Genomic DNA, 56,947 nt, shown 5'->3' on the forward strand with positions numbered 1-56,947 from the left:
GTGGAAAAATTACAGATTAGTAGCCCTTCGCGCATTAAACCCCTTCGGTACCAAGCTGGTTGACGGTTACACTAGCCCTTATATACCGCTTATCCACCACTTAGCTGAGACCCGCTTATGAGCCACCACCTGCTAACTGTCGACTCATTAAACCGTGAAAGCGTTGATCACTTACTGCGCGTCGCTGCGCGCATGGAGCCGATTGCTCAGCGGCGCCAAGTTTCGCGCGTGCTGGAAGGGGCGGTACTGGGTAATCTGTTTTTTGAAGCCAGCACCCGGACACGGGTCAGTTTTAATGCTGCCTTTTGCCGTTTGGGTGGCAGTGTTTGTGACACCACGGGCTTTACCTTCTCCTCCATGGCTAAGGGGGAGTCGCTTTACGACACCAGCCGGGTAATGAGCGGTTATTGCGACGCGATTGTGATGCGCCACCCCGACCAAGGCTCCGTGGCTGAGTTCGCCGCGGCGACCAATGTACCGGTGATTAATGGCGGCGATGGCCCTGGCGAGCACCCCAGCCAGGCGTTGCTCGACCTTTATACCATTGATAAAGAGTTTCAACGCCTGGGCAAACGCTTAAGCGGGGCGCATATCCTACTCACCGGCGATTTGAAATTCGGCCGTACGGTACATTCGCTGATTAAACTGTTATCACTTTATGATCCGCTGCGTATTACGCTGGTATCACCGCCAGGCCTTGAGATGCCGGCAACGTTAATTGATTTGGTGACGTCGCGAGGCCACCGCATTGAGCAGCGCGAATCGCTGGCCAGCGACTTTGCCGATTTAGACGTGGTGTACACCACGCGCATTCAGAAAGAGCGCTTTACCGACGAGATGAACGAGAGCTTCCAGGGATTATCCGACGACTTTATGGTTAACCGCGATTTTCTCGATCACCGCTGCAACCAAAGCACGATCGTGATGCACCCGCTGCCCCGTGACAGCCGCCCCGGTGCCAATGACTTAAACGTGAATCTTAACGGCGACCCGCGTCTGGCGATTTTTCGTCAAACCGATAACGGTATCCCCATGCGCATGGCGATTTTTGCCACATTGCTAAACGTCGATGAACTGATTGAGCAAGATGTGCGACCGGTGCGCTGGTACGTGCCGTCACAAACAGGCACGCTGGACCGATAAGGCGAAGCGAGTTAAGGAGGACTGGGACTAAAACGACAGGGGCTCAAACGACAGAACTAAAGCGATAAGCGCCCGCCAGGCAAACCTTCCTGGTGGGCAAACCAGCCTTCCAAAATCAATATAGCGGCGATGCCATCGACACTGTCTTGGCGATAGTTGCCTTTATGCCCTGCTTCTCGGGCGATCAGCTTAGCCTCCCGCGTGGTACCACGCTCGTCGACCATTTCACACGGCTTACCAAAACGGCCATGCAAACGATTACCAAACTTGCGCGCGCGAGTACTCATCTCTGACTCGCTGCCGTCCATATTCAACGGCAGCCCCACCACTAAGAGATCCGGCTGCCACTCGTTAAGCAGGCGCGTCACGATGTTCCAATCGGGAATCCCATCGCGTGCGGTGAGCGGCGTCAGCTCGCGGGCGCTGTGCAGTAATTCATTACCCACGGCAACGCCAATCCGCCGAGTGCCGTAATCAAAGGCCAGGATTAACCGCTGCCCCGCCTCAGCCATTACGCGTGCCCCGCGTCTCGGGTCATTAGGTTGAGGTCGACGCCTAACAAGCCCGCCGCTGCCGCCAAACGCTCCACGGGCGGGGTATTGAAGAGCACCGACGGCTGGCCTTCTACCGTTAGCCAACTGTTTTCTTTAAGCTCTTCTTCGAGCTGGCCCACTTCCCAGCCGGTGCAGCCCAAACAAACTAAAAACTGCTCGGGGCCATCGCCAGCCGCGAAGGCCTGGAGGATATCCAGCGAGGTAGTGAGGGCGATGCCATCTTCCACCTGAATACTCGAATCCCACTGCTGGCTATCGCCTACATGCAGGATAAAGCCACGATCTTTATGCATTGGCCCGCCGTAGTACACCGGCGCGTTACGGTGCGGACTTGTTTCACCGCCCAATTCCAATTGATCAAACAGGGCTTCGAGAGTGATTTCCATCGGCCGGTTAGTAATGACCCCCATACAGCCGTTGTCATCGTGGTCGCACAGATAAATGAGACTACCGGCAAAATTAGGGTCGTCTAAGTGTGGCATGGCCATCAAAAAGTGATGCTTCAAACTTTGCATGCGTCTCCCACTGCCTGCTGGCACCCCAGCAGGCATAGCGTAATGAGTGTAGTTATCTGAGTGAGGCCTCGCTTAGGCTAAGCGGCGCTCAACGGCATCGAGCAGCAGTCCGGCAATATTCGTGCCCCGCTGATCATCAATTTCGCGCACGCAGGTCGGGCTGGTGACGTTAATTTCAGTAATATAATCACCGATCACGTCCAGACCGACGAACACCAATCCCTTGTCACGAATCATCGGCTGCACCTGCTTAATAAGCCAATGGTCGCGCTCGGTTAGCTCGCGAGTGACGCCTCGCCCACCGGCAGCCAGATTGCCGCGGGTTTCCCCCGCCGAAGGTATGCGCGCCAGCCCAAAGGGCACAGGCTCGCCATCCACAAGCAGGATGCGCGTATCGCCTTCTTTGATTTCCGGCAGGTAGCGCTGGGCCATAATTTGCCGCTGACCGCGCAAGGTTAGCTGCTCGATCACCGCGCCAATATTGCGACCTTCAGGGCCGATATGAAAAATACCGGTGCCGCCCATGCCATCCAGCGGCTTGAAAATCACATCGCCATGCTCTGCGTGAAAAGCACGCAGCACGTCGTCACGGCTGGCTACTAAAGTGGGCGCGCAGCACTGAGGAAACTGCTGGGCAAACAGCTTTTCATTGCACTGTAATAGTGCAGCCGTAGGGTTTACCACCAGTACGCCTTCACGCTCGGCAAACCCTAGCAGATGCAATGCATTGGTGAACTCGGCATCCACGGGCGGGTCTTTACGCATTAGCACCACATCCAGCTCAACCATGGGGCGTGCCGAGGGCTCGCCCAAGTCGTACCAATGATGAGGGTCACGATGTACCGTTAACGGCCGCATGCGCGCGTAGGCCTGCCCCGCGTTCAAGAAAAGATCCGCCTGCTCCATATAGTGCAGGGTATAACCTCGCTCTTGAGCAGCCCAGAGCAGGGCCATGGTGGTGTCTTTCTTGTAAGCGATGTCGCTGATGGAATCCATCACGACGCCGAGATGCAGATTTGATTGGCTCATCGGGGCACTATCCAAACATGAACAATAGGTGTGCAGTATGCCGCACTGCCCGCTAGGCGCCAACTTCCCCAGCTAACTACTCGTAACTACTCGGCGTAACTACTCGCTGAGTGCGCCAGGTACTAAGCGAATGGCGCCCGGCTCCAAGGTGATCAGCTGCTGCTTGTAAAGCCGCCCAATGGCTTGTTTATAAGCACTTTTGCTGACGCCTAAACGGGCTTTTATTTCATGTGCCTCGCTTTTATCGCCCAGCGCTAAATAGCCGCCGCTTTCACGCAGGGCCTGCATTACTTTGTCGCCGACCACATCCAAACGAGCGGCACCTGGCGGTAATAACGAAATATTCAAACGACCATCTTCACGACGCTGCTTCACATAGCCTTTGATAGCTTGACCGCGGCGCAGCGGCTGAGTCACGTCGTCTTGGTAAACAAGCCCCCAGTAACGATGGTTGACGATCACTTTCATGCCCAGATCGGTGCGCTCAGCCACCATCACGGCAACTTCATCGCCTTTTTCCAAGTCCCAGGCGTCATCGGTCAAAAAGCGGTCCAGCTTCATCGTTGCCACCGGCCGCCCCTGGTCGTCGCTGTACAGCATTACCAATACGCGCTTGCCCGGATCGGGTCGAAAGTGCTGCTCGCTAAACGGTAGCAGCACATCTTTCGGCTGCCCCCACTGCAAAAACGCCCCGATATTATTGACCGCCGTGACCGTTAGGTAGGCCACTTCACCCAACTGGGCAGATGTATCGCTAGCGGATCGCGGGGAGGAGTGAGACTCACGGACCATGGGTAACGTCCTTCAGGAAAAATAGATGTCTATTATGGTGCCTAGCGGACGCAGGGCAAAGCGGGAGACGGTGTTTTAATCTTGGGCAGCCAATCCCATTGCTTGTTCAACACACAGCTACCCGCCTAGAAAGCGTTAACCGCACAACCTGCTACGCTCAAGAAAGCAATAAAAATTAGCCGTAGGAGGCACGGGGCATGGAAGGGTTCACGCTTTTTGATACGCTTGTCTTGATCACCTATATCAGCCTAATCGCCTGGATTGGGTCGCGTTTTGGCAAAGACCAGCACAATCCCGAGGACTATTTTCTCGGCGGTCGCAAAATACCTGGCTGGGCGATTGGCCTTTCGGTGATGGCGACCCAGGCCAGCGCTATCACCTTTATTGGCGCGCCCGGTTGGGGTTTCGAGGGCGGTCTTGAACGCTTGGTGACCTTTATCAATGTGCCTCTGGCCATGATTGTGTTGATCCTGGTATTGGTGCCTATTTTCCATCGTGCGGGTATCTATAGCATCTATGAGTTGCTAGAGCGCCGCTTCGGCCCGGCGACGCGTACCCTTAGTGCCCTGCTGTTTCTCATCGCGCGTGGCTTGGCCACCGGCGTAGTGCTTTATGCACCCGCGTTAGTGTTGGCGGTGGTAACCGGCTGGAGCGTGAACCTCACGATTATTATTATGGCGGTGCTGGCCATCAGTTATACCGTGATGGGGGGTATCAGCGCGGTCATCTGGACCGATGTGATACAGATGTTCGTGCTGTGGCTAGGCGCGCTGTTAAGTATCTTCTTGTTAGTCACCAGTCTACCCGGTGGCTGGGGGGACGTGATGGCGTTTGGCGCGGGCAGCGGCATGTTCAACGCCATCGACTTGTCTTTCGACCCTAGCGTGACCTACTCGCTATGGGCCGGTTTGTTGGGCGGTTTTTTCCTGCATGTGGCCTACTTCGGCACCGACCAGAGCCAGATTCAGCGCGTGCTATCCAGCCCTTCGGTAGTCGATGCCCAGCGCTCGCTGCTGATCGGTGGGTATCTGCTTATTCCCCAGATGCTGCTGTTTCTCTTTATTGGCATCATCTTGGCTACCTACTACCAGCAACATGGCTTAACCCCGCCCGATGACCTCAATGAACTGCTACCCCGCTACGTCGTCAGCGCCTTTCCTTCGGGAATGGCCGGGCTGGTGATTGCCGGTGTCTTTGCCGCGGCCATGTCGAGTCTCGACTCGGCGCTCAACTCGCTTTCTGCAGTGACCGTGCGCGACTTTTATAGCCGCTATATCAAACCCAATGCCAGCGATGCGCATTACTTAAAAGCGTCACGACTGGCCACCGTTTTCTGGGGGCTGTATGCCACGCTATTTGCCTTCTTCGCGGGCAACCTAGGTCCGGTGATCGAAGCGGTAAACCAAATTGGCTCGTGGTTTTATGGTGCACTGCTCGGCACGTTCTTATTGGCCATTTTCAGCCATCGTTCCAATGCGCGTGGTGCCATCGCCGGGCTTGTTGTCGGCATGCTATCGGTTTGGACCGTTTCCTCGCAGCTCGATATTTCATGGCTATATAACAATACCGTTGGGGTCACCGTTTCGGTCACGGTGGGCTATTTCGTGAGCCTGACAGCGCCGGCTCCCAGTCGTGATCAGTTAAGCGATGTAATGATGGAGGAAGCCGCGCCGGATATGCAGGCCGTGCTGGCAGCCAGAGCCGACAACGCCCAGGTTATCGGCAAAGAGGCGCGCGTCACGCGGCGTCGCTGCATCGGCCTATTCGCTTGGTTTTGCATTATGCTGGGGATGCTAGCGCTATTGCAGGGGTGGGCAAATGGCTGAGCGTTTAACACTTGCCAGGCAAATTGACGACGATACTGCCAAACGGCGCCTTCAGCGCCTGGGCGCGAAGGCGTGCGAACCTGGCTGGGTTGGTCTTTGGGCAGCGGGGCTAGGCATGCCAGCGGGTGACCCAGGCGCTTGGCTGCTGTGTGCTAAGGAAATGCGCCGCGCACTGCTGTTGGTGGGTACTCAATTACCCGCCCACGCCAAAGAACCCAATACTGAGCTTAAAATTGATAGCAGCTTGCCGCCAACGCCAGAAGCGCTGAAGCGGCTATGGCTATGGGAACGCATGGCCACGCCGCGCTATTGGCGTATCCAGGTGCTGGATAGCGCCCCAACGCCGCTATGGCTGCCCTGCTGGCTGGGCTATGCGCGTGGCCGTCAACATCGCCTGGTGGTCATCAGTGGCGTATCGGGCGAGCCACTGCCGATGCTTAAACCCAGCGTGCTAAAGGGGCTTCAGCAAGCGCATAGAGATACGCAGAGTGCTGAGCTTGAAGAGCAAAGGGGAAACACTATCGGATAGGCGCCTTGGCGATTTGCAAGGACTTACAAATCGCCAAAGTAGTGCTGTAGGAGGGATAGCGCCACCACCGGGGCGGTTTCGGTCCGCAATACCCGCGGTCCAAGGGTGAGCGGCGTAAAGGCAGCGGTTTGGGCAGCGGCGATATCGCTCTCGCTTAAGCCGCCTTCCGGGCCGATAAGTAGCGCTACCGACGCTGGGCGGTCTTGTCGGTCAAACACGTTGCCGGTTGCCAGATGCAGCATCAGGCGCAGCGGCTCCTGGCGCTCATCGAGCCATGCCGATAACGCCATCGGCGGATGCACCTGTGGCACCACCGTGCGGCCACTCTGCTCGCAGGCGCTGGCCGCCACGGCCTGCCAATGCGCCAGCTTCTTGTCTTCCCGGTCGCCTTTCAAACGCACGTCACCGCGCTCGGTATACAGCGGGGTAATCGCCGCAACGCCCAGCTCGACGGCCTTTTGAATGGCATAATCCATTCGGTCGCCTTTGGAGATAGCCTGGCCTAAATGGACAGACAGTGGCGATTCACCACTACCCGACCATACCGCTTCGACTCGCGCCAGCGTCTGCTTGCGGTCCACCGACGTTAAGCGAACGCCCGCCTCACGCCCTTGGCCATCGAATAGCACCAGCGGCGCTCCTTCACCCATACGCAGCACACGCGTGATATGCCGTGCCGGGCCTTCCGGCAGCGATATCTCACTGCCGGTAGTAAGCGCAACAGCCACATACACACGCGGCATTTTGCCATGCAGGGCATACCAATCAGCGGCGGGCGTTTCTGACCTGGCTTTTGACATCGCTTAGTGGGTGTTCTCTTCTGCTTGCTTAGCTTCGCGCTGCTTACGCTGGGCGTACATGGCTTCGAAGTTTACCGGTGCCAGCATCAGCGGCGGGAAACCACCGCGGTTAACCAGGTTGTCCACGCACTCACGGGCGTAAGGGAACAGCAGGTTGGGGCAAAAGGCACCCAGGGTTTGATCCAGCTGTGCGCCTTCAATGCCGGCAATACGGAACAGACCCGCCTGCTCGACCTCGGCCAGGAAAGAAGTGGTGCCGGTTTCGTTGTCGTTAACCTGTGCGGTCACTTTGACCACGACTTCGTACTGGTCATCGGCAATCTTGGTGCTGGTGGTATTCAGGTCCAGGTTCACCTTGGGCTTGAAAGATTGCTTGAAAACCGAAGGTGAATTAGGCGCCTCAAAGGAAATATCTTTTACATAAATACGCTGCAGCGAAAATTTCAGCTGCGGCTTTTCGTCTGCTGCGGCGCCAGCCTGTGGGGTGTTGTTATCTTCCGCCATAAGAAAACTCCTGATTGTTGATTAAATAAAGAAAGCGCTGGTTATTTTTTAACCACTGGAAGGCCGTCGCCTTGCCACTGCGCCATGCCGCCCTTCAATTTGAAAGCCCGCTCAAAGCCAGCTTTAGCAAGCTTGGCTTGCGCGGCGCCAGAACTTTGACCGTGCTTGCACACCACAATGATCGGCTGGGCTTTGACTTTATCCAGTTCGTTCATGCGGCTATCGAGGTTGCTTTGCGGAATGTTACGCGCCCCTGCGATATGCCCGGCCTTGAAGTCTTTGCTTTCACGGATATCCAGCACCACCGCATCTTCGCGATTGATAAGCTGAGTGGCCTGGGTTGACGTCAGTGCATTCGTGGAGGCACTACGTGCTTCGTAGGCAAGCCACGCTACCAACACCAGCAAAAACGCCCCCACTAACAGGGGGTGGTTCTGTACGAATTCGAGCACCTGATCGATCATCGCGAACACAATCTCTTGGTAAATACGGAAAAAAAGGCGTTACCACCGGTAAAACGCGACAAGTATACACGTCAGATAGCTTCCCGCGCAGGCCAGGAGGCTGTCCGGCTTAGCCGATCGTCGCGAGAAGCACGGATTTTGAGCCAAATTTATCGATCGTTTGAGGCGAATAGCGCGCTATTTAACGAAATCGATCGACTAAAGTTGGCCAAAATACCGGGATTCGCAGTAGATCAGTGTTAAGCCGGACAGGCTCCTAAATCATGACGCCTGGCAGTTGCCTGCGTTATGATGCCCCAAGCGTGCGCCCATCGCGACCCCGAATTTTTCGCGTCGTTCGGCTTGCCAATCTTAACGAGGTTTTTATGGATACTTCTCGCACCCCGCGCCCCGTGGCGCTGATTATTCTCGATGGCTACGGCCACAACCCCGACAGCCGCCATAATGCGGTAGCGGCGGCCCACAAACCGGTGATGGATAAGCTGTGGGAAGAACACCCCCATACCTTCGTTCACACCGATGGCCTTCACGTTGGCCTGCCCGACGGGCAGATGGGCAACTCCGAAGTCGGGCATATGAATATTGGTGCAGGACGTATCGTTTATCAGGATTTCACCCGTATCAGCAAGGCAGTAGAAGACGGCGACCTGGATGTAAATGACAACCTCACCCAGCCGATTGACGACGCTGTCGCCAATGGCCGCCCGGTACACTTGATTGGCCTGCTATCCCCCGGCGGCGTGCACAGCCATGAAGACCACTTTATTGCCATGGCCGAACTTGCCGCACGCCGCGGCGCCCAGCGCATTTTTATTCACGCCTTTCTCGACGGCCGCGATATGCCGCCGCAAAGCGCGCTGGCCTCAATTGAGCGCGCCAATGCCCGTTTAGCGGAGCTGGTGGGCGCTGACAACGGCTTTGTGGCCTCGATTATTGGCCGCTTTTACGCCATGGACCGTGACAACCGCTGGGAGCGCGTCGAGCAAGCCTACCGCCTACTCACCGATGGCCACGCTGAGTACTCCGCCACTAGCGCTGAAATCGCGTTACGCGATGCTTACCAGCGCGGCGAAACTGACGAATTCGTCGCCGCCAGCAGCGTGCCACTTCACGATGACCCCATTACCTTACAAGACGGCGATGCGGCGATTTTCCTCAACTTCCGTTCTGACCGCGCCCGGGAGTTGAGCCGCGCCTTTGCCGAGCCAGACTTCAATGGCTTTGAGCGCCGTGAGTGCCCGACGCTCGCAGGCCAAGGGCTGGTCATGATGACTCAGTACGCCGCAGACATCCCTTTACCCGCCGCCTTCCCGCCGTCAGACCTCAACGACACCTTGGGAGAAGTCGTCGCCAAGCGCGGTTTGACTCAACTGCGCATTGCCGAAACAGAAAAGTACCCCCACGTGACGTTCTTCTTTTCGGGCGGCAATGAAGCCGAATACGCAGGCGAAGAGCGTATCCTGGTGCCCTCACCGCGTGATGTGCGCACCTACGACGAAAAACCGGAAATGAGCGCGATTGAGATTACCGATAAACTTGTCGACGCCATTGATGGCGGCCACTTTGATCTCATCGTTTGCAACTACGCCAACGGCGATATGGTCGGCCACACCGGTGATTTCAATGCTGCGGTAAAAGCCATCGAGACCGTCGATGCCTGCGTGGGTCGCGTGGTCGACGCCATTGAGCGCGCGGGCGGTGCTTGCTTAATTACCGCCGACCACGGTAACGCCGAGCAAATGGTGCACCCCGAAACGGGCGCACCGCAAACCGCTCACACCACCTTTGTGGTGCCGCTTATCTATGTCGGTGAACGTTCTGCCGCCCTTGAAGAGGGCAAGCTATGCGACCTGGCCCCTACGCTGTTAACCATGATGGACCAGCAGCAGCCCGAGGCGATGACCGGTAATCCACTGATTCATTACAGCAAGTAGTGCCCATGCGGCCATCTTTAGCACTGACACTCTGGCTGGCGTTAGGTGTTGCGCCAGAAAGCTTCGCCCAGCAGGACTCAAGCACGGCGCGTCAGCAGTTGGATGCGATTGGCCAGGAGATCGAGTCCGTTGCCCAACGCCTCAGCGCCACCGGCGAGGCCCGCAATAGCGCCGAGCGTGAGCTAAAGGAAGTCGAAACCGAGCTTGCTGAAACCCATCGGCGCTTGGATACCCTGCAAGCCGAGCGCCGCCAGTTGAATGATGAAACCACCCAGCTCCGTGAGCATCGTGACCGGCTGGAGAGTGAGCGCGCCGATCAGTATGCGGCGTTGGGCCAGCAGCTCTCAGCGCTTTACCGCCTGGGCCCCACGCCGCAGCTCAAACTGCTGCTTAACCAGGGCGACCCCGCCGAGCTTGATCGTATGCAGGCGTATATGAACCGGCTGAGCGAAGCACGCAATCGCCGTTTAAACGCGATTGCCCGGCTCGACACCGCCCTCGCCGATACGCAAAATGAGCTACGCGAGCGGCAAGCCCGCCTTGATGCGTTGGCCGATGAGCTAGAAGAGCAAAGCGCACTGCTCGCCGAGCGCACCACCGAACGACGCGGTGTGGTTGCCAACCTGGATGACCGCTACGGCAGCGAAGCAGAGCGGCTGGCCGACCTCAATCAGAGCCGCGAAGAGGCCGAACGCGTGCTGCGCAACATCCAGGCAGAGATGGCAAGACTGGCTGAACCCACGCCGACTACGCATATTGTCAGCACTCAAGGCGACCTGCCTTGGCCGGTACAGGGGTCAATTATTAGCAATTTCCACCATCGCGACGGCGTGCACTACAACGGCATTGTCATTCACGCCAGCGCGGGCACCCCGGTCACCGCCGTACACACGGGCCGCGTGGTATTCGCCGACTGGATGCGCGGGTTTGGTAACTTGCTAATAATCGACCATGGTGACCAAATTATGACGCTGCATGCCCACCTCCAGCAGTTCAGCGTCAGGCCTGGCCAGCAGGTCAACCGCGGCGATGAAATCGGCCGCGTAGGCGACAGCGGCGGCCAAACCCGTGCCGCCCTCTACTTTGAAGTTCGCCGCGGCGGCGCACCCATTAACCCGCAGCGTTGGATTGCGCGCCGCTGACGGGATAAGCTGCACGACGGTTGATGCCACCACATTTTATGATGTCTCAGCTATTGTTAGTATTTCAACTTCAGGGTGACGCTTTAAGGCGCCACCTATCGCCTTGCGGAGTCTGCATGACGCTATCTGTTACCGAGGTATCGGCCCCCGCCAAGCGCTTCTTGGCCACCCTGCTCCCGATTGCTTTGCTCTCGGCCCCGCTGACGCTTTTCGCCCAGCCCAGCGCCAGCGTGGAACGTCAAAGCGTTAGCGATGCACTGCCGTTAGAAGACATCCAAACGTTCGCCGAGGTGTTCGAGCGCATTAAGCGTGCCTACGTTGAAGAGGTCGATGACCGAGCACTGCTGCGCAACGCCATGCGCGGCATGCTCAGTGAACTGGACCCCCACTCTGCCTACCTGGATGAGGAGGAGTATCAAAGCCTGCGAGAGTCCACCCAAGGTGAGTTTGGCGGGATTGGTATCGAAGTGGGCATGGAAAACGGTCAGTTGATGGTGATTACACCGATTGATGACACGCCCGCTTCCCGCGCAGGCTTGCTATCCCGCGATATTATCATTGCCATCGATGGCACCCCCACCGAGAGCATGTCGCTGCAAGAAGCGGTGACCCTGATGCGCGGCGAACCGGGCAGCGAACTACAGATCAGTGTACTGCGTTCAGGCGAAGACACGCCCCGGGAGTTTACCCTGACCCGCGAGGTTATTCGCAGCGAAAGCGTTAAACACGAGGTGCTTGAGCCCGGTTACGGTTACCTGCGTATTAGCCAGTTTCAGTCACGCACGACCGAACAGGCCCGCGAGGCGCTTGAGCAAATGGCGCGCGAACAGCCGCTAGAAGGGTTGATACTCGATTTACGTAACAACCCCGGCGGGGTACTGCAAGCCGCCGTGGGGATTGCCGACCTGTTCCTGGATGATGGCTTGATTGTGTATACCGAAGGGCGCCTTTCAGATACCGAGATGTCGTTCTCCGCCTCTTCACCGACGCCGGCTGGCGATGTTCCGTTAGTAGTTTTGGTTAACGGTGGCAGTGCCTCAGCGGCAGAGATCGTCGCCGGTGCGCTGCAGGACCAGCGGCGTGGCGTGATCATGGGCACCGACAGCTTTGGCAAAGGCTCTGTGCAGCAGATAATGCCGTTGGGCAATGGCGAAGGTCTCAAGCTCACCACGGCGCTTTACTACACCCCGAATGGCCGTTCGATTCAGGCCCAAGGCATTGAACCCGACGTCAATGTCGTACGCGGCAGGCTAGAAGTCGCCGAGAGACGCCCGGAAATTCGTGAGGCCGACCTGGAGGGGCACTTAAGCGGTCAACAAGCCCCCCGTGACCGCCAGGAAATGACCGAGCGGCTATCCAACGACTACCAGCTCAGCGAAGCCCTCAACTTGCTCAAAGCGCTTAATGTGGTCGACCGCCGTCGGCGTTAACGACAGGTTTAACGACAACTGAGCGGCAGGCGGCCGCGTTCCCCGGTCGCCTGCCGCATGAGTACGCGCTTTAGCGGCACTAACTGATTCATACCGCTCATGCCCAGGTTGCGCGCCAGCGTCAGTCCCGGATCGTGGCTGCCAAACAGCACTTTAAAGGCTTTCATTAGCCCCAGCATGGCGCTGTTATCAAAGCGGCGCCGACGCTCGTAACGCTTTAAGGTGCTTAATTCACCCCAGGGAGCACCGCGCTGCCAGGCATGCACCACCTCTTCCGCTAATACCGCCGCATCCATCAAGCCCAAATTGACCCCCTGCCCCGCCAACGGATGAATATTGTGCGCCGCGTCACCGACCAGTGCGAAATGCGGCTGCACGTAGTGGCGCGCATGGCGCTGAACTAACGGAAAACGGTGAGCCTTATCGCAGGCGGTTACCTCGCCTAAGCGGTGGTCAAACGCTTCCCCCAGCGCCGCCCCAAGCGCTTCTTGAGACAGTTCACTCAGCTCAGCGGCATGCGTTGGCGTGGTCGACCAGACAATCGAGCAGTAACGGTCGTCGCCCTCTACCGTTAGCGGCAGAAACGCCAGTGGTCGCCCGTCGATAAACGCCTGCCGAGCCTTGCCGCCATGGGGCTTGGCGCAATGCACCGTGGTTACCACAGCGTCCTGCTGCATATCGTCGCTAGCCACCTCAATACCGGCCATTTCGCGCAGTACCGAGTGAGCCCCGTCAGCGGCGACGATTAGCGGCGCATAAAGCTGGCGTTCGTCGTCTAGCACCAGCCAATGGCCACTGGCCGAATGCTGCGAAGCGCTATCGGTAGGACGCTGTAGCGCGGCAAGGCTAACGCCAAAAAACGCGGTGACGTTGGAGTGGTTGAGCACCTGTCGATTGAGCGCGGCCAGGGTAACCGCATTTTCAACAATATGGCCCAGCACGGCGACACCCGCCTCATCAGCGGAAAAGGCAATTTCACCGCTGCCTTCGGCATCCCATACCTGCATGCCTTGGTAGGGCGTTACCCGGGTTTTCTGCATAACGGGCCAAGCGCCCAAATGGGTGAGCAAGCGTTGAGAGACTGGCGTTAACGCACTGACTCGCGGCGTCGGCAGCGTAGCGTTTGCATCGTCAAGGCTAAGCGGCGCTGGCTGTGCTTCTACCAGCGCCACCTGCATGCCTGCCTGGGCCAGCAGCGCGCAGAGCGCGGTGCCGACCATGCCGCCGCCGACAATAATCGCCTCAAAGCTTTCCACTGGCGGCTTCGCACTAGATGAGTCCGTATGCATAGCGTTCCTTTCAATGACCTATGGGTTAACGGTTAACCACTTAACGTTCTAAGCCCATGGCGCGACGGGCCAGCCCCCGCCGCAGCGGCCCGATAAGATTCAGGCCGGTTAACCCGGCGGCGCGGGCGTGGGGCAGTAGTGGGAAAGAGAGCCCAAACAGCCGAACCAGGCCATCGCTAAAGCGAATCACATTGGCGCGGTCTCGGGAGCGCTGCTTTTCAAAGGCTTGCAGCGTGGTCATATCGCCCAGCGGCCGCTTGGCCTGCTCACCCTGCTCCAGCGCTTCGACAAGATCCATCACCCCACGCAGCGCTAGGTTAAAACCCTGCCCGGCGACCGGATGCAAGGCGTGGGCCGCATTGCCCAATACCGCCAGCCCTGGGCGCACCGGCTCCTCGGCGGTCACCAGCGAAAGCGGGTAGGCGTGGCGGGTGCCTACCCGGGTAAACCGGCCGACACGATCACCAAACGCCTGCTGTAGCTGGAGCAGAAAGTCACGCTCGGGAAGTGCCATACGCGCTTTTTCGCCGCCGCTGGGGTGTGTCCAAATCAACTCCATGGCTTGGCCCGGCAGTGGCAGTAGCGCCATAGGCCCCTGGGCGGTAAAGCGCTCATAAGCGACCCCATGATGAGGCTGGCTTACCCCCACGTGAGCGATAAGCGCTGTTTGCTCGTAGGGCTCGCGGCGGCTGCTAATCCCCAGTTGCTCTTTAAGCCCTGACCGGCCGCCGTCGGCCAGCACCGTTAATCCTGCCTTTAACTGGCTGCCATCGGAAAGCTGTAAGTGATGCTCGCCCGCCACCGGGGTAAGTTGCTCCACTTTCGCCGGGCAGTGCCATTCCAGGGGCAGCTGAGCAAGCCGCTGGTGAAGCACTCGGCCCATCCAGGCGTTAGGGATAACATGACCCAGCGCGGCAACGCCCAGCTCGTCAGCGCTCAGCCGGGTCGCGCCTAAACGGCCGCGCTCGCTGATATGAATGCGCTTGATCGGTGTGGCCTCACCGCACATCGCCTCCCAAACACCCAACTGCTCAAAGCGCTGCGCCGAGCCTTCTGCAATCGCGCTGGCCCGGGCATCAAAACTGGGCTGCCAGGCATTGTCCGGCGGCTGAACCGCCATTGGTGCCGATTCAATAATCGCCACACGCCAGCCATAGCGCTCGACCAGTGGCGCCAGCGCGCAGCCTAAGCTGGCGCCTACCAGCCCGCCACCCACAATCACAATGTCGTGGGTCAGCGCACTTCCGGCTGCTTGATTCGTCCTTTGTTCAGCGCCTTGCATCGCCTTCTCCCTCTCAATACAGCCGCACCTTGGAGACAACTAATAATTCGTAATGTAATTTACATAAAGACCAGTTAGCCTACTAGGACTGATTACTTTTTAGCCATCAATGCCTCGATTTCAACAATCTGTTTAGGCACGTCTGCGGTCAGCACTTCATGGCCGTGACGCGTCACCACCACATTGTCTTCGATCCGAATGCCAATACCGCGATAGGCCTTGGGAATGTCGTCATCGACAGGTATATACAGGCCGGGCTCTACCGTGAGCACCATCCCTACAGCCAGCGGCCTGGGCGTTTGCTCATCCAGCTTATAAGTGCCGACATCGTGGACATCCAACCCCAGCCAATGGGAGGTGGAGTGGAGGTAAAAGCGCTTGTAGCTGTTGTCATCAACGCGGGCCTGAACGTCGCCTTCCAGCAGGCCAAGCTTGATCAGCCCGGCGGTTAAATCCGTCACTACCTGCTGGTGAATGTCCGTTAGCGTGGCACCGGGCTGAACGGCGTTAACCGCGCGCTCTTGGGCCTCTAACACCACTTGGTAGAGTGCCCGTTGGGCGTCGCTAAACCGCCCGGCCACCGGGAATGTGCGGGTAATATCGCCCGCGTAGAGGTCAAATTCAGCGCCCGCGTCGATCAGCACTAATCCGTCTTCACATAGCGGAGCGCTGTTTTCAATATAGTGCAGAACACAGGCGTTAGCACCGCTGCCCACAATCGTGCTGTAGGCGGGACCACTGGCGCCTTGCCAAACAAACTCATGCTCTAACTCGGCCTGGAGCTGAAACTCACCCAGCCCTGGGCGCGACGCCTGCATGGCGCGCCGATGGGCGTGAGCCGATATCAACGCCGCATGGCGCAGCAGGGCAATCTCAGCCTCGCTTTTAATCAGCCGCATGGCGTGAATCAGCGGGCTAATATCCAGCCAGCCTTTTAGCGGCGGCCGCCCGCGCCTGAGCCCTGCCTGGGCGTCTGCCAAGGCGTCTTCGGCGATAATCAGCGCCTCAGCGCTGTCCAGCGGCAAATAGAGCAGCTCACGGCCCGCTAGCAGTTCTGGCAGGCGCTCATCGCGGTCCGCGTTTTCAAACGCCTGGTCAATCCCGTGTTCAACGACCACGCCCGCGGCGCCCAGTCGGCGCCCCGTCCAGGCTTCCATCGTGGGGTCGCGATCCTGGCAGAACACCACGCTTTGTCCTTCAGCGCGCCCTGGGAGCAGCACCAGCAGGGCATCCGGCTCGCGAATGCCGGTTAGGTAGTAAAAATCGCTGTTCTGGCGGAAGGCGAACTCACTGTCCCGCGAGCGGGTCATTAACCCAGCGCCAGGAAGCACCACGGCGGCGTTATCCGGCAGTTGGGCCATTAGCGCGTCGCGGCGGTGACGATATTCCGCCGCGCTGATCGCCGGGGGGCGAGGTAGCAGCGTCGATAACACAGGGTCAGGCAGCATAGCGGCTCCTATCAAAATGATGCGGGCGGCGTATTAATGAACGGGCGCGTCGGTTTGCTCGACTTGTGGCATGCCGGGGTGCTGTTCGGTATACAGCAGCATCGCGGCCATGCGGGCATGCTCGGTCAGCGCAAACAGATCGTTTTCATTTTCGGGGCTATCGTCGATGTCGGTATCGATACGTCCCAGGGCTTCTAAGTCCCCAATCGCCTCGCGAAGCGCCTGAGACCAGCGTTCGCGAAGGTCGTTGTCAGTCACCTCATCCACCACTTCGATAAAGCCTAGCGTCCAGTCTTTAAGCCCCTGCGCCTGCTCGCCTAACGAAAACAGTTCATCAGGCAGCAATGGCGTATAGTCCAGGTCGCTGGCGCTTAACGCCTCCAATGTTTGCCGCCGCCAGCCAAGCAGCCGCTCGGCGCTGGCCTGATCGCGAGGCTGTTCAACGCCTAAACTCTGGCAGACTTCGTCTAGCCACGCTTCGGCACTGACATCGCGAAGCGCCAGCAGCGCGCATAAACGACCATCCAAAAAAGCCGGGGACTGCATGCTGCCATGCAGTAGAAAAACATCTGCTACGTCAGAGAAATCCTGACGTTCATCAATCAATGACATCGTCGTTACTAACCTCTTATTTACTGGGTGTGTAGGCAATAGGGTGACGGCAATGGTACCGACTACTGGCGCCTGCGCGTTGACCGCGCACAAGCGCCTCTCTTATAGTGAGCAACACCTATCTTCCTATGCAGTGATGTTAACGCATTGGGCCCCTTGCTGGCCCGTGCTGGAGTCTTTGATGAGTAACGCCAAGCGGCCAACCAAAGAAGTAAGCCTGTTAGGGCGAGGTTATATCATTGCCTGTGACACGGGCGAAGAAGCCAAACTGGATCGCGCCGCGCGCTACCTAGACCGCGCCATGCAGGGCATCAATGCCCAAAGCAGCGTTCTCGGCAGTGAACGCGTTGCCATTATGGCGGCGCTCAACATCACCCACGAGCTTCTCGAAGCCATGGATGAACAACGGGCCAGTGAAGAGCATCTTAACCGGCTAAATGCTCGCCTTGAACGGGCATTGGCCAAGACCCGCCAGCCCTAGGCATTGGCTAAAAGCAGCGTTATCTATAAATAGCCTGAAAACGCCGCAAACGTTTAAGCCACCCCTTTGGCATTCGCCGCTGCTCTGTTAGGATGGCGATGTTCTCTGGGGTGTGCGCCAGTCGTTAAAGTCCCTCGAGCCTATGCGTAATACCCAGGGGGCCAAATGCTAGCCAGACCCGTGTGCATGTCCGTGCGTCGGAAAGCCTGACGGTCTGGCTGCGGCCACCCACCTGAACCAGTAGGTTCAGGGCCAGAACGACAGCGGCACCTTGGAGAACACCCCGCTACCAAGCCTATGTATGGGGGCAACATTTAGCTATGCACAACCTCCATCACGACCCATCCCGTCAAAGCCCAGATCTGCAAAGCCCAGATCTGCAAAGCCCAGATCTGCAAAGCCCAGATTCTCTAAACCAAGCTCTTCAAAACAGCCCGCCCGATATCGATAAGCGCGCGTTACGCCGCTTTTTGCGTCGCCAACGCCAAGCCCTTTCTAAACGCGAACAGCGTGACGCTGCAAAGCGACTGTGCCACCGTTTGCAAACGCTGCCTGAAATTACCCGCGCGCGACGCTTGAGTCTTTACCTGCCTGTTAACGGCGAAATCGATCCCACGCCGCTACTCCCATGGCTGCGCAAACGTGGGGTGGCTATCTATTTACCTGTTCTGTGCCCGTTTAGCGCTAATCGTCTCTGGTTTGTCGCCTACCACCCCAACACGCCGATGGTAAAAAACCGCTTTGGTATTTGGGAGCCGGATAGTCGATTTAGCGCCCAGCGGCGAAACCGCTTGCCCGCCTGGGCGCTGGACACGCTGATCGTGCCGCTGGTGGGGTTTGATAACCAGGCTAACCGGATGGGCATGGGCGGCGGTTTTTATGACCGCAGCCTCGCCTTTATGCGCCGCCCTGGCCCGTCGCCCACCTTGATAGGCGTTGCCCACGCCTGCCAGCGGGTGGCGGCGCTACCCGTTGAGCCTTGGGATGTCCCCTTAAAGGTAGTGGTCAGCGATCAAGACTGCGTGCGGCGTCAATAAAAAAGGGCCGATCCTCTATCTAGAGGGTCAGCCCATGTTGCTATTGCGGGTTAAAAGCGATGCCACAGCGCTGGGGGCTAACTCCCCGACAACGCCTGCGCGTAACCAGTGGCGAGTACCCCTAATGCAAACACAATCATTAACGCCATTACCATATCAGGCTTTTTACGCCGCATACCGCTTCTCCAACACCTTTAACATTGCCGAATGGATTAAATCTGCCATCTATCGCTGTCATCAACGTGGTGGCAGATCGCATGAATTCCGCTTACGACTATAGGTCTATCAGGGCATCGTTGACAACGGCTTAAAGAGGCTTTTTTTACCGCTATTTAAATCTTTTGACCCTCTTATGTAGCTGAGTGGCTGCGCCGCTCATGGTTAGCAGCCACTTACATACAAGCGCGTATGGTTACGCCATGAAGAGTCGATACGCCGGGTTATCGCTCTCGCGCCAGTAGCGATAGCCAATCGCATCTAAATACTCCGCCACATGGATGCGGTCGCCGTTAGGCACTTGCATACCCACCAATACCCGACCATAAGCCGCACCATGGTTGCGATAGTGAAATAACGAGATGTTCCAGTCGTGAGGCAGTTGGGTTAAGAAGTTCATCAGTGCGCCCGGGCGTTCGGGGAACTCAAAGCGATAGACCTCCTCCTCAAATCGCTCGCTAGGACGGCCGCCGCTCAGATGGCGGATATGCAGCTTGGCTAGCTCATTATCGGTAAGGTCTTCTACCTGATACCCGCCTTCACGCAGCTTATCAATCACTGCTTGGCGGTCTTCGCCACCGGGTTTGACCTGGATACCCACGTAAATATGCGCTTCGCTACTATCGGCATAACGGTAGCTAAACTCGGTCACCATTCGCTTGCCTACCGTGCGGCAGAACTTCTTAAAGCTGCCGGGTTTTTCAGCAATGGTGACTGCCAGGATCGCTTCACGCTGTTCGCCAAGCTCCGTGCGCTCGGCAATGTGCTGCAAGCGGTCAAAGTTGGTGTTTGCCCCTGAGTTAATGCACAGCAGCGTCTCGCCTTCGGCGCCGGTTTGCTGAATATATTTTTTCAGCCCCGCCAGCGACAGCGCCCCGGAGGTTTCCGCTACCGCGCGGGTATCTTCAAAAATATCTTTTACCGCCGCGCACATTTCATCGGTGGTCACGGTGATCACATCGTCGATTAAATCTTTCATCAGCGCGAAAGGCACCTCGCCAATCTGGGCCACCGCAACGCCTTCGGCAAACACGCCAACCTGGTCGAGCACCACGCGTTCGCCAGCTTCTAGCGCGGCGTTAAGGCAGGCACTGTCTTCGGCTTCTACCCCTATAATTTTGATATCCGGGCGTAAATATTTCACATACGCTGCTACGCCAGCAATTAGCCCGCCGCCGCCTACCGGTACAAAGATGGCATCTAAGCGGCCAGCGTGTTGGCGCAGAATTTCCACGCCGATGGTGCCTTGACCTGCCACCACATCGATATCGTCAAACGGCGGAATATAAGTATAGCCGTGCTCTTTGATCAGCTCTTGGGCGTGTTCGGCAGCCGCAGCAAAGGCGTCACCTTTAAGAATAACCTTGGCCCCGCGCGCGCGCACCGCCTGCACTTTGATCTCAGGCGTAATACGCGGCATGACAATCACCGCTTTGACGCCCATCAGTTTGGCAGCCATGGCAAGCCCCTGAGCATGGTTACCGGCAGAGGCGGCAATCACGCCTTTATCTTTTTGTTCCTGGGTGAGCTGCGTCATTTTGTTGTAAGCACCGCGAATCTTGAACGAAAATACCGGCTGTAGATCTTCGCGCTTAATCAAAATCTGGTTGTTGAAACGACGCGACAAAAAGGGAGCTGGAGAAATCGGGGTCTCACAAGCGGCTTCATAGACGCGGGCTTGGAGGATCTTTTTGACGGTTGCTTCGAGCATGCGGGTATCCCAAGGAAAAGACGTGAACGGACAAAACATTCATTGGTAGCAGATTACACCTAGCGGCGTCTACATCGGCAGGTAACGTTTAGACCGCAGACCGCTATACTAGCGTTCTACCTCTGTTGTGACGAACTCTGTTGTGACGACTTATTTTATGACGAACTCTCTTCTAACTTACTAGGCTTATTATGAAACCAGCGATGAACCAGGATGAATTGAAGGCCGCCGTGGCGGACGCAGCGATTAAAGAGATTGAACCGCAGTTGGAAAAAGACACTGTCCTGGGTATTGGCACCGGCTCCACGGCCAATCTGTTTATCGATCGCCTAGGCCCGCTGCGCGACCGCTTTAAAGGCGCGGTGGCCAGTTCAAACGCCAGCGCCGAGCGCCTAAAGAAACTGGGTATTGACGTGTTTGAGCTCAACAGCGTCGGAACGGTGCCTTTCTACATAGACGGTGCAGACGAAGTAAATGCTAACTTACATATGATCAAAGGCGGTGGCGCAGCGCTTACCTGCGAAAAAATAGTCGCGGCCTGCGCCAAGCGTTTTATTTGCATCGCCGACGGTTCAAAGTACGTGCCGCAGTTAGGCAGCTTTCCGCTGCCGGTAGAAGTCATTCCCATGGCGCGTTCCTATGTTGCCCGCGAGTTGGTGGCACTCGGCGCCGAGCCGGTTTATCGCCAGGGGGTGGTCACTGACAACGGCAACCAAATTATCGACTGTTTTGAATTTACCATCGCCGACCCGGTGGCCATGGAAGCGCGTATCAACGCTATCGTCGGCGTGGTGACCAATGGCCTGTTTGCCGCCCGGGGCGCCGATGTGCTGCTATTGGGTAAAGCAGAGGGCGTGGAACGCATAGCACTTAAATAGAGGCGCTTAAATAGAGGCGCTTAAATAGAGCCGCTTAAATAGAGGCGCGCAAATAACAGCGCTGCATTAACCGGGCAGCAGCGACGCCAAGCCGCTCAAGGTGCGGGCCAGGGCGCCTTTGTGTGTCTCAATGGCCGCGCGCCCAGCGCGGCCAGCCTTCTGGGCGCGCTCAGGGTTAGCAAAATAGTCTGCCACGGCGTCTGCCACAGCGTCCGGGCTATCGACAAGAAGTAGCGAACCTGCCGCTTGCAGCGGTTCAGCCACATCGGCAAAGTTCTCAATCGAGGGTCCGCTAATAACCGGCCGGCCTAACGAAGCTGGTTCGAGCACATTGTGTCCGCCCAGCGGTACCAAACTCCCCCCAACAAACGCCACACTGCCAGCGGCATACAATGTTCCGAGCTCACCTAGCGTGTCCCCCAGATAGACTTGAGTTTGCCTTGTGACAGGCTGCTGCTGGCTACGACGGCTTAACGCCCAGCCGTCGGTTTGGCAACGTTTAGCGACCTCATCAAAGCGCTGGGGGTGGCGCGGCACCAACACCAGCAGCGCATCCGGGTAACGTTGCAACACCTGACGATGGGCCCTAAGCAGCAGCGCTTCTTCACCTTCCCGGGTGGAGCCTGCTACCCAGACCGGCCGCCCTCCCCATTCTTGAAGTAAGCGTTCACCCTCGCTGAAGGCTTTTTCGTTACTGGGCATATCAAACTTCAACGAACCAACGACCATAGTTACCGCCGTGCTGCACCCCAACGCTTTAAAACGCTCGGCATCATCACGTGACTTAGCCGCTAGCCAATTCACCTTCGACAAGGCGCCAGCCATTAACGGGCGCAGGCGTCGGTAACGTTTAAAGGCGCGGGGCGATAAACGTCCGTTAACGACGGCCACGGGCACGCTTTGCTGGTAGCAGCTATTCAGTAAATTGGGCCACAGCTCGGTTTCAAACATGATCGCCAGCACCGGTTGAACACGACGGACAAAACGCTTGGCAGTGCCGGGAAAATCCAGCGGTAGAAAACAATGGGCAAGCCTTGCTTGATCGACTGGGATTTGCTCGTTAACCAGCGCTTGGACCTGCTGAGCACCTGTCGCGGTCATGGTTGTAAGCAGTAGGCTATGCGCCGGATAATGCGCGAGCAGCCCTTCAATCAGCGGCCGAGCGGCGCGCACTTCGCCTACCGAGGCACAGTGAAGCCAGATGCGCGGTGCGGCAGGTAGCGGCTTAAGGCGCCAGCCAAGCCGCTGAAGACGCGAGTAAGTAGGCACTTGCTCACGCCAGATACGCCAGCCAATCAGTGGTGAGAGCGCATACAACGCCGCTGAGTAAGCAAGCCGAGGCCAGGTAGGGAAAACCATCAGCGCTCGCGATCAATAATGGAGCTAATCATCGCCGAGGTCGAAACACCGTCTTCAAAGCCCAATACCTTGACCTCGCCCCCGTTGGCCATCACCGCCGCGCCACCGGCGATATCCTCCGGACGGTAGTCGCCCCCTTTGACCAAAATATCGGGCAACACCGCTTCAATCAGCGCCTGTGGGGTGTCATCACTAAACGGCACCACCCAATCCACGGCGCCTAGCCCCGCCAACACCTGCATACGCCGGTTTAAGGGATTAATCGGCCGCTTGGGGCCTTTTAGGCGGCCAATCGAGGCGTCATCGTTAACCGCGACGATTAACCGGTCGCCCAGCCGCTTGGCCTGCTCCAGGTAGGCGACGTGGCCAGCGTGCAAGATATCAAAACAGCCGTTGGTCATTACCACTTGCTCACCGCGCAGCTGGGCGGCACGCACCGCTTCAATCAGCACATCGGGCTCAATCACGCCAAATTCGGCCAGTTTATCGCCGTGTAACGCGGTGTAGAGTTCAGCGATCGACAATGTGGCCGTGCCCGGCTTGGCGACTACCAGCCCAGCGCCCAGATTGGCCAGCATCATTGCCTCGGGGAACGCATGGCCAGACGCGAGCGCTAGCCCCATCAAGCCAATAACGGTGTCCCCTGCCCCGGTTACATCGAAGACTTCCTGGGCGCGGGTGGGTAAGTGCAGCGGCGCATGCCCTTCGCGAATCAGCGTCATGCCCTTTTCGCTGCGGGTAATCAGCAGCGCTTCCAGCGCCAGCTCAGCGCGCAGCGCTTCACCTCGGCGGGATAACTCGGCATCGGTCGCGCAATGGCCGACCACCGCTTCAAATTCTGTCAGATTGGGAGTAATTAAACTCGCCCCACGGTATTTGCTGAAATCCTGGCCTTTGGGGTCGATCAGTACCCGCTTGCCATGCGCGCGGGCTTTAGCAATCAGGTTTTCCACCTGGTTCAGCGTGCCTTTGCCATAGTCGGAAAGAATCATCACATCGCAGTTGGGTAGCGCCGTTTCTACCTGGGTCGACAGCTCACTGGTATCGACATTGTCCAAACGCTGCTCGAAATCCAGGCGCAGCAGCTGTTGGTTGCGGCTCATCACGCGCAGCTTGGTAATGGTGGGTATCTCAGAGCTACGCTGTAAGTGAGTACTTACACCCGAGCCAGTCAGGCTGGCTTGTAGAATCCGGGCGTTCTCATCATCACCGACCACACCCGCCAACAGCGCATGGCCGCCTAGCGAGGTGATGTTCAACGCCACGTTAGCCGCACCGCCTGGGCGATCCTCAGCGTCCTCCACACGCACTACTGGCACCGGTGCTTCCGGAGAAATACGCGAGGTCCCGCCATGCCAATAGCGGTCTAACATCACATCTCCCACGACCAGTACACGGGCGTGCTCTAGGGCGGTCAAATCAATTTTCATCGGTGCTCCCTGCGCTGGCAGTCAAAGCAGTATGCGCCAGCAACGCATCCAGCTTGGCAATCACATCGTCGGCTTTAATCAACGTCATGGCGTTTGGGTGGCGTACCCTCTGGCCCCATTTCACCTCTTCCACCGATTTATGCAGATAGGTGCGCACGGCTTCGGGGTAAGCGTTGAGCGCAAACTCGCGCCACAGATAGGGCGCAGCGCGCTGGGGATTGGTGGACGCATAAAGTCCCAACGCAGGCGTTCCCATCGCATTGGCCATATGGATAGGACCGGTATCCGGCGCAATCACCGCCCGTGCGTGGTCAATCAGTGCCAATACGCCCTTCAGAGAGGTGCTGCCAATGGCGTTGATCACGCTCCCCGACTGGCACAGCGCGCCAATTTGATCGCCTATTGCACGCTCCTGAACGCTACCACCACCGGTCAATATACTTTTCAGTCCGTGCTGTACCCAGGCATGTTCGATCACGCTAGCGTAGCCTTCTACCGACCAGTTGCGAAAATTACGCAGGCGCACGTTGCTGCAGGGGTTAATGACTAGATAAGGGGCGTCACCACTGATGGCCTGGGCTTCATTACGTGCCGTATCGGGCACTGGTAAATCCCACGCTAAGTGGTCATCCTCTACGCCAAGCACCCGGGCAAAGTCCATAAAGGACTCCAACACATGGGCCTTGGGGTGCGGCGCGAGCTGGTGCTGGGTAAACCAGTGCTGGGCGTCTTTGGCGCGCGCCTTGTCATAGCCCACGCGGACGTCGGCCTTAAGCCCCAGCGACAAAACGCTGGCACGGATAGCCTGCTGCATATGCAGCAGCACATCAAAGCGCGTATCGGCAAGCTGGCGCCATAGTGCGCGCATTCCGGCAATACCGGTAGACTTGTCATAAACAACGAACTCGACCCCGGAAAGCCCCGCCAGTAGACTGTGTTCCCCCTTACCGATAATCCAGGTAATGCGCGCGTTGGGCCACTGGCGCTGCAACGCCCGCACCGTGGGCACGAGATTGCAGACGTCTCCTAAGGCGGAGAGGCGCAAAATGGCAATATGGTTAGGTTGAACAGGTAACGAGGGCTTCATGCGCTTAACGGCACTCCGGCAGGAAAATAATCTGATTTTACATGATGCGGACAGTTTATGTGACGCGCCGGAAACACACCAAATGGAACCTACTCTGTTCACTAGCGATTACTGGCGTGAGCGGGGATTAATTGTGGGCGAAGCCCCCGGCCGGGGTAGCAGTTTGTTCGTGCAGGCAACGCCTACTGAACAGTGGGTGTTAAGGCCCTATCGCCGTGGCGGCATGGCAGCCAACCTCAGTGAAAAACGCTACTTATGGACAGGCGTCGAGCGTACCCGAGCATTTCGAGAATTGCGCTTAACCGCCGCACTTTTTGAGCAAGGACTACCGGTACCCCGCCCCCTGGCAAGCAGTGTTACCCGCTATGGATTAACCTATGAAGCTACGTTAATCACTGTGCGTATTGCCGGTGCCAGAGCGTTGGCCGAGCTGCTAACCAACGACCTAGCTGATGACGCGTTGCTGCAGCGGGTAGGGGTTATGATTAGGCGCTTTCACCAGGCAGGGCTTGATCATGTTGACTTGAATGCTCGTAATATACTGGTCGATAGCAGTGGCAAGCCTTGGCTGATTGACCTTGATCGTTGCCGAGTGCGTGCATCAGGCAAATGGCAAATGGCCAATTTAGAGAGGCTAGAAAGGTCAATGAATAAGTTTAAGCCTGCCATGAACCTCGCCCCTATTATCCAAGGCTACCGTGCAAACAGCTGAACTACCTATGCGACCCTTTCCCGGGAGGCCATATAAAGCTTTCTGGAAACGACTGTGGATCTAAAGGGCCAGGTTCTGTTTCAGGCACACAATACTGTAATGCCTTTACCATGCGCTCCAACGCTTTAGCGCCATGGGTCTTTTGCGTTACTTTTTCCCACCAATCTTGATGAACTGCTTTCACCTTCACCGGCACGGTTGGCAAGCCTAAGTATTGCGCCATCGCAAGGCGATGTAGGCCTCGATTTATTTTTATCAAACGGCCATCCCTACTCACTGCAACACCTAATTCATCTTTCCCTTTCTGCTGATCAAACCCGTTAAGGGCCATGTCATCCATAAAGTTCAGGTAAACACGCAGGTAAATAAGGATTCGTTCTTCAGTATCCAGCAAAAGGCCCTGCTGGTGGGAGGACCACGGCTGACCGCTATCGACTCGCGCTTTAAGGCCACGAAACGTATCGCTGACGGTTAAATCATCGCGATGTATATCAATATCGCTGATAAAACGATAGCGCGAGCCATAGCGCAGATCTTCTCGTCGCAGGTCCCAATCGCCGTTCCAAATAAACGCCGATGATGAAGGCCGTCGACGTTTAGGAAGTTCACGCCAATCACGGATGTGCACCAGTTCACGTGGATTCACATGAAGTATTAGCCGTGTATCCAGTTGCTGTTCAACGACGCGGCGGGGTAAACCCAACTGCTTGACCCAGGTGCTCCCAAGCAACTCATGCTTCCACAGTTTGAAAATCATACGCTCAAGAGGGACGCCTATCACCATTTGAAAGCCATCACGCACAGCCGCCTGGAGACGAGCACGCTGCACCGGCCAGTACATTCGGGCGTCAGCCAGTGGAGAAAAAGCCGGATCTCCGCCGGGTGGTATCGGCAATCGACGTTGCATAAGATTCTCAGTAAGGAGCAGGGTAATTCTGCTATCCAAAATAGTAACCCACGATCATAACGGAGCAACATCCGCTGGTTCCAAAACGCTAGTGGAACGGCTTGTCAATAATAGAACTGATGGGTGTTGCTGCAGCAGGCAGGGTTCTATGATTAAGTGCTTGTACCAAGCGGCGACAGTGGTGCCGGATCATCAGGCTTATACAGAAGCACTGTAAATATCAGTTAAGCGCTTCACATGCTGTTTGTTACTAAACTGCTGCTCAACACGCCGTCTGGCAGCATGCCCCATGATTTGGCGCTTGGGCGCATCGCGTATCATCGTCGTTATCGCCTCTCGCCATGCGCTAATGTCGTGAGGATCCACAAGGAGACCTGACGCACTGTCGACTAGCTCCGGTAACGACCCCGTGTTAGAGCCAATAATGGGCATTCCACACGCCATCGCCTCAATAATTGTCAGACCAAACGCTTCGTTTTTCGAAGGAATACACACTATATCGAGCGCAGGCAGAATCTCAGTAAGGTCGTTGCGATGTCCCAGAAAGGTAATCTTATTCGCTAATGGTGATCCCGCTATTAATGTTTGCAGGCTCTCATAAAAACTATCTACCCCCCCAGACGAGGAGTCTGTACCGCCAATGGAAATCGCGTGAAAATTGAGCTGGGGGTCAAGTTCAAGTAGCGCCTTTACCCAGACATCTTGTCCTTTGCCGGGGGTTACGCGCCCTGGCAACCCAATCAGAGTAGCATCAGCAGGAATGCCTAACGCTTCGCGTTTAGCGCAGGTGATTTTTCCATCGTTGCAAGGCCGGTACTTATTGATATCAACCCCATGAGGTAAGCAAATAATATGTTGGCTAGGTACCGGTAAGTTCCTAACATTCCGACGGTATGTTGCCTGACTAATGGATATCACGCGATCTATCTGTGCATAGGCAAGGCGATGATAAGGGCCCTTTTTAGGACGTTGCCCGCCCACATGATCAGTATAAAAGACTTTTAATCCTGGTATCAAAAACGCTAAAAGAGTGGTTAACCTTAAGTCACTCGACTTATGGCAATGAATTATATTAATGTTCTCTTTAATCAACCAACGGCGAACACTCAATATGTTAGCAACGGCATAGAAATTGCTTTTAAACGCTTTGTAAGGAACGTTATTGCGCTGCATGTACTCTTCGACTTTGGACTTCTGAAGGCAAATGCCGATGGTATCCCAGCCATCCTCCTTAAGGTCTTCAATAATGCGGTCAATATATAGCTCCATTCCTCCCTTGCCATCGGATAGACAGAGTTGAAGTACTTTCTTCGCCATTTTCCTACCTACTCAGCCACTTACGGTTAAACAAACCATGCAATTTCTTGTAGTATACAGTCTGTTTTTAATGGGGTCTAAGCCATGGCACAAAAACTGCTTGTCGTCCGTAACGACAAAATTGGTGATTTTATGCTGGCATGGCCAGCGCTGGCCTGTTTGAAAAAAGCATCGCCGACACCCCACGTTACCGTGCTGGTACCGGCCTATACTGTCTCCCTGGCCAAATCTTGCCCTTGGGTGGATGAGGTGATCATTGATCCAGGCGACTCCACAGACCAAGCGGCTAGGCAAGAGCTTCTCCGCGAAGTGAAAATCGCGCGATTTGACGCGCTGCTGACGCTATTCTCAACGCCGCGTATTGGCTGGTTAGGTTGGCGAGCTGGCATCCCTCTACGCGTAGCGCCAGCCACCAAGTGGGCCCAAATATTCTATAATGTAAAGGTAAGCCAACGCCGCTCCCATTCGGCAAAACCCGAGTATCAGTACAATGTTGACTTAGCCTGCGAGCTGATAAGTCAGCTCTCTTTGACACTATCCGCATTGCCATCTCCGCCCTTCTGGCCGCTAAGCGATCGTCATCGCCGACAGCAATATCTGGCGCTCAAAGAAACTAGCCGGACGGCAGGTAAGCGTATCGTGGTGGTTCACCCAGGCAGCGGCGGCTCAGCCGTCAACTTATCGATTGAGCAATACGCAGCACTTATCACGCAGATCCAACAGCAGCTATGCGACATGCCTGTTAGCTGGCTAGTTAGCGCTGGTCCCAGTGAACAATCCTATGCTCAAGTGCTGATTGATCAGCTCGCTAAGGCGGGGGTATTGGCTGATCATTTTCCAGCCAGCGAGAGCGTAGCGGGTTTTGCCCTTCAGCTTGCTGGCGCGGATATGTTGATTGCAGGCTCTACTGGCCCGCTGCATATTGCAGGCTGTTTAAATATTGCCACAGCGGGCTTTTACCCTGCCAAGCGTTCGGCTACGCCCCTTCGCTGGCAAACCTGCAATAGCGACACAATGCGCTTGGCGTTTAGTCCGCCGGCCAATGCTCAAGCGCAAAATATGGCGGCCATAGATATTACTTCAGCTGCCAACGATATTGCCTTGTTTTTAACTTCTGAATTTTAAGGGAACATCATGAAATCAATGACTGGCATTGTCATCACTTTAAATGAAGCTGATAACATTGGCGATTGTCTAGACTCGCTAAAACAAGTATGTGATGAACTAATCGTTGTAGATTCCGGCAGTGCTGATAGCACTGTAAAAATTGCTGAAAGCTATGGTGCGCAAGTCATTCATCAAACATACCTTGGAGATGGGCCACAGAAAGCGTTTGGCGTACCTTATGCGAAAAATGACTGGATTCTTGCCTTAGATGCCGACGAGCGGTTAGATAATGATGCTATTCTAGCTATTAAAAATATTGAACTCGATGATCCTACCATCGCCTATAGTTTTAACCGTAAGAACTATGTGGGAGACCATTGGATCAAAGCTGCTGGGTTTTATCCAGATAGCGTTGTTAGGCTATATAATAGGAAAACGTCTAGGTATCTAGATAAAAAAGCCCACTCATCTGTTTCATCGCCCACTGTTCGACATACAAAAACACATCTTAGACACCTAACGTATAGAGATCTATCTAATTGGGTTTCACGCATTAATACATTGTCAACCCGAGATGCTTGGGCAATGAAAGAGAGTGGTAAAAAATCATCTTCTATTAGCCCCATAGTTCATGGTACTAATGCATTAATACGAAAATTAATTTTTAAAGGTGGTATTTTCCAAGGTAGTGATGGAGTTTTAGTTGCCGTCACCACTGCTTTTCACGCTTACATAAAATACGCAAAGCTTAATGAACTTAATATAAAAGACAAAAACACAACCAATAAATAAATCAAACAACTACCCAAAGTTATATGCCTCTTTCACTAACACCCTATTCAGAAAAATTTAGGAAACTATATCAACAACTAACATAAGCTATTCGCCATATAGGCATCGCCTAGGCTGGTTAAATCTTTTTCCACCTATCAAATAATACCATGGTAATATCAATAAATTTAAGTAAGCCTAATGAATAAAATTCTTATTGTCGCCACAAGCCGGTTAATAAAACTTAGTGCCAATATTGCCAAGATGCTCAGCTACCCATTCCACTGGGCTTTTGCCAATAAACGTTTTACGCTTCCGGAGCAAGCAGCACCGCTGCTCAATCGCGCTAACCCTAGCTGCATCCCACAGATTATCTGGCAAACCAACTTCACCAATAGAGTGACTCTCCCGGTATACCTTAACTACCTGTTCAACCGGTTAATGGCTCCAAGCTTCGAGTATCGATTCATGATTACTGAGGCGCGCTGCGACTTCATTGCCGAACACTACCCAGAGATCCTTCCTCACTATGAGCGTCTGCAAATTGGAGCGGCTCAGGCCGACCTCTGGCGACTGTTGGTACTTCATAAGTTTGGCGGCGTCTATCTTGATATTGATGCCCACCAAATTTGGCCACTAAGCCGGGTGCTAGGTAGAGAACATCAGGAGCTCTACGTGACCACGCGGCGCGGCGAACTCAGTAACTATTTTATTGCCAGCAAACCCAGCAACCCCAACCTGCCGCGTCTAATCGAACAAGTAGTAGTCAATATTAAAGAGAACACACTGCGCAACGTATTTTATATTACTGGGCCAGGGGTTTTCATCGATCTTTTAGATCCAAGCAAAGTCCCTACTGTCTCCTATCGCCATGCGGTCCACCAGGGCAGCTTTACTAACGAATACTTCCAGTACATCGATAAGCCACAGGGCAAGTGGAACAAAGAACAACGTCACACCTTGGTTATACTCCCAGAGCAGGAAGATACCACCCATTTATAAAGCTCTTCATAGCCAACGATACAATGGCACCAAGGGAATAACATTGTCGGGATAGTTACTCAACGAATAGACAGCTCAAATTTAGCATGTTTCTTTTCCATCATTACTTGGCTTCAAAAGCACTATATACTCTTACATTACATAAGCATTGAGCATCAAAATTTAGCTTCGACTTTGAATCGCCCTACTTACCAGGATCCTATGTCTAAGTTTATATACGGGCACCTGCCCGCCCGAATAGCGCTTACCATAATCGGCCTCAGCCTTGGCTATACCATTACGGTCGTAACCCGCCTGCCGTGGTGGACGCTATTTTTACTCGCCGCCGTCTGGGTGGCTGTTGGGCTCAAGCTGCGCTGGGGCCGCCCTATTAATGCGCGTTACCGTAAAATGTGGCCATGGTCGCTAGTCCCATTGAGTCTTTTGGGCATTTACGTTTACTTGGCCGACAGCTTCGGGATTGTCGAACTCGGCTCGATATTTTTCCACCTGCAGGCGGGCATGGCCGAGCACGGCGGACCGGGGAAATTAATCATCGCCGCCCTTTATACAGCCATCATGATCGCTGTCCTGGCGTCGGTCACGTGGTTAACACGTCATGACCAGCGCTGGCGACTTGCCGAACGGTTTTTCGCTATCGTCTTACTCGCTTGCAATCCATTGCTGTATGGCTTGGGCCTGCGCAGCGCAGCGATTGTCACGGATGATGGGGCCTGGCTGGATCGGCGTTATGTGTCGCCACCGACTAATGAGCCTCACGATGCGCCCAATCTGCTTGTCTTGTACTTAGAGAGTATCGAGCGCACTTACGCCAATGAGCAGTTTGGTGATGTTTACGCAGACCTCAACGCGCTTGGTGAGCGTGGCGCGGTGTTCGAGGGCGTGCGCCAGATGGACAATACCGGTTGGACAATGGCGGGAATGATCGCCAGCCAGTGCGGCGTCCCTTTGATGCCAGCCGGTCTTCTCCACGATACGCAGTTTGAGCCTCTGTCTAAGGTAGTCCCAGGCGTTGACTGTCTGGGCGATATATTGGCTGCGCAAGGCTATCGGCTTAGTTACCTAGGCGGTGCCAGCACGCAGTTTGCAGGCAAGGGGCTATTCTATCGAGGCCACGGGTTCGATACGGTAAAAGGACGCGAAGAGTTAGTACCTCTGTTGGAAGACCCTGAGTATGTGAATAGCTGGGGTCTGTATGACGACACGCTTTATGACATCACCGTCGACGAAATACGCCGCCTCGACCAAGCCGATAACGGACCATGGGGAGTGGTGAACCTTAATCTTACAGGCCATGCGCCCAATGGCTATCCTTCACAATCCTGCGCGGAGCATCAGGGCGAATTCGATGGCCAGAATATCCTTTACTCGGTGGAGTGCTCGGCGTGGCTGGCGCGTGATTTGGTTGAGCGTTTAGAAAAAGAGGGGCTCCTCGACAATACGTTAGTCGTGTTGCTCAGTGACCACCTGACGATGCGCGTGTCAGTTTGGGATCAGTTGACGGCCATGGAAAGAGATAACACGCTGATTATGCTGGGTGAAGGGATTGAACCACAGCGTATCCGCCGTGATGCTACGATGCTGGATGTCTTTCCTACCCTGTTGGACGCGCTAGGCTTTCGCCTCGAAGAGCAGCGTGCCGGCCTGGGCACTTCTCTATTCAGCGATAAGCGCACGCTGGTAGAGAAGCACGGCATAGAGGTGCTCAACGAGCGCTTAAGGGAGGAGACAGCGCTCCAGCACCGGCTTTGGGAGGGAATTTCCCCCCGACGCCGTAGTGCCCAGGACTCTCCTCAAGAGCAAATCCTAGAGACACCTGCGGATATCGCCGATGAAGTTGAACTCATCCGTTAGCGATCACGCTCTGCTGGTCTGCGCGTAGGCGTTGATAAACCTGATCGACACTGAGCTGATTAAGGCAATTGGTGTGCCCCAGTGGGCAGGTACGCTGAAAACAAGGCGAGCAGGAAAGCGCTAAATAATGAATCACCGCATTGTCGGTCAGCGGCGGCGTATACACCGGCGAAGAAGAGCCGTATAGCGCATGGACACGGACGTCTACCGCAGCGGCCACATGCATCAAGCCCGAGTCGTTAGTGACGACGTGTCGGCAATCTGCCAACAGGTCAACCGCGTCGGCCAACTGGGTTTTACCGCATAAGTTGTGGCCGTGGGCAAGCCCTTGAACAATCGCTTCCCCCGCCGGGTGATCCTTCACCCCACCTAAGATGCGCACCTCAAAGCCGTCTTGTACCAACCGCTTGGCTAACGCGTGAAAGTAGCTGATTGGCCACTGCTTGGCAGGGCCATATTCGGCGCCGGGCATCATACCAATCGCCGGCCGCGATGAAAGCGAGTGGGTTAGGCGTAAATTAGTCAAATTATCGCGATCAATCTGTAGGCGCGGCTTAGGTAGCGCAAAATCGCCGCTAACCGCCTCTTCCAGAGGAAGCCCAAGCGACACAAACCGTTTTACCGTTTGATTGAGCACCTGTTTATCGAGTTTGCGGAGTTCCTTGAGAAGCCCGTAACGGTGCTCGCCGATAAAGCCAATGCGCTCGGGAATCCGCGCCATAAATGGCACCAGTGCCGCCTTCCAGGAACGCGGCAGCACAATCGCGCGATCAAAGCGCCCGCGCAGACGGCTGGCGAGTTCACGGCGGCTGGCCAAACCAAATTCACCGTGCCCCACGGTCAGCGGCAACACCTCGTCCACCTCGGGCATGCGCGCTAAAATAGGCTGTGACCACGCCGGCGCGACCACTCCAATCGTCGCACCGGGCTGGCGGGCTTTTAAGGTCATAAACAGGCTTTGCGCCATGACCATATCGCCGACCCACGAGGGGCCAATCACCAGCAAGCGCTGAGCGGAGTTAACCATTTAGCCACCCCAAGTAGGCCTTCACCCCTTGAGCGACCGTTTTAAATTCAATATCGCAGCCACTCGCGCGTAGGTTGCTAATGTCAGCGCGAGTATAGCTCTGGTAGCGCCCTTTCAGCTCTTCGGGGAAAGCAATGTAGTCGATCTTGCCTTCCCCGTAGAAATCGATCACGGCCTCGCCAATCGCTTTGAAGGGTTCCGCGCGGCCAGTACCCAAGTTAAAAATACCGGATTGATCGGGATGGTCTAAAAACCATAGGTTCACATCCACCACATCGCCGACATAAACAAAGTCACGGCTTTGCATACCGGCATCAAAACCGTCATAGGCGCCAAACAGCTTGAGCGTTTCGCCGTTACGAATTTGCAGGTGGTTATGGTAGGCCACGCTGGCCATTTTGCCCTTATGCTGTTCACGGGGGCCATACACATTGAAATAGCGAAAGCCTACCACCTGAGTGGTTAACTCGTTCCAGCGCGCTCGCACGTGCTGATCAAACAGCAGTTTTGAATAACCGTAAACATTGAGCGGCTTTTCGCACTCGGGCAGTTCTTTGAACACCTCGCTGCCGCCATAGGTGGCGGCTGACGACGCGTATAAGAAGGGAATCCCCTGCTGCTCGCAGTAATTTAGCAGCACTTTGGAGTACTCGAAGTTGTTTGCCATCATGTAGTGGCCATCCCACTCGGTGGTATCCGAGCAGGCGCCTTCGTGGAAAATGGCCTCTATGTTGGGCAGGTCGACGCTTTCACCGCGTAAAGCTGCTTTTATCCTGGCGAGAAAATCGTCCTTATCGAGATAGTCCGCCAGCGTGCAGTCGGCTAAATTGACGAATTTTGTACCATCGCGCAGGTCATCAACGACCATCACATCGTTGCGGCCGCGGGCGTTCAGTGCTTTGACTAAGTTGGCCCCAATAAAACCGGCACCGCCTGTTACCACAATCATACTGTTCTCCTTACCAAAAGCGGCTCTGCTGGAGCCTGTCACCTAACTGCCTAGGATTGTATACTTGACGCCTTATGAATTCATGGCCAACGGTGCTTTCCGCGATGAGTGTCTCGACAAACCAATCGACACCCGATGTGTCGACCTTTCAAGGCTTGATCCTTGCTCTGCAGCAGTACTGGGCAGAACAGGGTTGCGTCATCCTTCAGCCGCTCGATATGGAAGTCGGCGCAGGCACCTTCCACCCCGCTACTTTCCTTCGGGCTATTGGCCCCGAAACCTGGAACGCTGCTTACGTGCAGCCCTCAAGGCGCCCAACTGATGGCCGCTACGGCGAGAACCCTAACCGCCTTCAGCACTACTACCAGTTCCAGGTAGTCATGAAGCCATCGCCGAGTAACCTGCAGGAACTTTATCTTGGCTCACTTAAACGGCTTGGCCTCGACCCGTTGATTCACGACGTGCGTTTCGTCGAGGATAACTGGGAATCGCCAACCCTCGGCGCCTGGGGCCTTGGCTGGGAAATCTGGCTAAACGGTATGGAAGTGACCCAGTTTACCTACTTTCAGCAGGCCGGGGGCATTGAATGCTACCCGGTCACCGGCGAACTCACCTACGGGCTTGAGCGCATTGCCATGTACCTGCAGGACGTCGATAGCGTTTATGACCTTATCTGGGCGGTTGCGCCGGATGGCAGCAAAGTCACCTACGGCGATGTTTACCTGCAAAATGAGCGCGAGCAGTCAGCGTATAATTTTGAGCATGCGGATGTCGATCAACTGTTTGCGGCTTTTGACCATCAGGAAAAAGAGTGCGGCAAACTGCTGGCCGCCAGCTTGGCGCTGCCAGCCTATGAGCAGGTACTTAAAGCATCGCACACGTTCAATCTGTTAGACGCCCGTCACGCTATTTCGGTCACCGAGCGGCAGCGCTTTATCCTGCGCGTGCGCACCATGGCACGCGACGTCGCCACCGCCTACTATGAATCGCGTAAGGCCGAGGGTTTCCCCATGGCGCCTGAAACACTTCGCCGCGAACTGTTACAAGAGCTACTCGCTGAACAGGGAGACACCTAAATGGCCGTTAATACGCTTTTACTTGAATTGGGGGCAGAAGAGCTGCCACCCACAGCCCTGGATGCGCTTTCCGATGCGTTTGCCGCAGGCATTGAGAAAGGCCTGCAAGAAGCCGATATCCCCTTCACCAGCGTTAGCGCTTTTGCGACCCCGCGCCGGTTGGCAGTGCAAGTCCGTGAGCTTGCCGACAAGCAGCCTGATCGTGACGTCGAGCGCCGCGGCCCGGCGTTAGCGGCTGCCTTTAAGGATGGCATAGCCACCAAGGCGGCGGAGGGCTTTGCCCGCTCCTGTGGCGTCAGCGTGGATGAGCTGGCGCACTTGGAAACGGATAAAGGTACCTGGCTGGTATTCCGCGAAAAGCAGCAGGGCGAGACGGTGCAAGCGCTGCTGCCCGCAATTCTGCAAAAAGCCATCAGCACGTTACCGGTGCCCAAGTACATGCGCTGGGGCACTTCGCGGGTTGAGTTCTCACGCCCCGTTCATTGGCTTATGGCGCTGTACGGTAACGACGTGGTGGCAGCCGAAGCGCTGGGTTTACAGGCTAGCCGCACGACCTATGGCCATCGCTTCCACGCCCCTGACGCTATCCAGCTCGCCCACGCTGATGAGTACGTTGCTACCCTGGAAAATGCCTACGTCTTGGTCGATCGTGCCCAGCGCCGTGAACGTATTCGCGAACAGGTGCTGTCAGAAGCCGAAGTCCAGGAAGCCACCGCCGTCATCGACGAAGACTTACTTGTCGAAGTCAGCGGTTTGGTCGAGTGGCCGGTAGCCCTGACCGGTAGCTTCGATGAACGTTTCCTGGAGGTGCCCGCGGAAAGTTTAATCTCATCCATGAAGGCCAACCAGAAGTACTTTCACCTGCTGGATGACGCAGGCAAGCTAAAGCCGCTGTTTATCACCATCGCCAATATCGACAGCGCTGACCCCGATCAGGTCATTGCCGGTAATGAGAAAGTGATCCGCCCGCGCTTAGCCGACGCGGCGTTTTTTTACGCTACCGACCGCAAGCATACGCTTGCATCGCGCATTCCTCAGTTGGAGAGCGTGGTCTTCCAGCAACAGCTGGGCACGCTGGCCGACAAAGCGCGCCGCAGCACGGCTGTGGCCGCCTTTATCGCCGAACGAATCAACGGCGATGTGGCCCATGCCCAGCGCGCCGTGGCGCTCGCCAAATGTGATCTTGTCACCGAGATGGTGCTCGAATTTCCCGAGCTTCAGGGCATTATGGGGCGCTATTACGCCGCGCAAGACGTTGAGCCTGCTGAAGTGGCCCAAGCGCTTGAGGAACAGTATCTGCCGCGTTTTGCTACCGACGCTATCCCCCAAAGTGCCACGGGTAAGGCGTTAGCCCTGGCGGATCGTCTGGATACCCTGGTGGGTATTTTCGGCATTGGTCAGCGCCCTACTGGCGCGAAAGATCCTTTCGCCCTTCGTCGTGCCTCGATTGGCGTACTCAATATCCTGGTCAAAGGTGAGCTTAACCTTGACCTGCGCGAGTTGCTTAGCGTAGCCGTTGAACAGCACCAGGGCCTGCCTAAGGCCGATGGGTTAGTGGAAGATGTGCTGACTTACATGCTCGACCGTTTCCGCGCCTGGGGCCAGGAAGAAGGCATCAGCGCTGAAATGTACCTTGCAGTGCGCGCTCGTCCCGTTACTAACCCTCTCGACTTCGCTCGCCGCCTGCGTGCGGTTAAGGCCTTTGCCCAGCGCGAAGAAGCCGCAGCGCTGGCAGCGGCCAACAAGCGGGTTTCCAACATTCTGAGTAAACAGGCGCACGATGGCAGCACCCAGATTGATCAGAGCCTGCTTCAAGAAGACGCGGAGAAGGCACTGTTTAACGCCGTCGCTCACTGTCAGGAAAAAGTAACGCCATTATTTGCAGTCGGTGATTATCAGCTGGCACTGGATACACTGGCCACGCTACGTGAACCAGTGGATGCCTTTTTCGATCAGGTGATGGTCATGGCGGATGACCCGGCTATTCAGCGCAATCGTTTAGCGTTACTTGCTAGCCTTCAAGCCCTGTTTTTGGAAGTCGCGGATATTTCGCTGCTCCCTCAATAGTCATCACGCATTGATCGCAACCCAAGCCCAGCCCTAAACGGCTGGGCTTTTTTTGCGTGGGAGTACGTGTTTCACGTGAAACACTTTAGCTGGATCAGGGTAAGATCGCCGTAGAAATAGCAGGCAGACAATATCGCCAGCTCCCGTAACCATAGGATCGCTATGCTAAGTGCCGAGAAACTTGTCATCCTGGATCGTGATGGTGTCATCAACCATGATTCCGACAACTACATTAAATCTCTCGATGAGTGGCTGCCCTACCCCTCGGCAATCACTGCGATTAGCCGTTTATATCGAGCAGGCTATACTGTGGCCATTGCAACCAATCAGTCGGGTATCGCCCGCGGCTATTACGACGAAACGACGCTTCAGGCCATGCATGATCGCTTAATTGCCCTGGTGGAAGCTCAGGGCGGTCGTATTGCCCATATTGCCTACTGCCCGCACGGGCCAGACGATAAGTGTCAATGTCGTAAACCACTGCCGGGTATGTTGCTAAGCATACAGCGTCAGCTGGGATTAGAAAGTTTAACAGGCAGCTGGATGGTCGGGGATAGCCTGCGAGATCTCCAAGCCGGGGAAGCGGTAGGTTGCAACACAGCACTGGTCAGAACCGGGAAAGGGCTTAAAACTGAGCGCAAAGGTGCTGGCCTTGAAAAGGCGCGAGTCTTCGACGATTTAGCCCAATTCGTAGAGTGGCTAATTAAGTAGCTAAGCAGTAACACGCAATAGCTTGATGCTCTACGTTGGCCGATTCTTACACGGCCTCTGCTCATTCGCTGAAACTTTACGCTGCAAATGGCTAGCTACAAATAAAAAGCGCCGCCATGGACGTAATCCATAGCGGCGCTTTTTATTGTGACCACTTCCAATGTTTCACGTGAAACATTGGAATAGCGGACGGTTAGTTTTACACGTCGAGGTTGGCCACCAGCGCATTGGTTTCAATAAAGTCCCGGCGGGGTTCTACGTCATCGCCCATCAGGGTATTGAACATCATATCGGCGGCGACGGCATCTTCAATGGTCACGCGCAACATACGACGACTATCAGGATCCATGGTGGTGTCCCATAGCTGATCCGGGTTCATTTCACCCAACCCTTTATAGCGCTGTACGGAAAGGCCGCGCTGCCCTTCTTGCATAAGCCATGCCAGCACTTCCGAGAAGTGGGTTACCGGCTTCTGACGTTCGCCACGGGCAATATAGGCCCCCTCTTCCAGAAATCCTTCCAGCGTTTCGCCCAATTCGGCCATACCCCGGTAGTCGGCGCTTTCAAAGAAATCCAGCCCCCATACGTACTCGGTTGTTACCCCGTGGGCAATAAGCGATACGGTGGGCAAGAAGAGCCCACGTTCGGTGTCTTCCTGCAGGTGGAAGTGGTAACGCGGCCCGCCTTCATAGGCGACCAGGTCGTCCATTATTTTCTGTAGTTCATCAATCCAGTTCTGCATGGTCACGCGATCTTTCAGGCTTTCCTGGCCTTTCAGCGCAGAGGCATGAATAATCTGCTTGAGCACCTCTTTGGGATACACCCGCGATAGACGATCAATACGCCTCATAACATTGCGGTATTGATTTACCAGGGCTTCAAGCTGCGAACCGGAAATACCCGGGGCGTTGGCGTTAACATGCAGGCCTGCACCGTCTAACGCTGTCGTGGTTAAGTAATCCACCATCGCCTGTTCGTCTTTCAGGTAGAGTTCTTGCTTACCGCGCTTGATTTTATACAACGGCGGCTGGGCGATGAAAATATGCCCACGCTCGATCAGCTCCGGCATCTGACGGAAGAAGAACGTCAGCAGCAGCGTACGAATATGCGAGCCGTCGACGTCAGCATCGGTCATGATGATAACCGAGTGGTAACGCAGTTTATCGGGATTAAACTCTTCACGACCAATGCCACAGCCAAGTGCGGTAATCAACGTACCCACTTCGGCGGAAGACAGCATCTTATCAAAGCGGGCTTTTTCGACGTTGAGGATTTTACCTTTAAGGGGCAAAATCGCTTGGGTGCGACGGTCGCGCCCCTGCTTGGCACTGCCACCGGCCGAATCACCCTCCACCAGGTAAAGCTCTGACTGGCTGGGGTCTTTCTCCTGGCAGTCCGCCAGTTTCCCCGGTAGCCCGGCGATATCCAGCGCGCCCTTGCGGCGTGTCATATCACGCGCCTTGCGCGCTGCTTCTCGGGCACGCGCCGCATCCAGCATCTTATTAACGATCGCTTTAGCTTCGTTAGGTTTTTCAACAAGATACTCAGAAAATAGCCGGCTCATTTCCTGATCGACCGCTGTTTTCACTTCGCTGGAAACTAACTTGTCTTTCGTTTGAGATGAAAACTTAGGGTCGGGTACTTTTACCGAGATAATCGCGGTCAACCCCTCACGGGCGTCATCACCGGTGGTATTCACCTTGGCTTTTTTGAGCAGGTTTTCAGCTTCAATATAGTTATTCAGCGTACGGGTAAGGCCTGAGCGGAAACCGGCTAAGTGGGCGCCACCGTCTCGCTGAGGGATATTATTGGTGTAGCAGAAAATGTTCTCAGTGAAGGCTTCGCTCCACTGCATAGCCACTTCAACTTCAACGCCGTCTTCACGGATAGCGTTAAAGTGGAATACCGGGTTAATCACGCTCTTGTTGGTATTCAGATGGTCAACAAAGGCTTTCAAGCCGCCTTCATAGTGGAACAGCTCCTCTTTACCGCTACGCTCATCCATTAAACGGATCGCGACGCCAGAATTCAAAAAGGAGAGCTCTCGTAAGCGCTTCGCCAAAATATCAAAATGAAATTCAATATTGCCAAAGGTTTCTGGCGAGGGGCGGAAGTGAACCCGCGTACCACTTTTCTCAGTTTTACCTACCACGCCAAGCGGCGCTTGCGGCACCCCGTGGTGGTACATCTGCTCGAACACTTCGCCCTGGCGCCAAATAGTTAAGCGCAACTCGGCGGAAAGCGCGTTTACGACAGATACGCCAACGCCGTGAAGACCACCGGAGACCTTGTAGGAATTATCGTCAAACTTACCGCCTGCGTGCAGCACCGTCATGATCACTTCAGCAGCGGAAACCCCTTCCCCTTCATGAAGCTCGGTGGGTACGCCGCGGCCGTTATCGCTAACGGTGACCGACTCATCCGGGTGAATGACAACGCGAATTTCGCTGCAATGCCCGGCCAGGGCTTCATCGATGGAGTTATCCACCAATTCAAAGACCATGTGGTGCAGACCGGTACCGTCATCGGTGTCACCAATATACATACCTGGGCGCTTGCGTACCGCGTCCAGCCCCTTGAGCACCTTGATGCTTGATGAATCGTAAGCCTGCTCGCTCATTGACCACTCCGTCGTGAAGTCTGTCTCATTCCGTATCGCTTAGCCTCTCTGCGCTCAATTGACCAATCAGGCTCGACCAGACTGGCTGGTCAGCTCTAACGGCTGGTCGCTTAAGCGGCCAAGCCCCTGATCAGTATGTTTCACGTGAAACATTTTGACCGAGGTATCAGACCGCCAAGTACTACTTAACGCAGAAGGTTCAACGCTGGTAATAAATGCTTGGCACTGCATATCTTCAAGTAATGCACAAAACTGGTGACGATTTTGTTCGTCAAGTTCTGCTGGCAAATCATCGATCAGATAAATACAGTGCCGCTGTGCTGTTCTTTCCAGAAACCGCCCCTGGGCGAGTTTTAAAGCACTCACCACTAATTTTTGCTGGCCTCTGGAAAGTACTTCAATAGCAGGCTGTTTGTTTATCTTGATACGTAAATCTGCGCGCTGAGGCCCCTGCTGGGTAAAGCCCATTTGCTGGTCCGTTGCACGGCTGTCATGCAACACTGCGGCCAGAGAGCGTTCTTTATCCCACCCGCGGGCATAGTGCAACGACAAACCAGGTAGCGGTAGTAGCACCTTTAGCGTTTCTTCAAATACCGGCAGGAAGCCACTGAACCAAGCACGCCGAAGCTCATCCATCTGATCACCCCAAATGGCGAGTTCATGCTCCCAAACCGCCATTTCCTGAGGATCTATTCTACCACGCCTGAGCAGGGCATTCCGATGTTTCACTGCCCGTCGGGTCCGTTTCCATATACCCAAAAAGTCATGTTTCACGTGAAACACACCCCAATCAAGAAACTCGCGACGCCCAGCAGGCGAGCCCTCAAGCAAACGGAACGCATCAGGATTAATTAACTGCAGTGGCATCGCCTCGACTAACGCGGCTAGCCGGGCGTTCTTATCACCCCGCAAGCGCAATTCTAGCTCTCTCTGAGCACGTAAACGACGAACACCAAGGGTAACCTCAGGGTCACCGGTTAGCCGGCCATACAGCGTCATGTGTGGCTCATCGGCCTGGATGGCATGCTTTAACTGACGCGTGCGAAACGAGCGGCCCATGCCCAAGATGTGGATCCCTTCCAGCAGGCTTGTTTTACCACTGCCGTTAGCGCCACTGATAACGTTAATACGCGGGGACGGCGCCATATCAACCGGCAAGAGGTTGCGCAAGCCGTGGAAATTAAGCAGTGTTAGACTCATTTCATCATCACCACTTAAAGGCCTATCAAACGTAGGAACCATTGTGCCCAACGAGGAAGCGGCGCTTCTGTTGCCAGAAACGCCGCTAGCCTAGCGGGCCTTATGTAGTGCCTAGACAACAAAAAAGGCGTCTACAGGCGCATCGGCATAACAACGTACAGCGAATCGCCGCCACCCGGCTCTTCAAGCAGAGCGCTGCTATTGGGGTCGGCCAGGGTAATCTGCACGCGATCGTCGTTGAGCACTGTCAACACATCAACGAGATAACCGACGTTGAAACCAACTTCCATCGCCCCGCCGTTATACTCAACGGCGATATTCTCCTCTGCCTCTTCCTGCTCAGGATTATTGGCCATTACTTTGAGGTTATTCTCTTCAAGGTAAAGCCGCACACCACGGTACTTTTCGTTAGACAGAATCGCGGTACGCGAAAGCACTCGGCGCAGTTCAGCACGCTCGGCAAGCAGCACTTTGTCACCGTTGCGCGGCACCACGCGCTCGTAATCGGGGAACTTGCCATCGATGAGCTTAGACGTAAAGGTAAAATCACCGGTGTGGGCACGCACATGGCTGGAGCCTAGCGTTAAGCTAACGGGTTCATCGCTGTCGTCTAACAAACGCGACAGTTCTAAAATCCCTTTACGTGGCACGATCAGCTTTTGCGACTGGCTAACAGTCACCTCAATGGCGCGCGAACACATCGCCAAGCGGTGACCGTCTGTGGCCACCGTGCGCAGCAAATTGCTTTGAATTTCCAGCAGCATACCGTTCAGGTAATAGCGCACGTCCTGCTGCGCCATGGCAAACGACGTTGCTTCAATCAGGTGCTTCAAGGTGCCACGCGGTACGCTAATTTCCTGGCTACCATCAGCATCTTCGATATTGGGAAACTCCGCCACCGGCAGCGTTGATAGCGTAAAACGTGAACGACCGCTGCGCAGCACGGCGCGACCGTCTTCCACGGCAAGCTGAATATCCGACTGATCAGGCAGTGATTTACAAATATCCATTAGCTTACGAGCAGGTACAGTGGCGGACCCCGCCTGCTCGACTTGATTGGCCACGGTGCGCCCAATCAGCTCGACTTCCAAATCTGTGCCGGTGAGTGACACTTGGTCGCCCTCGACTTGAATAAGCACATTGGAGAGCACGGGCAGTGTCTGACGCCGTTCGACTACGCCAGCGACCAGAGTCAGCGGACGTAGCAGCGCCTCTCGGGAAATCGAAAATTTCATCAATACTCCGGTTCTATATCCTGGAAAACCTGTTTTACGGCAGGTCCGGCCATGGAATGATTAACTGGTTAACAGGCGCAGTAAATTCTTATAGTCTTCGCGAATATCCGCGCTCTCTTCCTGTAAGGATTTCACCTTGCGGCAAGCGTGCAACACCGTTGTGTGATCGCGCCCACCAAAGGCGTCGCCAATCTCCGGCAAGCTATGATTGGTCAGCTCTTTAGCCAACGCCATGGCCACTTGCCGTGGGCGCGCCACAGAGCGCGAACGGCGCTTGGAAAGCAAGTCCGCGACCTTGATCTTGTAGTACTCCGCCACCGTGCGCTGAATATTATCAACGCCTACCTGCTTATCCTGAAGGGCCAACAGATCTTTTAACGACTCACGAATGAAATCCTGGGTAATGGTTTTACCCATGAAGTGAGAATCGGCGATGACTTTTTTCAAGGCGCCTTCCAATTCGCGCACGTTGGAACGAATTTTCTGAGCGATAAAAAAAGCGGCATCGTGGGGCAAATCGACCTTCGCCTGGTCAGCCTTTTTCATCAGGATAGCCACGCGGGTCTCAAGCTCCGGCGGCTCAATCGCTACCGTCAGGCCCCAACCAAAACGTGATTTAAGCCGCTCTTCAACACCACTGATCTCTTTCGGATAGCGATCAGAGGTCAAAATCATCTGTTGGCCGCCTTCCAAAAGCGCATTGAAGGTGTGAAAGAACTCCTCCTGCGACCGCTCTTTGCCAGCGAAAAACTGAATATCATCGATTAATAAGGCGTCGACGCTACGGTAAAAGCGCTTAAAATCATTAATCGCATTTAGCTGTAGTGCTTTGACCATATCCGCCACAAAACGCTCTGAATGCAGATAGACAACCCGCGCATTTTCGCGCCGGGTGGCTAACGCATTACCCACCGCATGCATTAGGTGGGTTTTACCCAGGCCCACTCCCCCGTATAAAAACAAGGGGTTGTAAGCACCACCGGGGTTTTCTGACACTTGGCGCGACGCCGCGCGGGCGAGCTGATTCGACTTACCTTCCACAAAGGTGTCAAAGGTAAAGTTTGGATTTAGACCGCTGCCGTGTTTCAAGCTGCCTTCGACTTGTACCTGACGCTCATTGGTACGCCGACCCGAAGCCGCTTCGCGTTGCTTATCTAATTCGCGCTCATCGGGTATATCGCCACGCGGCGGCGTATGCACCGCCGGCGCTGAAGGCCGCGATGGTGACGCCGATACGGGGTTGCCCAAATCACGATGCTGAGGTGCGTGGTTAGCTGGGCGACGACTACCTACCGTCAAACTGACTTTAGGTGGTTTGGCCGGTGCCAGCTCACGCATCAGCTCACTAATCCGCTTGGCATACTTATCGCTCACCCAATCGCGCACAAAGCGATTCGGCGCTAATAAGCGCAGCTCGTTGGACTCTCCTTCTTCTGCCTGCAGTGGGCGTATCCAGGTGTTGAACTGCTGTGAATTCAGTTCATCCTGCAGGTTGTCCAGGCACTGTTGCCAAAGCGTCAGTGACACTCATCTCACCATCGGTTGAAAACGGCCGACCATTGTAGCGCCCAAAGCCGCGGTTATCCACACAGGTTTAGACATCAATATCGCCCTGTGGACAACTTGTCATAAGCCACGGGGAAAACGTTGTGAATAGATAGGGATAAACCTCAATATCACTGCTTACACAGCGGTTAATCACATCAAAATAACAGCTTATCTCCTGCTTATACGCGACTTACACACAGATTTTTTATACCTATAGGTTGTTGAAATAAAGACACTAAAACCACTTATCCACAAATAGTATCCCCACTATTAATAACAACAGGTTTAGAACTACCTATTAGTAATAATAGTGACAACATGGGCGACTACTCTAGACCGGCCGCGCAAGCTGGCTGGGAGGTGACAACGCTTTTTGTGCAAGGAAAAATTGCACGCAGCGGAGGAAGTCTCTACAATTTCCGGTCTTGAATTGAATCTCCCCGGCTAGTTCCTCACTGGACCGGGCTTTTTGGAATTCACTTTCCGTCCTAAACCACGTGGGAATAACGAGTTATGAAACGCACTTTTCAACCCAGCGTTCTTAAGCGCAAGCGCGCGCATGGCTTCCGTGCTCGTATGGCTACCAAAAATGGTCGCGCCATCCTGGCACGTCGTCGTGCCAAAGGCCGCAAGCGTCTGAGCGCTTGATCTAGGATTGCGTGTGCCGCAGCAAGGCTTTCCCCGGCAATTACGGTTACTAAATGCTGGGGACTTCAGTCACGTGTTTGAGCAAGCCGATCTAAAAGTACATGGCAAAGGTATGATGGCATTAGTTCGCCTAAGTACCCGGGGACACCCTCGCCTTGGACTGGTGGTCAGCAAAAAAAATGTTAAGCGCGCCGTCGACCGCAACCGTTTTAAGCGTCTCGTTCGAGAATCCTTACGTCTTCGTCAAGATCACTTACCCTCTGTGGATATTGTGGTGCTTGCCCGGCGCGGCGTTCAGGATATAGACAACGACACCTTGCATCGCCAGTTACATGGTATGTGGAAGCGGCTTCAGCGTGACGCACAGGCGATGATCGCAGCACCAACGCCGGAGCGTAACACGTGACATTAGGTGCACCCCTTGCCGCTCGACCTCGGCCTGCCGTCTGGCAGGCTTTCGTGTGTCAAGAGTCAAGTAAATGACACTGCGCCATTAGCATGTTCACCACCCAGCGGGCAGAACCCTCATGGACGTTAAACGACTTTTATTACTGATTCCACTAGCCGTACTGGCGTACCTGCTAGTCGTCGAGTGGAATCAGGATTACGGGCAGCCGAATTACGATTCGGTACCTGAAACGACGCAACGCAGCAGCTCGGCGCCTCCCAGCAACGTTGAGGATAGCGAGGGCTTAGCGGTGCCAAGCACCTCGGCGCCACAAGGCAACGTGGGTGAAGGTATCCCCGGCGATACCGAAAGCGAGACGTCTAGCCGCGATTTCATTGCGGTGACTACCGATGTCCTCGATGTGCGCATCGATCCACACGGTGGCGATATCGTTTATGCCGCGTTACCCCAGCACAAACTCGCTCTCGATTCTGAGCGTAACTATGTTTTGCTGTCCGATAACGACAGCCGAAGCTACGTAGCGCGTTCGGGTCTGCAGTTAGACGGTGAGGCAAGCCGAATTGCCTTTACACCGGAAAACTCAGCGTATCGTATGGGCGATAGCGATGACGAGCTCAGCGTTGATTTAACCGCTGAGGTCAATGGTGTTGAGGTTATTAAACGCCTCACCTTTGAGCGCGGCAACTATGCGGTCGACGTTAATTACTTTCTTGCCAATAACACCGACGAGCCGATTAGCGCACGTTTTATCGGCCAGTTAGCGCGTGACAACAGCCCAGACCCGTCAAGCGGTGTATCCATGGGCATGAAATCCTATCTGGGGGCTGCCTACTCGACGCCAGATGCACGCTACGAGAAAATTGACTTCGAGGATATTCAAAACAGTAACTTTGAAAACCGAGAAGCACAGGGCGGCTGGATTGCGATTATTCAGCACTACTTTGTATCGGCATGGGCACCTCAGCAGGATCAGCAGAACCTTTATTACGTCACCACTGACTCCAGTAACCGTAACGTCGTCGCCTTTGCTGGCCCCACCAGCACTGTTGCCGCTGATAGTGAAGCGACGCTGGGCGCCACTCTCTACATGGGGCCTAAGGTTCAGGATCACCTGGAGCAAGTAGCGCCCAATCTACGCTTAACGGTAGACTACGGCTGGCTGTGGTTTATCGCTAACCCGCTGTTTTGGCTGTTGGATCATATCCACGATATCGTCGGTAACTGGGGTTGGTCGATTGTTCTATTGACCGTACTGGTTAAAACCGTGCTGTTCCCGCTTTCCGCCAAAGCTTACAAATCCATGGGCCGGATGCGTAAACTGGGGCCGGAAATGCAGCGTCTGAAAGAGACGTACGGCGATGACCGGCAAAAAATGTCGCAAGAGATGATGAAGTTCTACCAGAAGGAGAAGATCAATCCGCTGGGGGGCTGTTTACCGATTGTGATTCAGATGCCGGTCTTTATCGCGCTTTACTGGATGCTGTTGGAATCGGTTGAACTGCGCCATGCCCCGTTTATTTTCTGGATTCAGGATCTATCGGTGAAAGATCCCTACTTCATTCTGCCGATTTTGATGGGCATTTCGATGTTTGTTCAGCAGATGTTGAACCCGACACCGCCGGACCCTATGCAGGCCAAGATTATGAAGATGCTACCCATCATCTTTACCTTCTTCTTCCTGTGGTTCCCTGCCGGTCTGGTTATTTACTGGGTGGTCAACAACATCATCTCGGTGGCGCAGCAGTACTACATTACGCGCAAAATCGAGAATGATCCGAACATCGGTAAGGGTATGAAAACCAAATAGTCCGATGTGTTAATCGATGCCTTCAGACCCCCGCCCCGTGCGGGGGTCTGGCGTTTTAAGGTCGACACCTTCAGGCTATGATCCTGCAAACTGGGATCCTACAAACTCGATCGACCCATTGATATGTCAGCCAATTTACTAAGAGAGTCACCATGGCCGAACGCCTCTACACGCCTGACAGCATTGCGGCGCTAGCAACTCCCCCGGGACGCGGCGGCGTCGGCATTATCCGCGTCTCTGGGCCTGCCTGCCGCGGGATCGCCGAGGCCATGGTTGGGCATTGCCCTGCCCCCCGTTACGCCCACTACGGGCCCTTTTGGGGCCCTGAGGGCAGTATCGATGAAGGCATCGCCCTGTTCTTCAACGGCCCTCACTCGTTTACCGGGGAAGACGTCCTCGAACTTCAAGGTCACGGCGGCCCGATTATTATGGACATGCTGCTGGAGCGCTGCGTTGCCTTGGGCGCCCGCCTAGCGCGGCCGGGGGAATTTTCCGAGCGGGCGTTTTTGAACGATAAGCTCGATTTGGCCCAGGCGGAAGCGATTGCAGACCTCATCGATGCCACCTCACGTTCAGCGGCAGAAAACGCCGTGCGCTCGCTACAGGGCGAGTTCTCAACGCGGGTTTCTGCGCTGGTAGAACGGTTAATTGAACTGCGCGTCTACGTCGAAGCGGCGATCGATTTCCCCGAAGAGGAGATCGACTTTCTAGCCGATGGCCACGTGGCCCAACATTTAAGCAGCGTTCAGCAAGCGCTAAGCGATGTGCGAAAAGCGGCAGGCCAAGGCGCACTGCTACGCGAGGGAATGAGCGTGGTGATCGCAGGGCGACCCAATGCAGGTAAATCCAGCCTGCTGAACGCGCTTACCGAGCAAGACACTGCCATTGTGACGGATATCGCGGGCACCACTCGGGACGTGCTCCGTGAGCACATCCACATCGACGGTATGCCGCTACATATCATCGACACCGCGGGTTTACGCGATACGCCCGATGCGGTTGAGAAGATTGGTGTCGCCCGGGCTTGGGCCGAGATCGAGAAAGCCGACCGGGTGCTGCTACTGGTCGATGCAAGCACCACTTCCACCACCGACCCCATGGCTATCTGGCCTGAGTTTGTTGCCCGGCTGCCCGACCAAACGCGCTTAACCCTGGTGCGTAATAAGATTGATACCAGCGCCGAGTCAGCGGGCCTTGAGTTATCCACTGCCCCACCAACGGTGCGTTTATCGGCCAAAACCGGCGAGGGTGTGGATAACTTAAAAACCCACCTAAAGGATGTGATGGGCTTTGCCGCCACTACCGAGGGGCGCTTCTCTGCCCGCCGACGGCACCTGGATGCCCTTGATCGGGCCATGGCCGCCCTCAACACAGGCCGCGCTCAGCTTGATGGTTACGGCGCAGGCGAGCTGCTGGCGGAAGATCTGCGCGACGCCCAACAGGCGTTGGGTGACATCACCGGCGAATTCAGCGCCGATGACCTGCTGGGTGAGATTTTTGGCAGTTTCTGTATCGGCAAATAGTAGAGCTGCTTGGTATAGCGCTACTCGCCCACCCACCAGTCCGCCTGATAGCGGCTGGTAGCGCCTAGTTGCGGGGTAATTTCCGCCATTGTCGCTGCCAGGCGCTTATCCAGCCCCCAGGGCGGGTTAATCACCAGCATACCGCTGCCGTACATGCCGTGAGCCTGACTGCCGGGTTCGTGCAGTAGCAGCTCACTGCGCCAGATGTTACGTATCCCGCTCGCCTTGAGGCTACTTAATAGGCGGTGATGATTTCCCGCTGGTAAAAGCGGGTACCAAATCAACACCACGCCATGGCGGGCTTTCTCTAGCGTGTAAGCCACCGTGTCGGCAACGTCCTGGTACTCCGCTTTGCGTTCATAGCTGGGGTCAATAAGCACACATAAGCGTGGCGTTACAGCGGGCAGCATCGCCTTAAGCCCCGCCAGCCCGTCACCAAACACGCGCCGTGCGTTTGGCGATAGCGCCTGGGCATTGAGCTGCTCATGCTCGCCCGGGTGCAGCTCAAACAGCCGCAGTTGATCCTGCTCACGCAGCGTATGACTCAACCACCACGGTGATCCAGGGTAGTGGGTTAATATTGCTGCGTCGGTTTGCGCTTTTGTCAGCGCGGCTTTCCAGGCGTTTAGTAGCGGGTCGCTCGGCGTGCTACCTGCCTGCCACAGCGGCCAAACGCCCTCGCGATACTCCAGCAAGCGTTGGGTCTCTTGCGCATTGAGGGGATAAAGGCCTCGTCCCGCGTGAGTATCGATATATGTAATAGCGGTTTTTTTACGTAATAGGTAATCAATCACCGCATAAAGCGTCAAATGTTTATGCACATCGGCAAAATTACCGGCGTGGTAAGCATGTTGGTAAGACAGCATGGTGAATCGTCCGCAGATAAATAAAAAAGCCCGCTATGGGAGCATAGCGGGCTTTGCGCGGCAATGGTCAGATTAATCGAACGCGTTTAACCTTGGCCATCGCCGGTTGGCGTCAGCGTGATTTCGACACGACGGTTCTGGGCCCGGCCCTGCTCGTTATCATTGCTGGCAACCGGCTGAGTGGCACCATAACCCGAGGTGTTAAGACGCGTAGAGGAAACACCACTCTGGGATAAATAACTACCTACCGCCTGAGCACGACGCTCAGAAAGACGCTGGTTGTAGCTCGGATCGCCGGTGCTATCGGTATGACCCGCGATATTGACGCGGGTATCCTGGTACTGGGTGAGAACATTAGCGACTTCGTTAAGCGAGCTACGCGCTTCGCTGGTGAGCTCGGCCGAGTCAAAGCCAAAAGTAACGCCGCTAGGCATATTGAGCACGATATCGTCGCCGCGGCGGTCAATCTCGATGCGTGATCCTTGCAAGTTATCGCGCAGTTGCTGCTCTTGGCGATCCATGTAAACACCAATACCCGCCCCGGCTGCCGCGCCCACTGCCGCGCCAATCAAGGCCCGGTCACGGCGGCTAGTGCTGCCATCACCGGAAAGCGCGCCGGCAGCAGCGCCAACGACGGCACCAATCCCAGTGCCCATCCCCGTGCTAGAGCGTTGCGTTTGGCCACCGTAAGGGTCCGATGTAGCACACCCTGCTACTAAAATAGCGGCGGCCAACGGTGTTAGTAGTCGAGAAATACGCATCACTCACTCCTTGTTTGTCTTCGGTATGTCTTTTTGTTTATTGCTGGTCAATCATCACTAATCAATGCCAGCAACTCGTTCAAGAATAATAGACCTTGGGGCGATGCACGCAGTTTTTCGGGCATTTGCATTAAAAGTCCTTTTTGTTGGGCAGACTGTAACCGCGTCAGTAACATAGCATCGCGTTGTCCCGTATTGGCTGCCCAGGTATCCAGGCTAACACCCTGGGTAAGCCGCAGCGCGTTCATGGCAAATTCAAGCGGAAGCTCTGACCATTTTATTAGCTGCTTACCCGCGATAAAACCGCGCAGGTCATTGATACGTTTTAGATAGGCATCCGGTTGGCGGGTTTTCCAACGCCGCTCAATGCACCACTCACCATGTTGATCAATATGGCTCAGCTTGCCATGGGCGCCGGCACCAATACCCAGGTAGTCACCAAACTGCCAGTAGTTAAGATTATGCCGACTCTGATAGCCCGCGGTGGCATACGCCGAAATCTCGTAGCGCTCAAACCCAGCCCGCTCTAAGCGTTGATGCCCGCTATCTTGGATATCCCAAAGCGCTTCCTCCTCCGGAAGTAGCGGCGGATTGGAGTGAAAGGCGGTGTTTGGCTCTAACGTCAGCTGGTACCAAGAAAGGTGCTCAGGCTTCAGCGCCAGCGCCTGTTCGATATCGTCCATTGCCAATTGGGGCGTCTGCTCCGGCAAGCCGTGCATTAGATCGATATTAATATTGGCAAACCCGGCCTGCCGCGCTTGCGCCACGGCCGTCACTGCTTCCTGGCCGCTATGAATACGTCCAAGCGCATGCAGCTGAGCCGGGTGAAAGCTCTGAATACCCAGCGATAGACGATTAATACCGGCTTCCCGGTAACCAATGAAGCGTTCCTGCTCGGTGGTGCCAGGGTTGGCCTCTAAGGTAATCTCGATATCATTTGCAAAGGGTAACCGGGCTTTAATTGCTGTCAGCAGGCGGGCATAAAACTGAGGTGACAGCAGGCTTGGCGTGCCACCGCCAATAAAAATGGTGCGGATTTCGCGTCCCGCCGCCAGGGCGAGATCGCCGTCTAAGTCTTGTAGCAAGGCATCAAGATAAGCGGTTTCGGGTAATTCCCGCGGGGTAAATCCGTGGGTACCCGGTTCGTGAGAATTGAAATCACAATACGGGCATTTACGCACGCACCACGGCGTGTGGATATACAGCGACAGGGGCGGCAGCGTATCAACCATGCGCCACCTTCAGTAATTCCACCAACCCTTGCAACGCCCGCCCACGATGGCTAAGCCGATTTTTACTTTCGCTGGGCAGCTCGGCAACGCTCATGCCCTGATCGGGTAGCCAGAACAGCGGGTCATAGCCAAAGCCACCCGTGCCTCTCGGGTGGGCAAGAATCTCGCCTTCCCAGCTGCGCTGTACAATCACCGGCACCGGGTCTTCGGGATGGCGTAAATACACCAGCACACACCAGTAGCGGCCACTGCGCTGACCCTCGGCACACTCGCTTAACGCCGCGAGCAGCTTTTGGTTATTCTTTTCATCGCTTTTAGGTTCACCCGCGTACCGCGCAGAGTAAATACCGGGGGCACCGTGCAGCGCATCCACTTCAAGTCCTGAATCATCCGCCAGCGCAGGAAAACCACTGACCAAGCTCGCTTCGCGGGCTTTTAACAGCGCATTTTCGACAAAGGTTAAGCCCGTTTCTTCGACGTCCTGAACGCCAAAGTCGGCTTGTGGACGAATATCAAAGCCTAGCGGTGAAAGTAATTGATTGAATTCGTTTAATTTTCCAGCATTGCCACTGGCAAGCACAAGGGTGTTGACTGCTGACATGACCGTTCACTCCAAACAATAGGGCATTAGTTTACGCGCTCATTGAACGTATCAAAAGCCAGCAAAATGTTACTTGGCGTAAGCGTGCTACGCGGTCGATTTTTTCGCATAAATAATTATTATTTTCAGTCAGTTAATGATTTTTAACCAAAAAATATTAGGTAATTTCATTTACTTTTTTCATTATTTTAATAACATAACTTTACGTAGAGCGTCTTATAGGCAACACTAAAACGATAACTTGCTGACTTTTTCATTCCATGAGGGCCTTTTGATGTCGCAAGATAAACCTACTGGGACGGTGTATATCGTTACCGAAAAAAGTCCACAGGTTCAGCTGTTTGCTGAATATTTGAACGACCATACTGGCTGTCCGGTAAATATTCATTCGCCAAGCCAACCACTGCCTACTGACGCTGAAGGGAGTGTGTTGATCCTTATTGATAGTGATCACATTGGTGTAGATGCCTTACCCGAATGGCAAGAACAGCTTCCAGAAGCGATGGCGAAAACACCATTAGCGGCTATTAATATACGTGATATAGATCACGCCCTCGAAGCTCTCTCTTGCGCCCAACTGAAAGGCGTTTTTTACCGAAACGAAAGCCTTGAAGTAATATGCAAAGGTATTCATGCCTTATTGGGTGGGGACCTGTGGATGTCGCGGGCATTAATGGCACGCTTGATTCTGTTTTATCGCAAGTATCAAAGCAATGCCTTCCGGCCTACCTGTGGTTTGACCAATCGTGAAATGGAAATCATTTCATTGCTTAGCGCTGGCTCATCCAATCAGCAAATTGCCGAGAAATTATTTGTCAGTGAGCACACGGTCAAATCCCATCTTTATAATATTTTTCGCAAAATCAATGTGCACAACCGTATTCAAGCGCTTAACTGGATTCATCAAAATCTGGGCCCCATCTTGCCCAACATTGAGACCGCACGCAGCTTGCAGCGCCCTAAATAGCATTACGCCAAGCAGCAAAGTAGCTATCACGTTTTACCTGCCGGTCACCTATTGGGATTAGCACTCTCCCGCTAACTAAAGCGCCGCTCATCGAGAGCGGCGCTTTTACTTTTAATAGTGACTTTCAATCACATAACGGCAAAGGCTTTTTCTGCGGCGTCCAAGGTAAACTGGATATCTTCCGGTGTATGAGCGCTTGACATAAAGCCCGCCTCAAACGCTGACGGTGCCAAGTAGACACCGTGATCCAGCATCGCCCCAAAGAAGCGGCGGAAGGCATCCGGGTTACAAGCGGTGGCTTGGGCAAAGTTATCCACACGGCTTTGAGAGGTGAAGAAGACACCAAACATGCCACCCGCCGACTGCGTCATCATCGGCACTCCCGCCGCATTAGCACGCTCTTGCAGACCGGTGCAGAGGGTATTAACCCGCTGGCTTAGCGCATCGTGAAACCCCGGTACCTGTAGCTTGTTAAGCAGGGTAACGCCGGCGGCCATGGCCAGCGGATTCCCCGACAGCGTGCCCGCGTGGTAAACCGGCCCTAGTGGCGAGATGTTCTGCATAATTTCACGCTTGCCGCCAAAAGCGCCCACCGGCATGCCGCCACCCACAATCTTGCCTAAACAAGTGAGGTCGGGGGTCACGCCGTAATGCGCCTGGGCACCGCCCAGGGCGACACGAAACCCGGTCATGACTTCGTCAAAAATCAGCAGGCTGTCGTGTTCGTTGCACACCCGGCGTAGCGTTTCAAGAAAGCCTGGCTGCGGGGGAATACAGTTCATATTGCCGGAAACCGGCTCGACGATGATGCAGGCAATCTCATCACCCATCTCGGCAAAACACGCGTCCACCCCTTCAGGGTCGTTATACGATAGCGTAATCGTGTGCTCGGCCAGCGAAGCGGGCACCCCTGGTGAGCTGGGAACGCCGTGGGTAAGCGCCCCCGAACCCGCTTTGACCAATAGCGAATCCGAGTGGCCGTGATAGTTGCCTTCGAACTTAACGATTTTATCGCGCCCGGTAGTACCACGCGCCAGGCGAATGGCTGACATCGTTGCTTCGGTGCCTGAACTCGTCATACGCACCATTTCCATGGAAGGAATCATCTCGCAGATGAGGTCCGCCATGGTGGTTTCCACAGCCGTCGGGGCGCCAAACGAAAGCCCATTATCCAAACGGGTACGCACCGCGGCTAATACGTCGGGATCGGCATGGCCGGTGATCATGGGCCCCCAGGAGCCGATATAATCAACGTAGCGATTACCTTCCACATCGAATAAGTAGGCACCCTGAGCACGCTCTATAAACACCGGCGGACGGTGCAGGCCTTTAAACGCCCGAACGGGTGAATTCACGCCGCCAGGAATGTGGCGACTGGCTAGATCGAATAGTTCAGCTGATGTGGACATGGCATCCTCTAAATAAAAGGCGTAAGACGATAAGGTTAAAAGCGAATAGCGCGTGTAACGCGGTTAGGCAAACACTGGCCACTGGGTGGCTGAAAACCTTGAGACAAACTTTGCCAGGTAAAGTGCTGTGCTTGCTCACACGCTGTTAGTAAGCGTTCACCAACGGCTAACCGAGCGGCAATCGACGAAGCAAGCGTGCAGCCAGAACCATGAAACTGTTCAGGCAAGCGCGGCCACTGCCACTGGCGAGTGGTATCCGGCGAATGCAGGGTATGCACTACCTGCTGATCGTTGCTGGGTAACGGATCATCCGTGGCCGTTACCAAGATAGCTTGGCACCCCTGGGACATAAGAGCGACTGCACGGGCAGTGTCATCGACAAGCGAACTGAATGTAGGGGTAAGCTGGCCCAGCTCAGCGCGATTGGGCGTTAAGATATCCACAAGGGGTAATAGGCGATCAACAAACAGCTGTCGCAGCTGGGGTGTGGATAACTCAGCGCCACCGCCGGCCTTGAATACCGGGTCGGCTACCACCGGAATACCAGGGAAACGACGCAGTATCTGTTCCGCCGCGCGTAACGTCGCTTCGTCAGCCAGCAAACCAATTTTAATCGCTGCTACTTGCATCTCGCTAAGCACCTCGGCCATTTGGCGCATCACGTTAGGATCACTGGGTATCACGCGTGTCACGTTGTGGCAATTTTGTACCGTTAGTGCGGTGGGGATAGTGACCGCCCAGCCGCCACAGGCAGCAATCGCCTCACTATCAGCGATTAAGCCGGCGCCGCCGGTCGGGTCGTGCCCGGCGAGTACTAACACCACGGGAGGAAGCGGTTGCCGCATCAAAAGGGCTTCACAATGGCAAGCACAATAATCGCCACTAGCGCAATCACCGGTGCTTCGTTAAACCAGCGGAAAAAAACATGATTTTTGCTGCAACGATCTTGGGCAAACTGCTTTAAATAGATCAAACAAACGTGATGGTAAGCGATCAACAGCGCCACTAGCGCTAGCTTGGCGTGCATCCACCCCTGGCTAAACCACTCGGGTACCAGGTAGAGCATCCAGCCGCCAAACACCAGAACCGCAATCATCGATGGCGTCATGATGCCCCGGTAGAGCTTACG

General features: G+C 55.1%; 52 protein-coding genes and 1 other RNA gene (1 of these 53 cut by a window edge). 23 read left to right on the forward strand and 30 right to left on the reverse strand.

Annotated features, from left to right (window positions below; translation table 11 throughout):
- The first annotated feature begins 117 nt into the window (after window positions 1-117).
- On the forward strand, window positions 118-1,143 hold the full coding sequence (pyrB, locus tag HVA01_RS10465) for an aspartate carbamoyltransferase (protein WP_146875364.1): 1,026 nt from the start codon (window positions 118-120) through the stop codon (window positions 1,141-1,143).
- Between the two features lie 56 nt (window positions 1,144-1,199).
- Here pyrB and ruvX read toward each other — a convergent pair whose 3' ends face one another.
- The 4 genes from ruvX to HVA01_RS10485 form a co-directional block, all read right to left on the reverse strand.
- On the reverse strand, window positions 1,200-1,655 hold the full coding sequence (gene ruvX / locus HVA01_RS10470) for a Holliday junction resolvase RuvX (RefSeq protein ID WP_146875365.1): 456 nt from the start codon (window positions 1,653-1,655) through the stop codon (window positions 1,200-1,202).
- A complete protein-coding gene (locus tag HVA01_RS10475; RefSeq protein ID WP_146875366.1) occupies window positions 1,655-2,212 on the reverse strand; it encodes a YqgE/AlgH family protein in 558 nt (185 codons plus the stop codon). Before HVA01_RS10475 ends, ruvX begins: the two co-directional genes overlap by 1 nt.
- Before the next feature lie 72 nt (window positions 2,213-2,284).
- Entirely contained in the window at window positions 2,285-3,241 is a 957-nt protein-coding gene (gene gshB, locus HVA01_RS10480) for a glutathione synthase (protein WP_146875367.1), read from the reverse strand.
- A gap of 99 nt (window positions 3,242-3,340) precedes the next feature.
- Entirely contained in the window at window positions 3,341-4,033 is a 693-nt protein-coding gene (locus HVA01_RS10485) for a CvfB family protein (protein WP_146875368.1), read from the reverse strand.
- A gap of 197 nt (window positions 4,034-4,230) precedes the next feature.
- Here HVA01_RS10485 and HVA01_RS10490 point away from each other — a divergent pair, with 197 nt between their 5' ends.
- Window positions 4,231-5,859 (forward strand): sodium:solute symporter family protein, encoded by a 1,629-nt coding sequence (locus HVA01_RS10490; RefSeq protein ID WP_146875369.1) that lies wholly within the window; start codon window positions 4,231-4,233, stop codon window positions 5,857-5,859.
- Complete coding sequence (locus HVA01_RS10495; protein ID WP_146875370.1) at window positions 5,852-6,388, forward strand: hypothetical protein; 537 nt, start codon at window positions 5,852-5,854, stop codon at window positions 6,386-6,388. Before HVA01_RS10490 ends, HVA01_RS10495 begins: the two co-directional genes overlap by 8 nt.
- 23 nt (window positions 6,389-6,411) lie before the next feature.
- Here HVA01_RS10495 and HVA01_RS10500 read toward each other — a convergent pair whose 3' ends face one another.
- The 3 genes from HVA01_RS10500 to HVA01_RS10510 are packed head-to-tail and all read right to left on the reverse strand — an operon-like array spanning window position 6,412 to window position 8,156.
- Entirely contained in the window at window positions 6,412-7,188 is a 777-nt protein-coding gene (locus tag HVA01_RS10500; protein ID WP_146875371.1) for a 16S rRNA (uracil(1498)-N(3))-methyltransferase, read from the reverse strand.
- Between the two features lie 3 nt (window positions 7,189-7,191).
- On the reverse strand, window positions 7,192-7,692 hold the full coding sequence (gene secB / locus HVA01_RS10505) for a protein-export chaperone SecB (protein ID WP_146875372.1): 501 nt from the start codon (window positions 7,690-7,692) through the stop codon (window positions 7,192-7,194).
- 41 nt (window positions 7,693-7,733) lie between these two features.
- On the reverse strand, window positions 7,734-8,156 hold the full coding sequence (locus tag HVA01_RS10510; protein WP_146875373.1) for a rhodanese-like domain-containing protein: 423 nt from the start codon (window positions 8,154-8,156) through the stop codon (window positions 7,734-7,736).
- Between the two features lie 365 nt (window positions 8,157-8,521).
- Between HVA01_RS10510 and gpmI the strand changes: the two genes are divergently transcribed.
- The 3 genes from gpmI (at window position 8,522) to HVA01_RS10525 (ending at window position 12,662) form a co-directional block, all read left to right on the forward strand.
- Entirely contained in the window at window positions 8,522-10,090 is a 1,569-nt protein-coding gene (gene gpmI / locus HVA01_RS10515; protein ID WP_146875374.1) for a 2,3-bisphosphoglycerate-independent phosphoglycerate mutase, read from the forward strand.
- Between the two features lie 5 nt (window positions 10,091-10,095).
- Entirely contained in the window at window positions 10,096-11,232 is a 1,137-nt protein-coding gene (locus tag HVA01_RS10520) for a murein hydrolase activator EnvC family protein (protein WP_146875375.1), read from the forward strand.
- 116 nt (window positions 11,233-11,348) lie between these two features.
- On the forward strand, window positions 11,349-12,662 hold the full coding sequence (locus HVA01_RS10525; protein ID WP_146875376.1) for a S41 family peptidase: 1,314 nt from the start codon (window positions 11,349-11,351) through the stop codon (window positions 12,660-12,662).
- Window positions 12,663-12,670: 8 nt separating this feature from the next.
- On the opposite strand, the gene HVA01_RS10530 is transcribed toward HVA01_RS10525, so the two are convergent.
- From HVA01_RS10530 to HVA01_RS10545, 4 genes are all read right to left on the reverse strand, one after another.
- Window positions 12,671-13,951 (reverse strand): UbiH/UbiF/VisC/COQ6 family ubiquinone biosynthesis hydroxylase, encoded by a 1,281-nt coding sequence (locus HVA01_RS10530; RefSeq protein ID WP_146875377.1) that lies wholly within the window; start codon window positions 13,949-13,951, stop codon window positions 12,671-12,673.
- 40 nt (window positions 13,952-13,991) lie between these two features.
- Window positions 13,992-15,233 carry a 2-octaprenyl-6-methoxyphenyl hydroxylase gene (gene ubiH / locus HVA01_RS10535; protein WP_146875378.1) on the reverse strand — a complete coding sequence of 414 codons (1,242 nt, stop codon included), beginning with the start codon at window positions 15,231-15,233 and terminating at the stop codon, window positions 13,992-13,994.
- A gap of 92 nt (window positions 15,234-15,325) precedes the next feature.
- Complete coding sequence (gene pepP / locus HVA01_RS10540) at window positions 15,326-16,681, reverse strand: Xaa-Pro aminopeptidase (protein WP_146875379.1); 1,356 nt, start codon at window positions 16,679-16,681, stop codon at window positions 15,326-15,328.
- A gap of 33 nt (window positions 16,682-16,714) precedes the next feature.
- On the reverse strand, window positions 16,715-17,293 hold the full coding sequence (locus tag HVA01_RS10545; RefSeq protein WP_146875380.1) for a UPF0149 family protein: 579 nt from the start codon (window positions 17,291-17,293) through the stop codon (window positions 16,715-16,717).
- A 181-nt stretch (window positions 17,294-17,474) separates the two neighbouring features.
- Here HVA01_RS10545 and HVA01_RS10550 point away from each other — a divergent pair, with 181 nt between their 5' ends.
- From HVA01_RS10550 to HVA01_RS10560, 3 genes are all read left to right on the forward strand, one after another.
- A complete protein-coding gene (locus tag HVA01_RS10550) occupies window positions 17,475-17,774 on the forward strand; it encodes a cell division protein ZapA (protein ID WP_146875381.1) in 300 nt (99 codons plus the stop codon).
- A gap of 99 nt (window positions 17,775-17,873) precedes the next feature.
- A non-coding RNA gene (gene ssrS, locus HVA01_RS10555) (6S RNA) lies at window positions 17,874-18,056 on the forward strand.
- Window positions 18,057-18,094: 38 nt separating this feature from the next.
- On the forward strand, window positions 18,095-18,811 hold the full coding sequence (locus HVA01_RS10560) for a 5-formyltetrahydrofolate cyclo-ligase (protein WP_146875382.1): 717 nt from the start codon (window positions 18,095-18,097) through the stop codon (window positions 18,809-18,811).
- A gap of 412 nt (window positions 18,812-19,223) precedes the next feature.
- On the opposite strand, the gene ilvA is transcribed toward HVA01_RS10560, so the two are convergent.
- On the reverse strand, window positions 19,224-20,738 hold the full coding sequence (gene ilvA / locus HVA01_RS10565) for a threonine ammonia-lyase, biosynthetic (RefSeq protein ID WP_146875383.1): 1,515 nt from the start codon (window positions 20,736-20,738) through the stop codon (window positions 19,224-19,226).
- A 203-nt stretch (window positions 20,739-20,941) separates the two neighbouring features.
- Here ilvA and rpiA point away from each other — a divergent pair, with 203 nt between their 5' ends.
- Window positions 20,942-21,616: a ribose-5-phosphate isomerase RpiA gene (gene rpiA, locus HVA01_RS10570; RefSeq protein WP_146875384.1), complete on the forward strand. Its 675-nt coding sequence runs from the start codon at window positions 20,942-20,944 to the stop codon at window positions 21,614-21,616.
- A 66-nt stretch (window positions 21,617-21,682) separates the two neighbouring features.
- Here the strand turns inward: rpiA and waaA are convergent, their stop codons facing one another.
- Genes waaA through HVA01_RS10585 form a run of 3 tightly spaced genes read right to left on the reverse strand, consistent with a single transcriptional unit; the run spans window position 21,683 to window position 25,492 of the window.
- A complete protein-coding gene (waaA, locus tag HVA01_RS10575; protein ID WP_146875385.1) occupies window positions 21,683-22,975 on the reverse strand; it encodes a lipid IV(A) 3-deoxy-D-manno-octulosonic acid transferase in 1,293 nt (430 codons plus the stop codon).
- Complete coding sequence (gene hldE, locus HVA01_RS10580; protein ID WP_146875386.1) at window positions 22,975-24,405, reverse strand: bifunctional D-glycero-beta-D-manno-heptose-7-phosphate kinase/D-glycero-beta-D-manno-heptose 1-phosphate adenylyltransferase HldE; 1,431 nt, start codon at window positions 24,403-24,405, stop codon at window positions 22,975-22,977. Before hldE ends, waaA begins: the two co-directional genes overlap by 1 nt.
- Window positions 24,395-25,492 (reverse strand): glycosyltransferase family 9 protein, encoded by a 1,098-nt coding sequence (locus HVA01_RS10585; protein ID WP_146875387.1) that lies wholly within the window; start codon window positions 25,490-25,492, stop codon window positions 24,395-24,397. The genes hldE and HVA01_RS10585 overlap by 11 nt, the downstream gene beginning before the upstream one ends.
- Between HVA01_RS10585 and HVA01_RS10590 the strand changes: the two genes are divergently transcribed.
- Entirely contained in the window at window positions 25,491-26,204 is a 714-nt protein-coding gene (locus HVA01_RS10590) for a 3-deoxy-D-manno-octulosonic acid kinase (RefSeq protein WP_146875388.1), read from the forward strand. The genes HVA01_RS10585 and HVA01_RS10590 overlap by 2 nt on opposite strands.
- 1 nt (window position 26,205) lies before the next feature.
- Here the strand turns inward: HVA01_RS10590 and HVA01_RS10595 are convergent, their stop codons facing one another.
- A complete protein-coding gene (locus HVA01_RS10595) occupies window positions 26,206-27,111 on the reverse strand; it encodes a hypothetical protein (protein WP_174787777.1) in 906 nt (301 codons plus the stop codon).
- Between the two features lie 198 nt (window positions 27,112-27,309).
- Window positions 27,310-28,428, reverse strand: a complete 1,119-nt coding sequence (locus tag HVA01_RS10600; protein WP_146875389.1) for a glycosyltransferase family 4 protein — start codon at window positions 28,426-28,428, stop codon at window positions 27,310-27,312.
- Between the two features lie 84 nt (window positions 28,429-28,512).
- Here HVA01_RS10600 and HVA01_RS10605 point away from each other — a divergent pair, with 84 nt between their 5' ends.
- From HVA01_RS10605 to HVA01_RS10620, 4 genes are all read left to right on the forward strand, one after another.
- A complete protein-coding gene (locus HVA01_RS10605) occupies window positions 28,513-29,553 on the forward strand; it encodes a glycosyltransferase family 9 protein (protein ID WP_146875390.1) in 1,041 nt (346 codons plus the stop codon).
- A gap of 9 nt (window positions 29,554-29,562) precedes the next feature.
- Entirely contained in the window at window positions 29,563-30,327 is a 765-nt protein-coding gene (locus HVA01_RS10610; RefSeq protein WP_146875391.1) for a glycosyltransferase family 2 protein, read from the forward strand.
- Window positions 30,328-30,507: 180 nt separating this feature from the next.
- Window positions 30,508-31,308 (forward strand): glycosyltransferase family 32 protein, encoded by an 801-nt coding sequence (locus HVA01_RS10615; protein WP_146875392.1) that lies wholly within the window; start codon window positions 30,508-30,510, stop codon window positions 31,306-31,308.
- A 201-nt stretch (window positions 31,309-31,509) separates the two neighbouring features.
- The gene (locus HVA01_RS10620) at window positions 31,510-33,162 is read left to right on the forward strand and encodes a sulfatase-like hydrolase/transferase (protein ID WP_146875393.1); all 1,653 of its coding nucleotides are present in this window, start codon (window positions 31,510-31,512) and stop codon (window positions 33,160-33,162) included.
- On the opposite strand, the gene waaF is transcribed toward HVA01_RS10620, so the two are convergent.
- A complete protein-coding gene (gene waaF, locus HVA01_RS10625) occupies window positions 33,152-34,189 on the reverse strand; it encodes a lipopolysaccharide heptosyltransferase II (RefSeq protein ID WP_146875394.1) in 1,038 nt (345 codons plus the stop codon). The two genes, HVA01_RS10620 and waaF, sit on opposite strands and share 11 nt — an antisense overlap.
- Complete coding sequence (gene rfaD, locus HVA01_RS10630) at window positions 34,182-35,138, reverse strand: ADP-glyceromanno-heptose 6-epimerase (RefSeq protein ID WP_146875395.1); 957 nt, start codon at window positions 35,136-35,138, stop codon at window positions 34,182-34,184. The genes waaF and rfaD overlap by 8 nt, the downstream gene beginning before the upstream one ends.
- A gap of 104 nt (window positions 35,139-35,242) precedes the next feature.
- Here rfaD and glyQ point away from each other — a divergent pair, with 104 nt between their 5' ends.
- The 3 genes from glyQ (at window position 35,243) to gmhB (ending at window position 38,992) form a co-directional block, all read left to right on the forward strand.
- Window positions 35,243-36,214: a glycine--tRNA ligase subunit alpha gene (gene glyQ / locus HVA01_RS10635; RefSeq protein ID WP_146875396.1), complete on the forward strand. Its 972-nt coding sequence runs from the start codon at window positions 35,243-35,245 to the stop codon at window positions 36,212-36,214.
- The gene (gene glyS / locus HVA01_RS10640; protein ID WP_146875397.1) at window positions 36,215-38,281 is read left to right on the forward strand and encodes a glycine--tRNA ligase subunit beta; all 2,067 of its coding nucleotides are present in this window, start codon (window positions 36,215-36,217) and stop codon (window positions 38,279-38,281) included.
- A 162-nt stretch (window positions 38,282-38,443) separates the two neighbouring features.
- Window positions 38,444-38,992: a D-glycero-beta-D-manno-heptose 1,7-bisphosphate 7-phosphatase gene (gene gmhB, locus HVA01_RS10645; RefSeq protein WP_146875398.1), complete on the forward strand. Its 549-nt coding sequence runs from the start codon at window positions 38,444-38,446 to the stop codon at window positions 38,990-38,992.
- A 199-nt stretch (window positions 38,993-39,191) separates the two neighbouring features.
- On the opposite strand, the gene gyrB is transcribed toward gmhB, so the two are convergent.
- From gyrB to dnaA, 4 genes are all read right to left on the reverse strand, one after another.
- Window positions 39,192-41,612: a DNA topoisomerase (ATP-hydrolyzing) subunit B gene (gene gyrB / locus HVA01_RS10650; protein WP_146875399.1), complete on the reverse strand. Its 2,421-nt coding sequence runs from the start codon at window positions 41,610-41,612 to the stop codon at window positions 39,192-39,194.
- 66 nt (window positions 41,613-41,678) lie between these two features.
- Window positions 41,679-42,812, reverse strand: a complete 1,134-nt coding sequence (gene recF, locus HVA01_RS10655) for a DNA replication/repair protein RecF (protein ID WP_146875400.1) — start codon at window positions 42,810-42,812, stop codon at window positions 41,679-41,681.
- 131 nt (window positions 42,813-42,943) lie between these two features.
- Entirely contained in the window at window positions 42,944-44,047 is a 1,104-nt protein-coding gene (dnaN, locus tag HVA01_RS10660; RefSeq protein ID WP_146875401.1) for a DNA polymerase III subunit beta, read from the reverse strand.
- 60 nt (window positions 44,048-44,107) lie between these two features.
- On the reverse strand, window positions 44,108-45,574 hold the full coding sequence (dnaA, locus tag HVA01_RS10665; protein ID WP_146875402.1) for a chromosomal replication initiator protein DnaA: 1,467 nt from the start codon (window positions 45,572-45,574) through the stop codon (window positions 44,108-44,110).
- 534 nt (window positions 45,575-46,108) lie between these two features.
- Here dnaA and rpmH point away from each other — a divergent pair.
- From rpmH to mnmE, 4 genes are all read left to right on the forward strand, one after another.
- Window positions 46,109-46,243: a 50S ribosomal protein L34 gene (gene rpmH, locus HVA01_RS10670; protein ID WP_088698236.1), complete on the forward strand. Its 135-nt coding sequence runs from the start codon at window positions 46,109-46,111 to the stop codon at window positions 46,241-46,243.
- Window positions 46,244-46,256: 13 nt separating this feature from the next.
- Window positions 46,257-46,649 (forward strand): ribonuclease P protein component, encoded by a 393-nt coding sequence (gene rnpA / locus HVA01_RS10675; RefSeq protein WP_146875403.1) that lies wholly within the window; start codon window positions 46,257-46,259, stop codon window positions 46,647-46,649.
- 121 nt (window positions 46,650-46,770) lie between these two features.
- Window positions 46,771-48,459: a membrane protein insertase YidC gene (yidC, locus tag HVA01_RS10680; protein ID WP_146875404.1), complete on the forward strand. Its 1,689-nt coding sequence runs from the start codon at window positions 46,771-46,773 to the stop codon at window positions 48,457-48,459.
- Window positions 48,460-48,611: 152 nt separating this feature from the next.
- On the forward strand, window positions 48,612-49,982 hold the full coding sequence (gene mnmE / locus HVA01_RS10685) for a tRNA uridine-5-carboxymethylaminomethyl(34) synthesis GTPase MnmE (protein WP_146875405.1): 1,371 nt from the start codon (window positions 48,612-48,614) through the stop codon (window positions 49,980-49,982).
- Window positions 49,983-50,002: 20 nt separating this feature from the next.
- Here the strand turns inward: mnmE and HVA01_RS10690 are convergent, their stop codons facing one another.
- The 4 genes from HVA01_RS10690 to rdgB all read right to left on the reverse strand — a co-directional run bounded on the left by HVA01_RS10690 (window position 50,003) and on the right by rdgB (window position 53,442).
- Entirely contained in the window at window positions 50,003-50,848 is an 846-nt protein-coding gene (locus HVA01_RS10690; RefSeq protein ID WP_146875406.1) for a 23S rRNA (adenine(2030)-N(6))-methyltransferase RlmJ, read from the reverse strand.
- An 86-nt stretch (window positions 50,849-50,934) separates the two neighbouring features.
- The gene (locus tag HVA01_RS10695) at window positions 50,935-51,609 is read right to left on the reverse strand and encodes a YiaD family glycine zipper/OmpA-like lipoprotein (RefSeq protein ID WP_146875407.1); all 675 of its coding nucleotides are present in this window, start codon (window positions 51,607-51,609) and stop codon (window positions 50,935-50,937) included.
- Window positions 51,610-51,656: 47 nt separating this feature from the next.
- The gene (gene hemW, locus HVA01_RS10700) at window positions 51,657-52,841 is read right to left on the reverse strand and encodes a radical SAM family heme chaperone HemW (RefSeq protein ID WP_146875408.1); all 1,185 of its coding nucleotides are present in this window, start codon (window positions 52,839-52,841) and stop codon (window positions 51,657-51,659) included.
- Window positions 52,834-53,442, reverse strand: coding sequence for an RdgB/HAM1 family non-canonical purine NTP pyrophosphatase (rdgB, locus tag HVA01_RS10705; RefSeq protein WP_146875409.1), 609 nt, complete (start codon window positions 53,440-53,442; stop codon window positions 52,834-52,836). Before rdgB ends, hemW begins: the two co-directional genes overlap by 8 nt.
- A 274-nt stretch (window positions 53,443-53,716) precedes the next feature.
- Between rdgB and HVA01_RS10710 the strand changes: the two genes are divergently transcribed.
- Window positions 53,717-54,409 carry a LuxR C-terminal-related transcriptional regulator gene (locus tag HVA01_RS10710; protein WP_146875410.1) on the forward strand — a complete coding sequence of 231 codons (693 nt, stop codon included), beginning with the start codon at window positions 53,717-53,719 and terminating at the stop codon, window positions 54,407-54,409.
- A gap of 128 nt (window positions 54,410-54,537) precedes the next feature.
- Here HVA01_RS10710 and hemL read toward each other — a convergent pair whose 3' ends face one another.
- The 3 genes in view from hemL to hemJ are tightly spaced (at most 35 nt apart) and all read right to left on the reverse strand, a layout consistent with a single transcriptional unit that may run on beyond the window.
- Entirely contained in the window at window positions 54,538-55,818 is a 1,281-nt protein-coding gene (gene hemL, locus HVA01_RS10715; protein ID WP_146875411.1) for a glutamate-1-semialdehyde 2,1-aminomutase, read from the reverse strand.
- Window positions 55,819-55,853: 35 nt separating this feature from the next.
- Window positions 55,854-56,663, reverse strand: a complete 810-nt coding sequence (gene thiD, locus HVA01_RS10720; protein ID WP_146875412.1) for a bifunctional hydroxymethylpyrimidine kinase/phosphomethylpyrimidine kinase — start codon at window positions 56,661-56,663, stop codon at window positions 55,854-55,856.
- On the reverse strand, window positions 56,663-56,947 hold the 3' portion of the coding sequence (hemJ, locus tag HVA01_RS10725; RefSeq protein WP_146875413.1) for a protoporphyrinogen oxidase HemJ. It continues 147 nt past the right edge of the window; the window shows 285 of its 432 coding nt (coding positions 148-432); its start codon lies beyond the right edge, outside the window — the gene reads right to left on this strand; it ends in the stop codon at window positions 56,663-56,665. The genes thiD and hemJ overlap by 1 nt, the downstream gene beginning before the upstream one ends.

Origin of the sequence: Halovibrio variabilis (assembly GCF_007991175.1) — a bacterium.
GTDB lineage: Bacteria > Pseudomonadota > Gammaproteobacteria > Pseudomonadales > Halomonadaceae > Vreelandella > Vreelandella variabilis.

Excerpts from the sequence above, each read along its gene's own strand:
- pyrB (WP_146875364.1), top strand. The coding sequence starts at position 118 with ATGAGCCACCACCTGCTAACTGTCGACTCATTAAACCGTGAAAGCGTT.
- ruvX (WP_146875365.1), bottom strand. The coding sequence starts at position 1,655 with ATGGCTGAGGCGGGGCAGCGGTTAATCCTGGCCTTTGATTACGGCACT.
- HVA01_RS10475 (WP_146875366.1), bottom strand. The coding sequence starts at position 2,212 with ATGCAAAGTTTGAAGCATCACTTTTTGATGGCCATGCCACACTTAGAC.
- gshB (WP_146875367.1), bottom strand. The coding sequence starts at position 3,241 with ATGAGCCAATCAAATCTGCATCTCGGCGTCGTGATGGATTCCATCAGC.
- HVA01_RS10485 (WP_146875368.1), bottom strand. The coding sequence starts at position 4,033 with ATGGTCCGTGAGTCTCACTCCTCCCCGCGATCCGCTAGCGATACATCT.
- HVA01_RS10490 (WP_146875369.1), top strand. The coding sequence starts at position 4,231 with ATGGAAGGGTTCACGCTTTTTGATACGCTTGTCTTGATCACCTATATC.
- HVA01_RS10495 (WP_146875370.1), top strand. The coding sequence starts at position 5,852 with ATGGCTGAGCGTTTAACACTTGCCAGGCAAATTGACGACGATACTGCC.
- HVA01_RS10500 (WP_146875371.1), bottom strand. The coding sequence starts at position 7,188 with ATGTCAAAAGCCAGGTCAGAAACGCCCGCCGCTGATTGGTATGCCCTG.
- secB (WP_146875372.1), bottom strand. The coding sequence starts at position 7,692 with ATGGCGGAAGATAACAACACCCCACAGGCTGGCGCCGCAGCAGACGAA.
- HVA01_RS10510 (WP_146875373.1), bottom strand. The coding sequence starts at position 8,156 with ATGATCGATCAGGTGCTCGAATTCGTACAGAACCACCCCCTGTTAGTG.
- gpmI (WP_146875374.1), top strand. The coding sequence starts at position 8,522 with ATGGATACTTCTCGCACCCCGCGCCCCGTGGCGCTGATTATTCTCGAT.
- HVA01_RS10520 (WP_146875375.1), top strand. The coding sequence starts at position 10,096 with ATGCGGCCATCTTTAGCACTGACACTCTGGCTGGCGTTAGGTGTTGCG.
- HVA01_RS10525 (WP_146875376.1), top strand. The coding sequence starts at position 11,349 with ATGACGCTATCTGTTACCGAGGTATCGGCCCCCGCCAAGCGCTTCTTG.
- HVA01_RS10530 (WP_146875377.1), bottom strand. The coding sequence starts at position 13,951 with ATGCATACGGACTCATCTAGTGCGAAGCCGCCAGTGGAAAGCTTTGAG.
- ubiH (WP_146875378.1), bottom strand. The coding sequence starts at position 15,233 with ATGCAAGGCGCTGAACAAAGGACGAATCAAGCAGCCGGAAGTGCGCTG.
- pepP (WP_146875379.1), bottom strand. The coding sequence starts at position 16,681 with ATGCTGCCTGACCCTGTGTTATCGACGCTGCTACCTCGCCCCCCGGCG.
- HVA01_RS10545 (WP_146875380.1), bottom strand. The coding sequence starts at position 17,293 with ATGTCATTGATTGATGAACGTCAGGATTTCTCTGACGTAGCAGATGTT.
- HVA01_RS10550 (WP_146875381.1), top strand. The coding sequence starts at position 17,475 with ATGAGTAACGCCAAGCGGCCAACCAAAGAAGTAAGCCTGTTAGGGCGA.
- HVA01_RS10560 (WP_146875382.1), top strand. The coding sequence starts at position 18,095 with ATGCACAACCTCCATCACGACCCATCCCGTCAAAGCCCAGATCTGCAA.
- ilvA (WP_146875383.1), bottom strand. The coding sequence starts at position 20,738 with ATGCTCGAAGCAACCGTCAAAAAGATCCTCCAAGCCCGCGTCTATGAA.
- rpiA (WP_146875384.1), top strand. The coding sequence starts at position 20,942 with ATGAACCAGGATGAATTGAAGGCCGCCGTGGCGGACGCAGCGATTAAA.
- waaA (WP_146875385.1), bottom strand. The coding sequence starts at position 22,975 with ATGGTTTTCCCTACCTGGCCTCGGCTTGCTTACTCAGCGGCGTTGTAT.
- hldE (WP_146875386.1), bottom strand. The coding sequence starts at position 24,405 with ATGAAAATTGATTTGACCGCCCTAGAGCACGCCCGTGTACTGGTCGTG.
- HVA01_RS10590 (WP_146875388.1), top strand. The coding sequence starts at position 25,491 with ATGCGCTTAACGGCACTCCGGCAGGAAAATAATCTGATTTTACATGAT.
- HVA01_RS10585 (WP_146875387.1), bottom strand. The coding sequence starts at position 25,492 with ATGAAGCCCTCGTTACCTGTTCAACCTAACCATATTGCCATTTTGCGC.
- HVA01_RS10595 (WP_174787777.1), bottom strand. The coding sequence starts at position 27,111 with ATGCAACGTCGATTGCCGATACCACCCGGCGGAGATCCGGCTTTTTCT.
- HVA01_RS10600 (WP_146875389.1), bottom strand. The coding sequence starts at position 28,428 with ATGGCGAAGAAAGTACTTCAACTCTGTCTATCCGATGGCAAGGGAGGA.
- HVA01_RS10605 (WP_146875390.1), top strand. The coding sequence starts at position 28,513 with ATGGCACAAAAACTGCTTGTCGTCCGTAACGACAAAATTGGTGATTTT.
- HVA01_RS10610 (WP_146875391.1), top strand. The coding sequence starts at position 29,563 with ATGAAATCAATGACTGGCATTGTCATCACTTTAAATGAAGCTGATAAC.
- HVA01_RS10615 (WP_146875392.1), top strand. The coding sequence starts at position 30,508 with ATGAATAAAATTCTTATTGTCGCCACAAGCCGGTTAATAAAACTTAGT.
- HVA01_RS10620 (WP_146875393.1), top strand. The coding sequence starts at position 31,510 with ATGTCTAAGTTTATATACGGGCACCTGCCCGCCCGAATAGCGCTTACC.
- waaF (WP_146875394.1), bottom strand. The coding sequence starts at position 34,189 with ATGGTTAACTCCGCTCAGCGCTTGCTGGTGATTGGCCCCTCGTGGGTC.
- rfaD (WP_146875395.1), bottom strand. The coding sequence starts at position 35,138 with ATGATTGTGGTAACAGGCGGTGCCGGTTTTATTGGGGCCAACTTAGTC.
- glyQ (WP_146875396.1), top strand. The coding sequence starts at position 35,243 with ATGAGTGTCTCGACAAACCAATCGACACCCGATGTGTCGACCTTTCAA.
- glyS (WP_146875397.1), top strand. The coding sequence starts at position 36,215 with ATGGCCGTTAATACGCTTTTACTTGAATTGGGGGCAGAAGAGCTGCCA.
- gmhB (WP_146875398.1), top strand. The coding sequence starts at position 38,444 with ATGCTAAGTGCCGAGAAACTTGTCATCCTGGATCGTGATGGTGTCATC.
- gyrB (WP_146875399.1), bottom strand. The coding sequence starts at position 41,612 with ATGAGCGAGCAGGCTTACGATTCATCAAGCATCAAGGTGCTCAAGGGG.
- recF (WP_146875400.1), bottom strand. The coding sequence starts at position 42,812 with ATGAGTCTAACACTGCTTAATTTCCACGGCTTGCGCAACCTCTTGCCG.
- dnaN (WP_146875401.1), bottom strand. The coding sequence starts at position 44,047 with ATGAAATTTTCGATTTCCCGAGAGGCGCTGCTACGTCCGCTGACTCTG.
- rpmH (WP_088698236.1), top strand. The coding sequence starts at position 46,109 with ATGAAACGCACTTTTCAACCCAGCGTTCTTAAGCGCAAGCGCGCGCAT.
- yidC (WP_146875404.1), top strand. The coding sequence starts at position 46,771 with ATGGACGTTAAACGACTTTTATTACTGATTCCACTAGCCGTACTGGCG.
- mnmE (WP_146875405.1), top strand. The coding sequence starts at position 48,612 with ATGGCCGAACGCCTCTACACGCCTGACAGCATTGCGGCGCTAGCAACT.
- HVA01_RS10690 (WP_146875406.1), bottom strand. The coding sequence starts at position 50,848 with ATGCTGTCTTACCAACATGCTTACCACGCCGGTAATTTTGCCGATGTG.
- HVA01_RS10695 (WP_146875407.1), bottom strand. The coding sequence starts at position 51,609 with ATGCGTATTTCTCGACTACTAACACCGTTGGCCGCCGCTATTTTAGTA.
- hemW (WP_146875408.1), bottom strand. The coding sequence starts at position 52,841 with ATGGTTGATACGCTGCCGCCCCTGTCGCTGTATATCCACACGCCGTGG.
- rdgB (WP_146875409.1), bottom strand. The coding sequence starts at position 53,442 with ATGTCAGCAGTCAACACCCTTGTGCTTGCCAGTGGCAATGCTGGAAAA.
- HVA01_RS10710 (WP_146875410.1), top strand. The coding sequence starts at position 53,717 with ATGTCGCAAGATAAACCTACTGGGACGGTGTATATCGTTACCGAAAAA.
- hemL (WP_146875411.1), bottom strand. The coding sequence starts at position 55,818 with ATGTCCACATCAGCTGAACTATTCGATCTAGCCAGTCGCCACATTCCT.
- thiD (WP_146875412.1), bottom strand. The coding sequence starts at position 56,663 with ATGCGGCAACCGCTTCCTCCCGTGGTGTTAGTACTCGCCGGGCACGAC.